This window comes from Mesorhizobium sp. WSM4807, from assembly GCF_055811615.1.
This window is the reverse complement of sequence record NZ_JBVVQY010000011.1, coordinates 1-53,223: the sequence shown is the minus strand read 5'-3', so window position 1 is coordinate 53,223 and position 53,223 is coordinate 1. Positions and strand designations below refer to the sequence as shown.

The following is a 53,223-nucleotide window of genomic DNA, read 5'->3' as shown; positions in this document are numbered from 1 at the left end:
AGCCGCCGGTAACGTAGAGAAGCGCCTTGTCGTATGCGTAGCCGAGCCTTGCGCGGATCGAGCCCTGCCAGTTCAATTCGCTGGTTCCAACAGATGTCGCTCCGGTTGGGTTTTCGAAGCTGCCATCCACGCTACCACCTTCGAAATCGCCCTCGACGCCGTAGACAAAAGAACCGGATTGCCAATTGTACCCGGCATGGACGCCACCAATGAAGCCATCGGGATCGGAATCGTCACTTGGCGCACCGTTGGAGTAGCTGTGATCTGCCTGCCCCCAGAGATAGCCGCCCTGAACACCGATATAAAAACCGCTCCAGTCGTAGGCAACAGCCGTAGCCGGCGCGGGCTCGTAAACAACTGCGTCGGCCGCGAAGGCCGGAATCGCAAGCAGGGCCAAGGCCGCACCGCTGACAAGGAACGTAGTGGCAAACACGATTTTCTTCATTGACCGATGCCTGTGTTGAAAGGAAGTGACCAGAACGGGACTACCACAAAGCTTGTGGTTGAACTGTAACTGCGGCGCAACACATGGAGGCAAATGCACCGTTCGGTTGTGGCGGTGATCCTGGTTCCTTTTTGCGCGCGTGACTCTTGCCGACTTCCTGACCGCCGAGGAGTCGCTGTACGTGAGTTGCAGCAGCGCGTGTGCGAAATGCGGCGGGAAGGAGGCAGGCGTAATCTGCACTCCAGGCGCGAGCAGTACGGTGACAGGTGCGCCGGGAGACCGGCAAGGAGTAGGTGGTGGAAGTCCACTGCGATGAAGGATTAGCAACCCGCATCGGCCCCGAGCCGTGCGTTGTCGGTCGCGAGGCCGGGAACGAAGCGTCGGCAGGGGAACGAGCGTCACCTACTTCTCCCGATACAAGATCATACCGGCGTGATGCAGCACGCCGTCAATGAACGTTCCGTCAGCGGTAAAGCCGGTGTCGTCCCAATAGTCGATGTGATTTCCTCGGATCTCATAGCGCCCCTGGTATGCGCTCTCACGGTTTCCGCGCGCTTCGTCATAGCGGCCGTTTGGAAGCAAGTTGTGGCGGATATGGCCATCGGCCGTGACCCACATCCCGACATAGGGATGGCTTCCCGAGGGTTGGGTAACCGTATTTTGCTCGACATTCATCTGGGCGAGACCTTTCTGCAGGGGTAAGACGGCCGCGCCGGCAACAAGCACGGCAGCGGCAAGTATCGAAATCTGTTTCATGGACGGCTCCTCAGGGTTGTTTGCCGGGAGCGGCGCGACACTCGGTGAACAGGTCGGAGAGCGCTTGCGATGCTGCGATCGCGCGGGGGAATCCGGCCGGAACCGTCACCATGTAGATGACTTCCTTCAGCTCTTCCTCGGACACGCCGATATTGAGCGCATAACCGGCATGAATCCTCATGAAGGCAGTCTCGCCCATGGCTGCAAATACCGCGACGGCGGCGAGTTGGCGTGTGCGGTTGTCGAGCCCCGGACGTCGCCGAGCGCATAGCCCTGGGTTGCTCCGGCCAGGAACGGAAACTCCTGTCTCATGCGTTCCAGCGCAGGCTGCGGAGCGCCATTGTTCAGGCTCCTGACGACGGCATCGCCGCGTTGCAGTCGCTCTTCCATCGTCTGCGATTTGGCGGTTTGAGCGACCGCGCCGAGCAGCAACGCGACGGCAATCGCGCTATACGAGCTGTGAAAACGAAAATCCATTGTTGCCTCCCTACTTGCTGCTGTCGGTCGGATGACGATCTCGTTCACGTCGACATCGTCCGGCTGTTCGATGGCGAAGCGTACGGCACGGCCGATCGCGTCGGGCTGCAGCGCAATGGCGCGATAGGTCTTCATCGCTTCCACCGCGACCGGATCGGTGATCGTGTCGGCGAGCTCGCTCTCGACCACGCCGGGATGGATGCACGTGACGCGGATGTTGTCGTGCTCTTGCCGCAGGCCATCGGAGATCGCCCGCACCGCATATTTCGTTGCGCAATAGACCGCGGCTGTCGGCGACACCGAAAGCGCGCCGACGGAGGCGATGTTGACGACATGGCCGGAGCCTCGGGCCGTCATCTCCGGCAGCACCGCGGCGATGCCGTAGAGCACGCCTTTGATGTTGACGTCGACCATCCAGTCCCATTCCTCGACCTTCATCGACGCCACCAGCGACAACGGCATGATGCCGGCATTATTGACGATTACGTCGACGCGTCCTCAGGCCTGGCGCGCCGTCTCGGCAAAGGCGGCGACATCGGCGCGGTCGGTCACGTCCAGGCGGCGTGTCATTGCCTCCCCGCCGTTTGCCCTGATCTCTTCTGCGAGCGTGTCCAGCCGATCGGTGCGGCGCGCACCGAGCATGACCTTTGCTCCGGCAGCACCGAGCTCCCGGCCGATGGCGGCGCCAATGCCGCTCGAAGCCCCGGTAATGAGCACAACTTTGTTGAGGGACATGTTTCGTCTCCGTCTGGTTGATCTTGCGAACCGCCATGCAGCGGTTGCCACGAAGATGGATCTGTTCCACTGTTGCGATAAGACGACCATTTGTTCACAGTATGGAAAGAACAGCTAACCAATGCAGCCGGATCTCAATGCGCTTGCGGTGTTCGCCCTCGTCGCCGAGGAGCGGAGCTTTCGCGCGGCTGCGGACCGCATGGGCGTCACCCGCTCGGCGGTGAGCCAGACGATGAAGCGCCTGGAAGAGAGGCTCGGTATCGCTCTTGTCCAGCGCACGACGCGAAGCGTCAGCCTGACCGAGGCTGGCGAACGCCTCTACGCCGAGATAGCGCCCGCCATTGCCGACATGCGCGCCGCGATGGAGACCACCGGGGACCTGCGCGGGCGTCCGCGCGGGCAGTTGCGGCTCGCCGTCTCGTCGATCGCCGAGCGCTTTCTTTCAGGGCCGTTCCTGGCGACCTTTGCCGAAGCCAATCCGGAAGTTCAGATCGACATCACGGTGACGGACGAGGAATTCGATATCGTCGCCGAGGGATACGATGCCGGCGTCAGGCTCGGCGAGGTGATCGAGCAGGACATGATCGCGATGCCTGTCGCCGGTGACGAGCGGCAGCTGGCCGTTTGCGCGCCGGTCTATCGCGATCGGTTCGGGGCGCCTTCGCATCCGAGGGAGCTCGCCGGCCGTCGCTGCATTGGCTGGCGCCGCGCGCCGAAGGTTGCGCCCTATCGTTGGGAATTCGCCGAGAACGGCAAGGAGTTCAGCGTCGCCGTTGCTCCGGAGATCACGACCAACGACATGGCGTTGATGATAAAGCTGGCCATCGCCGGCGCCGGCATCACCTTCGGCATGGAGGAGAGCTTTCGCCCGTGGATCGATCGGGGCGAACTGGTGCCAGTTCTCGAGGACTATTGCCCGCGCTTTCCCGGCTTCTACCTCTATTATCCGAGCCGTCGCAACGTCGCGCCGAAGCTGCGCGCCCTTGTCGATCACCTACGGCGTCATGGCTAGCGTCTTTCGCCAGTATGGCGACCATGTCGATGTTGCAATTACATTAGCGTGAGTGCATGTTTTCGTCAGCCGGCGCAAGCCGGTCAGGCCCGGTGGCTGGCCGGTCACCCCCATAGGCTGCCGGGCCGCCAGCAACGGCTTGGGATGCATGGAAATCCGGCCCTTGAGCCGATCGTCGCCACGGGATCAATGATCGTCGCTGGCAGCGTGCTTATCTTTGCCTTCGTGGTCTTCTCCGCCGAAACGGCGCGCTCAGTCTCGGGGATATCTGCGGTTCCACGCTAGACGGCATCGGGATGTGCTGAGCCACCAAAAGGCTCGCGCCTCTCAGAGTTTGGTCATCATTGTGCCGGCAATGCCTTCGCGGCCTCGGTCAGGGTTGCCCGATCGTTGCCGTGCTTGCGGATCAGTTCGCGCACCTGCTCCGGCCTGATGTTGTGCTGCAGAGCGAAAAAGTTCACCTCATAATCATCGTCCGCCGATATCTTGCTACGGTCACGAAAGTCGCGTTTGGTTTTGTCGTCTGCCATATCGCACGTCCTTGTTGAATCTCGTTATGTTAACTCTGGCTAATATACGCCGGTGACCTAGACTAGGTTCCATGCGCAGGCGGGCAGGTGCCGGCACCCGCCGGCTAGAGTTCATACTTCCGATGGAGCCCCAACTGGTGGCCAAGCCGCCCGAGGGTGACAATTGGATTCATGAGATCAAGCTGGATGGCTACCGCTCCCAGATCGTCATCAACAGCCCCGAAGATATTCGCGTCTTCACCAAAACCGGCAAGGACTGGACGCGTAAGTATCTGGGCATTGTGGAAGCCGCGGGGGAGCTCGAGGTCGAGAACGCCATCATCGACGGCGAAGCGGTCGTCACCAACAAGGCCGGAATGCCCGACTTCAACGCGCTCCAGAACGCCGTCCACAACAATCCCTATGGCATGTATCTCGTCGCATTCGACATCATGCATCTGAACGGCCATGATCTGCGCGACACCGGCTGCAAGGCGCGCCGCGAAATTCTCCACGGCATCATCAAGCCGAACAGCCGGATCCAGTTCAGCGAGGCCATGCCTGGTGACGCGAAGTCTGTCTTCTATCTCGTCGAGCAGGTTGAGCTTGAGGGAATTGTCTCGAAGCGCCCCGACAGCAAATATCGCAGCGGCCCGACCTCGAACTGGCTGAAGACCAAGAGCTTCACGGTCGATGAATTCGAACTGCTGGGCGTCGAGCGCGAGCCTGGCAACGCAGCCTTCGCCCTTTTGGCGCAGCCCGGCACCGGGAAATACGTCGGTTCCGCCTTTGTCAGCCTGGGCCGCGACATGAAGGAGCGGCTGTTGAAGCGGGTTCGGGAACACGCCGGGCCGCCGCCAGAGGTCATGAAGAAACGGCCAGGGACACAATGGGTCAGGCCCGGGGTGAAGCTGCGCATCAAGCATCTTCGCGGCGACCACAGCCACATACGCAACGCGTCGCTGCTGGGTTTCGGTGACGACGACTAGTGGTGAAAGTCTGACATTGGTACCCCGCGCGTGGAGCAGCTTAGGCTGAAAGAGGACGTTGCACGACAAACCGCCTTCAGGCAAACCACGGACCAGATGGAAGGTCAGCCCGCAATCGCGCTCAGGGCGTCCTCAATACGCCCGGGTGAATCCGCCATCGTGTAGAATGTTCAAACCTGTCATGTGATCAGTGAGGGGCGACAACAAGCCCTCGACGACGACGGCTACTTCAGACGGCGTCCCATACTTTTTGAGCGGGATATTGTCGGTCTCGACCGCAAACCTTTCTTCAAACGTCACGCCTGCGTCCTGCGCTCGCCTGCCAATTGCATCCCGATACCAGGGCGACAGCGTGCCACCGAGTGAAAGAGTGTTCACATGAATACCTCTTTCGCCCAGAGCAAAGGCAAGCGTCTTCGCTTCTCCAAGCCAAGCGGTGCGGATGACGTTTGCGGTAGCGTAGTGGCTAAGAACCTGAGCCGAAGAAATGCCGGAAATGATTACGACCTTGCAGCGACGGCCTGCTTCAGGGGCCGGTTCCATCCGAGCGATAGCCGACTTCAACAGGGACAACGGCCCAACGAAGCTTGTCTGAAACAGCGTTCGCCAGACCTCTGGCTCGGGCATAGGGTCAGCGGATGAATGCGGTTGGGGTGGCATAAGAACGACCCCATCAAGCTTGAGACCCGACGTGGCGAGGTGTCGATCAAACTCGCCCAACGCGGCATCGGATGCCATATCAACCGGTATAGCTTCATGCGAACCGTCGGCTGGTGCAGGCAGGGTCGAAGCCAGCGACTCAAGCCGCACCTGATTGCGGGCCGCTACAATCAGACGTGCGCCACCGGCCGCAAGCCGTTCGCAAATTGCTTGCCCGATCCCACCCGTTGCCCCAGTCACAAGTATGGTCGACATCACACCACCCCGCCAGTTTCGAGCACTGTACCCTGATATCTCTGGAAAGCCATTGGCACCCCCGGCTATAGGTCAGTTTCTCGCCGTCCACCGGTACCCGACGATGTGGTGCCCGAACGTACGTGGGAGAGCATCACATCGAGCCCTTGAGACCGGTTCGAGGTGCAGCCGCCCGGTATCTAATTACGCGGCGCGTCGTTGAGCGAGGTGGAAACCGGAACGGGCTCGACGGGGCTCGACGGCGGTCACGATGCTGTGGTGGTGATCGCAGTACACGCGGTCAGGCGAAGTTGGCCCAGCACAAAAGCGGTGACCGCCGGGTACTGACCGATCTTCGCGAACCGGGAAGCGGCATTGATAGGGCCCTAGCTTAATGAGGGGGACGTCGCTCGTAGTTAGTCTGGTAATTTCAGGCATGATGTCTTTCTGGTTCCTAAAGATTGGCCGTACGTCATCGCCATGATCCAATAGTCTGATTTCCACTGTGGAGGGCAGCGACTGCGTCGGGCGAGTTATCTCGCTTGGCTGGCTATGGAACACCATGTGGTGTCGGGAACTGCTTCAAGCAATTGCTTGCGGCTAGAAGCCACACCGCTGCTGATGGGTGAGCGAAGCAGGCATCCTTGTCCGTGCCGGTTGACGCCCCGGGGCGGTTTGTCCGAAGGCGAGGTGGGTGCGGATTGTGAGGCCCACCACGCTGCGTTTTTTTCGGTTTTTGGGGAACCGGCCAGCAATGCGGAGACGGATACATTTTGTCAGCAGACGATGTAGTCGCGTCCTAGAGCGCCTCTAGCGGGAACCCCCCGGTCCGGCGCTAGACGCGCGTTCCGGTGTCCGCCCATCCAGATATGCCAAGGCATCGCTGCGCCCGCGTCAATCATGGCCAAGGCCCGACTGCTGGGCCTTGTCGTTGACAAGGCAGAGATCAACAGCACGATCAGGAAGCCAATCCGGACACCCACCACCACCAATCAGCATCGACGAGTGGGTGAAACGCTTCGCGCCGAAGCGCGTCGACCCCGGCTCGAACTAACGGTTTGCATAACACCTGCTATCCGTTCAGCCGATGTCCGCACCTGCGCCGCTACTGACCAATGTGCGACGCTGCCGACATTAGCTCCTGCATATTCGGAGCGCCGAACAGGCCGCCATCGAGAACCTCGGTGGAGGTCCAGCGAACGACACCGTCGCGGTCGAGCAGGAACTGGCCGACGAGCTGCCCCATGCCGGTGGCCATCATCTGTTGATCCGCTTCCGTGATATCGTAGCTGTCCTTCTTGTTCAGATATTCGAGCGCCGCAAACGGGTCCATCGGCTCCGGCATCTCGCCCGGCAAGTCGACCCGCATCGACTTCACATCGCTCATCGAAACCTTTTGCGGCCATGCGCTCTCGTCTTCGGTGATCTGCATATTCGGCAATCCAAAGGCGCGGTGTGAAGTCCGCTCCGGATCGGATGCCGCGAGCAGGCCGAGCATCGGATGGTACCGCAGATAGAGGCGCGCCCGCTCGATGGGCGTGTTGACCACTGTCAGGTTTTCGATGCCCTTCTCGTTGAGGGCTGAGGTGAGCTGCGAAATCGTCGCGATATGACGCCTGCAAAAAGGACAATGGAGACCTCGATACAGCCCAACCAGCACTGGTTTCTCGCCACGGAAATCGTCGATAGCGATTGTGCCCTCGCGGGTAATCGCGTCGAGCACGAAATTGGGCGCCGTTTCGCCCCGTTGCAGAGGGCCTACGTCGGTGCGGTCAGACATGCTTGATCCTCCTCGCGGGTCAATCCAGTAACGGAAGCGCGGCGGTACTTCCGGCTCCAGCCCGTGTTCAGTTGCGGTACTTTGAGACTCGGCAGCACGGTCTGGTTCAATCGAAACCGTGCTGCCATCAATGCACAGTCAGTCCAATCAACCGGCGGGCTTGTAAACTCTGGCAGCTTTGTTGGCCGCTGCGAGCACCGCCTTCATGTCGAGCTCTTCGAGGACAACGAGGTCGGTCACCGAGCCGCTTGCCCGCACCGCCAGGGCTAGGCCCATTCCAGCGGCCTGGTCCGGCACCTCAGCATTGACCACGATATCATAGGCGCCGCGAGTAAACATCACACCGAAAACCTTGCCGCCAACGCTTTCAAAAAGCTCCTTGATTGCAGCTTCTCGGTCTGAGCCCTGTATCAATCCTTTATAGGCATTGGGCGCATAGTTTGCCAATATAGTCACTTTCATGGGTGTTCCTCCAAAGCTTTATACTCGTGTCGTATCAATATTTGACCAACACGGAGTTATTTATCTTTTCGCCTACCAATTTACAGTGGTCTGTGAGTGGCCCGACAGTCCTTCTGGTGAACCAACCAACCGCCGGGCCTAACCGGCGGGGTGTGGGCGTGTCCGCCGGCTGGGACGAATAATAAGCCGTTTCATGAAGAATTGCTAATTTAGTAAATGATCAAGATCCGTTCCCCTAGCCACCAGATGGGACGGGCCAAGACTCGATTCCGTGCGTAAACCAGTGCGTGCCGGCCGGCTTGAGTTCATTCCTCCGATGATGCCTACCTTGGTCGCCAAGCCGCCCCAAGGCGATGACTGGATGCATGAAGCCAAATTCGACGGCTACCGCTCGCAAATTATCATCGAGGACGCTGGCGTTCGCATTTTCACCCGGAGAGGCCTTGATTGGACTGCCAAGTACCGCGATCTCCGCGTTGCGCAAGGCAATCACCAGGCGCCAGCACGACCTCTATTTCGTCGCGTTCGATCTGCTGCATCTCAATGGCCACGACTTGCGCGACATGGCACTTGAGGATCGGCGGGAAATCTTGGCTGGCCTAATAGGGTCCGACAGCCGCATCCAGTTCAGTGAGACAATACCAGGCGAAGCTAACGCGATCTATCATCTGATCGACACGGCCGGCCTGGAGGGGATGGTATCGAAGCGTCGGGACAGCAAATATCGCAGCGGCCCAACCACCAATTGGCTGAAAACCAAATCCTTCACCGAAAGCGAGTTCGAGCTTCTTGGTATCGAACGCGAGCGGGGTAAGCCGGCATTCGCACTCATGGCAGAACCGGGCACGCGTAAATATGTCGGCAGCGCGTTTGTCACTGTAAATCGCGAGATGCGGGAGCGGCTGTGGAAGCGCGTCCAGGAACACGCCGGGCCATCGCCCAAGGACATGCCAAAGCGGCCGGCAACGCAATGGGTCAAGCCGGGGATCAAAGCCCGTGTGAAACACCTCAGGGGCGAGGAAGACCTAAGGCACGCCTCGCTGCAGGATTTTTGGGATGAGAGTTAGCCAGCGCTCCGAATAGGCGGCGGGCTTTTCTATTCACCCCCGAGCCATGAGGCGCTTCGAAAGCGCCCGCCACAACTCCGCTTCGTCGCTGAACCCGTTCTCGAAAGCCTCGAGGACTTCGCAGGCGAGATGTTCCCGTTGGTCCTTGTCTTTTCGAGCTAGGCGGCGCTCGGCGCACAACTGGTCAAACACTCGCTGGAGCAACTCCAGATCGGTAGGTCTGAATATTCCGCTATAGCGCCTAAATGGCAACATGGGCGGTGTTGTGCTACCCGACGCATGCCGAGTGGATCGAAGACGATGCGCGGCTGACCAGACTGGCGCAGGATGGGCGATTGGCGAGTCCTACGGCGCGTCAGGACGCGCGGGAGCCGCATCCCGGTCCATAAGACCAGCCAAGGGCGAGATCGCGTCCAGCGGCTCGCCTGCGTTTCAAAATTCAACCCCAGGCGCTTGCCAAACGGCCAGTTTCCGGCCACGGCCCGCCTAAGAACGACATGGCAGGGAACCGATTTAACAAGCTCTGAGTTTCAATTGTTAACCCAAGGTGAAAGTCTTAGGGAGCAACACAATGAAAACCATCCATCATCTCCTCGCCGGCACCGGTATGGTGCTGATTTCAAGTGCATTTTTCGGCTCAACGGCGACCGTTCCAGCATTTGCGCAGGCGATTGAGCGCCAGATCTCGGCGGGGAAGCAATGTCGCTTGTGCCCGCCGCTCACCAATGGCGAGGGCCATCCGACAGGCACAGCTAGTAGGGACACCATCGCCGGCAGCGGCAGCGTCGGCGACCACGGCACCGGCAGCGTCGGCGGCACCGGCAGCATCAGCGGCAGCGGCAGCATTGACGGCAGCGGCACCGGCAGCATCGGCGGCAGCGGCAGCATTGACGGCAGCGGCAGCGTCAGCGGCAGCGTCGGAGGCAGCGGCAGCGTCGCGCGCTGACAACGGCGGGCAATAGCGGCAATGTTAACGCCGGATTCGGCAACGGTGGCGAAGGTCCTGCCGACGAGATCGAGATTGCCTGAGTCATGACCTGACCGCGATCAGCGCCGCGAACGCATCGCGGGCAGCCTGTCGATGCGGAGCCAGCCGCGCTTCGTGCTCAGCGGGCCAGCTTGCCGGGATGTAGCGGTTGATCGCCGCCTCGACCAACGCACGCGAACCACGCAGATCGCGAACCAGCGCATTGGCCTCAACCTTTCGCCGACCTTGACTGGCGATGTAGTTCTGGACGTAGGGCTTGCGGTGATCGGGGTGACCCGGATCGCCGAGGTCTTTGCCGCTGCCGGTCTCCAAGTTCTCGATCCAAGGCAGGCCGAGGTCGCCGATCTGCTCGCGTGTCAGACCGATGCGCTCGACGCGGATCGGCGACGGATCGAAGTCGACGCCCTTGACGTTGGCGCAGTCCATCAGGTTCGACTTGATGACATCGGAGATCAGCAGGCCAGCGGGATCGTGGTCGCCGACGTAGAGCAGGACGCACTTCCGCCCGGCTTCGTGGTGGGTCTTGAACCGCATCAGCATTCGGCGGCGCAGGTTGATGTGGGCGAAGCCCTTGCTGGGGGCAAGGGGTCGTCGGTTCGAATCCGGCCACTCCGACCAAATAAATCAAAGGCTTAGCCGGGAAGTCCCTAGCCGAATAAGCTCAAAAATCGGAAAAAAATGGGGTCCTCTCGGGGTCCATAAACCGGGGGGGAATCGATGCCGCAAGGGGAAACTAAATCGAATATCCAGATTGCAGGCGAACTATTCGGGACTGATTGGATAGCGAAGCAGCGTGAAATTCACGGCGATGCGGCGGATGCTGAAATCGCACGGCAGCTGAAGCAGTTCCAAGACAGGCGCGCGGGCCGCTCCAAGCCCCTCGCCGCACACGAGTCTCTGTCTCCAGTGACAGGCTACGGCGTATATTCCTACGATGAGGAGACCAGCACCCATTTCGATAAGGTGAGCATCGCGATGCTCAATACCAGTCGACACAACTTTTCGGCGGAATACGAGGCTGGCTATCGGGCGAGACACGCGGGCCAACCTGTTGCGGCAAATCCATATCGAAGCAAGAAGGCCCGTGACAGATGGGAGCGCGGTTGGCTTAAGCGCAACCGCTATGGAGATGACCACTGGTTGGTTGAGCCGATCACCGACAACAAGGCCGTAATCTACGTTCTCGCAATCCTCTTTTTCATCGTCCTATCGCCACCAGATCTCCAATCCCAATTCCCCGCGCCATTCCATGAGTCTGGAGCGGCCGGCACCTTAGTCAAGTGATAGCTAATTATAGGGACCGCTTCATCCGATCGATGGAGGAAGCCCATCAAGGGCCGGTGCTAATTTGATGCATGTCGCGACCTTACTTACCCCCGAGCCACCTTGCTATCGCTATCCTCGCGATCAGCGTCAGCTATGCCGAAGCTGCGGACCGTAAGGTCGAAACCGCGACGCTCGGCACGTACGCCAATTCGATCCTGCCGGTTTGCTGCGCGGCAAACTCACTCTTCGAAATGCTAGATAATTGGAATCGTCGCCCATGAGGCTCGCGACCCTCCACCTAGAAACTGCGACATACGGCGACGTTTATCGCGCCGAAAGGCTCGCGCGGCTGAGGCAGGAGGTGATCCGGCACATCAAGCGCACTGACGCCTCGGCTCAAAAAGTCGAGCAAGCGCTGGCTAGGTTGGCCGAAGCAAACGCCCCCATGGACCGGCTCGCGCGGCATCAGTAGGGCCACGCTCATGCACGCCTGCGCATCAGCGATGTGCGGCGGGTTGTTTGTGATGCGGCGGCCGTTGAGCCCCACCCTCAAGGGAGATCACAATGGCCGACGACCCAAACGAAGACGCAACGCCGACGGAGACGCAGCGCGCAGCTCAGGAAGCCTTGGAGAAGCAAGTTGCGCAACTGAAGCGCGAGATCAACAAGATCAATCGGACGCTCGCGGAGCGCGCTGAAGAGGTGGTCGAGGAAGCCACTGGTTGGTATGAGGGCGCCGCCGATAGCGTGTCTCGGACAACGGAAGCACTTCGCAAAAGGGCATCTACTGCTTCCGGTGTCGTTCAAGAAAATCCTGGCACGGTGTCGTCCGCCTTCATGCTGGGCGCGGCTGTAGGCTTGCTGTTGGGCCTTGTTCTTGTGGCCGGCGACCAGCGCCGGGACCCTTGGATCTAACACGCCCAAATGAGGGCCAGAGCATTTTCTTACGGGTAGATTTTCTTCACCCTCGCATCGACGATTCGTAGAAGGTGGTTTGCAAGCATAATGATCTCTGCCGCTTCGTCGGGATCATCTAGCGCCACCTTTCTGTGCGACTGTGGGTTCTTGTACGAGCCAATCGCCCCAGCGAATAACTCCATCCTGGCAACTCGCTCGCCCGCATCAACCGTCATATCGGAGAGTGGGCCGTTTTCCGAAGCGAATGCAGCGCGCATCAACTTGACCCCGAGTAGGCTTGCTGGCGAGCCAGCAGCAATTCGCACCTCAACTTCAACAGCCTTCATCGCTTCCAACACCGCAGTGTCGTATTTCCCTCGGTGGTAAAGGGCCCAGACATCTTCCCTCATACTTTCATGCAAGGAATCTTTAGGGACGCGGCGGCCTCCATGAGCCATTCGATCGGCAGGTTCTGTGGCAAGCTTTTTCGCGCGTCGACTCAGCGACATTATCGACTCGGTGTAGCCCGGGTGAGGAACTAACAGTGCAGATCCCGCCAGCCACGCCCACGCTTCTCGAAGGGCTTCCTCGATAGCTGGCTTGAACCGTTTAGGGTAAGTCCCCTCGCCAACTGGAGTTTGCGCTGGTGCTTGCGGGAGACCATTCACCCAAATGATCAGCGTGCTGAGCTGCATTAGTTCGTGTCTTGGGCCATCGAGCCAAATACGGAAGAAGCCGCAAACCCAGCTCATCAGCCTCAAAGGCTATAAGAGCTTCGGCATCTGGAATGAAATCTGACAACTTCAACACGATCAGCCCCTCTCTCATGTTGCTTTCGTGTCGCGTGACGTGCCGATACTCGCAGGAAGGTGCAGGAATGCAAGAAGACTGCCTAGAGAGGCCTGGTGGGCCTCATGCTAAATTCAGGACGCCACATCCTTCCCGTTCTACGTATGCCCTGTGGATGGCGAGGGGACTTCGTTGGCTATTGCTATTCTGCGTAGCGCTGGTGCTTACGGCGCTTTTTCAGCCATTCCTCGACCACGCCTTAGAAAATATAGGGTGGTTCTCTGCCCCAGGGGCGGCCGTCACAACAGCGTTAAATTGGTTGGAAAAGCTGGTCGGTGTTACTGCTTTCCCGTGGATCGCAGGCGGCGTTTTGGGGCTAGCGGCCGGCGCCTGGCTAGACGCGATTATGCGCCGACTAGATGGCCGCCATCCCGTGGGAAAGAAGGCCAAAGCAAAGGCACTGTCCGACGATCTGCAGACCTTAGCGCTTCGGATAGATCATGCGACCCGAGAGCCATATTTGGACAGGCGAGTCTTCCCTAGCCTTTTCTCAGAGGTCGAGATCGCAACCACCACGCTTGACAGGCTGGGTTTTGAGCAACTGGTGGAACCCAGAGCTGCTAACACACCCGAGGACGCGCTGAGGCAAGTTTCGGCGCTCTTCAAGTTCATCGCGCCTCAGTTGCGGGTAGGGGATATCGAAAAGGCCAAGAAGCTTGCACTGCATGTGAAAGCAGCGCCGAGATTAAAACCAAATTAGGCACGCTAATAGAGATGTCCGTTATTTTGTACGTAGAAAATGTAAAACGACAGATTATACAAGTAAGTCAAGGGCATCTGGCGGAGAGAGCGGGATTCGAACCCGCGTTACGGTTTCCCGTAAACACACTTTCCAGGCGTGCGCCTTCAACCACTCGGCCACCTCTCCGTTCTAGCATTTCGCTGCGGCCGGTTTCACCGCGCGGGTTGGGGGCTCCCTTGGGGATTGCGGTCCGGAACTCCGCACCGTGGGCGCCGTCAACCAGCGGACACCCTTCCCCACCTGAGCCGTCAAAGCAACAGGTGCGGGGCTCATCTAGTCGATCCGGTGCCGAATGCCAAGACATAACGGTACTCTATTCGCTTTGTCGGACAGCGATGCCCTGTCCATGCCGCCAGCGCTGCCCTGGTAGCCGATCGCCGCGATCGGCGGCGGCGTCTTTGCCGACCGGCGCCGCAGCGGCGCAAGCCGGCGGCGTAGGGTCAACTTCGCGTGTCGCGATTGCGGATAAGGCGCGCAGATCCTATTTATCAGGCCGATACAGACATCTGATAAGCTTCGGGGAGGTAAGGTCTGGATGTTCCGCTCCGTCTTCCGTCTCGCGGCACTGGTTGCGCTTTCGGTTTCCGTCATCATGGCGGTGATCGACGCGACGCGCTCGGTGGCGGCCTCCGCGCTGGTCATGACCCCGCTCAACACGAGCTGGCTCGCCGTCTCGCCGGATACGCGAAGCGCCTTCGAAAGCTTCGTCCGCGACAAGCTTGGTCCGCTGCTGTGGGACGGCGCCATCGCCTGGGTGCTCAACCAGCCCGGTTTCGCCGTGTTTGCGGTGCTTGCCTTCATTCTCTACTTGATTGGCTACAGGCGGGAGCGGCCGACCGGGCGGTTCGCCTAGACTTGTTGATTTGTTGTTGATGCCCTTCTGGCGTCCCCAAGCGAAGAGAAAGCCCCAAACAAAGAGAAAGGGAGACCGCACATGTTTCTCAGCGACATGCTGAACAAGAAACTCAACCTGCCGAAGCCGGCCGAGGCGCTGCCGGGCCGCGCCAAGCCTATCCCGACGGCATCCAAGCACTTTGTCTCGAAGCGGCCGCTCAAGGGGCCGTATCCCGAGGAGTTGGAGACGGCGATGTTCGGGCTGGGCTGCTTCTGGGGCGCCGAACGCCTGTTCTGGCAGGTCGAGGGTGTCTGGGTCACGGCCGTCGGCTATGCCGGCGGCGTCACCCCCAACCCGACTTACCAGGAAACCTGCACCGGCCTTACCGGCCATGCCGAAGTCGTGCTCGTCGTCTTCGACCCGAAGATCGTCTCCTATGCACAGCTTCTGAAGCTGTTCTGGGAAAGCCACGACCCGACGCAAGGCATGCGCCAGGGCAACGATGTCGGCACCACCTACCGCTCGGCGATCTACACGTTCGGTGATGCGCAATACCAGGCGGCGATCGCCTCGCGCGACGCCTACGAGGCCTCGTTGCGCGGCGCCGGCCGCGGCAAGATCACCACCGAGATCGCGCCGGCACCGGAGTTCTATTTCGCCGAGGAAGACCACCAGCAATATCTGGCGAAGAATCCCTACGGCTATTGCAATCTGCAGGGCACCGGCGTCACCTGCGCCATCCCGGCTGCCGTCTCCGCTTGAGGCCTTTGTCGAGACGATGATCCGTGGCGCCGGGATGCGGCGCCACGTTTTCCAAAGGTCAAAATTCCGCGTGAATTTTGTTTCGGGCCGTGCCAGATTGGCCTGAAGCGGGAGGAAGACACTCCTGTCTGATGTCGCATGCCTGCCGGAGAACCGGGCAGGCAGGCGGTGCACAACGGAAAAAATAACCGACAGGGTGTGGATCACATGAAACGTATCGTTCTCGGCCTCCTGGCCGCAACTGCGATGGTTCTTCCGGCCTTCGCCGCGGACATTCAGCCAGCACTTCTCTACGATCTCGGCGGCAAGTTCGACAAGTCGTTCAACGAAGCGTCCTATGAAGGCGCCGAAAAGTTCAAGACCGAAACCGGCATCGCTTATGTGGAATTCGAGGTCAGCAACGCGACCCAGCGCGAGCAGGCGCTGCGCCGTTTCGCCGAGGATGGCCGCAACCCGATCGTCATGGCGGGCTTTTCCTGGGCGGACGCGCTGGAGAAGATCGCTGTCGAGTTTCCCGAGACCAAATTCGCCATCATCGACATGGTCGTCGACAAGCCCAATGTCCGCTCCCTCGTCTACAAGGAGCAGGAAGGGTCCTACCTCGTCGGCGTGATGGCGGCGATGGCCTCGAAGTCGAAGAAGGTCGGTTTCATCGGCGGCATGGACATTCCGCTGATCCGCCGATTCGGTTGCGGTTATGTCGGTGGCGCCAAGGCGGCCGGCGCGACCGATGTCATCCAGAACATGACCGGCGACACGCCGGCAGCCTGGAACGATCCGGCGAAGGGCGGCGAAATCGCTAAGACGCAGATCGACCAGGGCGCAGACGTGATCTACGCAGCGGCAGGCGGCACCGGTGTCGGCGTGCTGCAGGCAGCGGCCGACGCCGGCAAGCTCGGCATCGGCGTCGATTCCAACCAGAACGGACTGCAGCCCGGCAAGGTGCTGACCTCCATGGTCAAGCGCGTCGACGTTGCCGTCTACAACACCTTCATGGACGCCAAGAACGACAAGTTCACCGGCGGCATCAACGATCTCGGCCTCAAGGAAGGCGGTGTCGACTACGCCATGGACGACAACAACAAGACGCTTGTCGACGACGCGATGAAGGCGGCGGTCGAAAAGGCCAAGGCCGACATCATCGCCGGTACAATCAAGGTGCACGACTACATGTCGGACAATTCCTGCCCCTATTGATCGCGAGATTGCCGATCTGATCGAAGCCGCCGGGTGAAAACCCGGCGGCTTTGCTTTCTCCGTAGGCTCACCAATGCGGCGGCTTGGTCACCGGTACGTCGGGTGCAGCCTGTTCCTCCAGGGCCAGAAAACGGTCGCTCAGCGCATCGAGCTTGCGCTGCATACGCTCGATCACCTTCCACTGCTCGGCGATCTGGTCGGACAGTTCCTCGATGGTCTTCTCCTGTTCGGCGGCGCGGATTTCCAGCGTCGTCAGCCGGTCGGCGGGCATGGTCATTTGAAATCCTCGATCAGGCGATTGTGCAGGCTGCGGCCACGTTCGAAATTGACAAGCGAGCGGTGATTTGTCGAGAGTGAACGCTGCTCCGGCCGATTGGCACAGACGGGGCGTCATGCTAGGCGTTTTGACCAAGCGATAAAAAAATAAGAGTGGGACAGGCTGCATGGCGCAAGCCGCAATCGAGCTGATCGGCATTGACAAGAGTTTTGGCGCCGTGCGCGCCAACCGCGACATCAATCTGGAGATCGTGCGCGGCACCATCCACGGCATTGTCGGCGAGAACGGCGCCGGCAAGTCGACGCTGATGTCGATCCTCTATGGTTTCTACCAGGCCGACAGCGGCGAGATCCGCGTCGGCGGCCAGCCGGCGTCGATCAAGTCGCCAAACGACGCCATCGCGCTCGGCATCGGCATGGTGCACCAGCATTTCATGCTGGTCGACAATTTCACCGTGCTGGAAAACGTCATTCTCGGCGCCGAAAGCGATGCGCTGCTGAAGAAGAGCATTGCCAAGGCGCGGTCGGAGCTGGAACGGCTCGAGCGCGAATACGGGCTCGAGGTCGATCCCGATGCGATCATCGAGGAGTTGCCGGTCGGCCTGCAGCAGCGTGTCGAAATCCTCAAGGCGCTGTATCGCGGCGCCGAGATCCTGATCCTCGACGAGCCGACAGGCGTCCTCACCCCGGCTGAGGCCGACCATCTGTTCCGCATCCTCAAGCAGCTGAAGGAGCAGGGTAAAACGATCGTGCTGATCACCCACAAGCTGCGCGAGATCATGGCGATCACCGACACGGTCTCGGTCATGCGCCAGGGCACGATGGTGGCGACACGCGAAACCAGGAAGACCACCGTCGAGGAATTGGCCGAGCTGATGGTCGGGCGCCGCGTGCTGCTCAGGGTCGAGAAGGGCGAGGCGGAAGCCGGTGGCGTCAAGCTCGCGGTCAAGAACCTGACGGTGAAGGATTCGCGCGGCGTCACCATGGTCGACGACGTCTCCTTCGATGTGCGCGCCGGCGAGATCGTCGGCATCGCCGGCGTCGCCGGCAACGGACAATCCGAAATGCTCGAGGCGATTTCCGGCATCAGGCGCGCCGTCTCGGGCTCAGTCATGCTCGACGGCAAACCGATCGATCTCACCGGGGCCGCCGATCCCGGCGAACTGCGCGATCGGGGTCTCGCCCATGTGCCGGAAGACCGTCATCATGTCGGGCTGGTGCTGGCCTTCGAGGAAAACGAGAATTCGATCCTCGGCTATCACGACGATCCGCGCTACCTCTGGGGGCCGTTCCTCGACATCGATGCCATCCGCGACGACGCCAGGGACAAGATCACCAAATACGACATCCGCCCGACGGACTGCCGGCTCAAGACCGCGAATTTCTCCGGCGGCAACCAGCAGAAGATCGTGCTGGCGCGGGAAATGGAACAGGATCCGGGTGTGCTGATCGTCGGCCAGCCGACGCGCGGCGTCGACGTCGGCGCCATCGAATTCATCCACAAGCGGCTCATTGCCATGCGCGACCAGGGCAAGGCGGTGCTGGTGGTATCGGTCGAGCTCGACGAGATCCGCTCGCTTTCCGACCGCATCCTGGTGATGTTTGCCGGCCGCATCGTCGGCGAGCGCGGCCCGGAGGCGACCGAAGGCGAGCTTGGACTGCTGATGGCCGGCGTCGAGCACCGGGAGGCGGCGGAATGAGTACGCCTTATGCCAAGCTGCCGGCCTGGGCGGATTACGGGCTGATCCCGGTGATCAATCTCGCCGTTGCCTTCGTCGTCGCCGGCTTCGTCGTGCTACTGGTTGGCGAAAATCCGTTCCGCGCTGCCGCCGTCCTGGTCGAGGGCGCCTTCGGCCGTGGGCAAGGCATTGGGTTCACGCTTTTCTACGCCACCACCTTCATCTTCAGCGGCCTGTCGGTGGCGGTTGCGGCGCATTGCGGCCTGTTCAACATCGGTGGCGAGGGCCAGGGCTATATCGCCGGTCTCGGCATCGGCATCGTCTGCCTGGCCTTCGACAGCGTGCTGCCATGGTGGCTCACCTTCCCGCTGGCGATCATCGCCGCTGCGGCGATGGGGGCGCTGTGGGCGCTGATCCCAGCCTATCTGCAGGCTAAGCGCGGCTCGCACATCGTCATCACCACCATCATGTTCAACTTCATCGCCGCCAGCGTCATGGTCTACGCACTGGTCGGATTCTTGAAGCCGGCCAATTCGATGGCGCCGCAGACACGCACCTTCCTCGAAGGCGCGCAACTGCCGAAGCTCAACTGGGTCATCGAGTTGTTCGGCGCCAAGATCCGCTCGGCGCCGTTCAACATCAGCTTCCTGCTGGCGCTGGCCATGGCCTTTCTGGTCTGGATGCTGATCTGGCGCACCAGGCTCGGTTACGAGATGCGCACCTACGGCCACAGCTCGAAAGCGGCGCGCTATGCCGGCATTTCGGAGACCCGCATCATCATCGTCGCCATGATGATTTCGGGCGCGCTCGCCGGCATGATGGCGCTCAACCCGACGATGGGTGACCAGCACAATGTCGCGCTCGAATTCGTTTCGGGCGCCGGATTCGTCGGCATCGCCGTGGCGCTGATGGGGCGCCTGCACCCGGTCGGCATCGTTCTCGCCGCAATATTATTCGGCATGCTCTACCAGGGCGGCGCCGAGCTCGCCTTCGAGATGCCGGCGATCAGCCGCGACATGATCGTCATCATCCAGGGCCTGGTCATCCTGTTCGCCGGCGCGCTCGAGCACATGTTCCGGCCCTATGTCCAGGCGCTGTTCGCCTCGCTCAGCCCGAGATCTGTCGGCATGGAAGCGATCAAGGGGAAGGGGGCCTGAGATGGATTTGTTCAACGCCGTCATCCAGGTTCTGGACTCGACCATCCGCCTGTCGGTGCCCTTGCTGCTCGCCTGCCTCGCCGGCCTTTATTCGGAGCGGGCCGGCATTTTCGACATCGGGCTCGAGGGCAAGATGCTGGTCGGCGCCTTCGCCGGCGCCTCCGCAGCCTCCGTCTTCCATTCCGCCTATATCGGCCTCGGCATGGCCATTCTCATCTCGGTCGCTTTCGCGCTGGTCCACGGCTTTGCCTCGATCACCCATCGCGGCAACCAGATCGTCTCCGGCGTGGCGATCAATTTCATCGCCGCCGGATCGACGATCATGCTCGGCCAGGCCTGGTTCCAGCAAGGTGGACGTACGCCGGCTCTGGCCTCGGATGAGCGGTTCGGGGCAATCATCTGGCCCGGTGCGGACGCGCTCAGGAGCGTGCCGATCCTCGGCCCGATATATTCGGAACTCATTTCCGGCCATTCCGTGCTGGTCTATGTCGCGTTTCTCGCCGTGCCGTTCACCTGGTGGGTGCTGTTCCGTACCCGCTTCGGCTTGCGCATGCGCGCGGTTGGTGAGAACCCGGCCGCGGTCGACACCGCCGGTATCTCGGTCGCCTGGCTGCGCTACCGGGCGCTGATCTGCACAGGCGTGCTCACTGGCATTGCCGGCGCCTATCTGTCGATGGTGCAGAATGGCGGCTTCGTGAAGGACATGACCGCCGGCAAGGGTTATATCGCGCTGGCCGCGCTGATCTTCGCCAAGTGGAAGCCGGTCAACGCCATGTTCGCCTGCCTGTTGTTCGGCTTCCTCGACGCGCTGTCGATCCGCCTGCAGGGCACGCCGCTGCCGCTGATCGGCAAGGTGCCGGTACAGCTCATGCAGGCGCTGCCCTATATCCTCACCGTCATCCTGCTCGCCGGCTTCATCGGCAAGGCTATCCCGCCGCGCGCCGGCGGCGTGCCCTATGTCAAGGAACGCTGAGCATGGTCCCGAAAAGTGGATGCCGGTTTTCGGATCGGGCCATGCGAAAAGGAAAATATGAGCATGATCCCGAAAAGTGGAAGCCGGTTTTCGGACAAGATCATGCGAGGGAAAAACAATGTCGCATGATCTGTTCGAAGCGGCCAAGGCCGCCATGGCCAAGGCCTATGCGCCCTATTCGAAGTTTCCTGTCGGGGCGGCACTGCGCACCGAGGACGGCCGCGTCTTTGCCGGGGCCAACATCGAGGTCGCTTCCTATCCGGAAGGCTGGTGCGCCGAAACCACCGCGCTCGGCCACTACATCATGGGCGGCGGCGGCCGGATCACGGAGATCGCGGTGATCGCCAAGCGCATGGCGAAATGCTCGCCGTGCGGCGGCTGCCGGCAGCGGCTGGCCGAATTCTGCAGGCCGGAAACCAAACTCTATCTCTGTGACAATGGCGGCGTGGTCGAGACCGTGACCATGGGCGAGATGCTGCCCTACGGCTTCCAGGGCGACATGTTGAAATGAAGAGCTTGGTTGAAATGAAGAGTTGGCCGAAATGAAGGAAGCGCTTGATCGTCTCGTCGAAAGGCTGGACGGGCTGGCGCCCGCCACCGCGCTGGTGCTGGGTTCGGGTCTTGGCGGGCTTGTCGACCAGGTCGAGGACGCTGTCCGGATTCCCTATGCCGAATTGCCGGGTTTTCCCAGAAGCGGCGTCACAGGCCATGCCGGCGAGGTGGTGGCGGGACGTTTTGCCGGCGCGCCAGTGCTGATGCTGTCCGGCCGCGCGCATTATTACGAGCATGGCAACGCGGCTGCGATGCGGCCGGCGCTGGAGGTGCTCGCCGGCCTCGGCATCTCGCAACTGATCCTCACCAATGCCGCCGGCTCGGTCGATCCGGGCATGGGGCCGGGCTCGGTAATGCTGATCACCGACCACATCAATTTCTCCGGCTCCAATCCGCTGATCGGCGAGCCGAGCGACCGCCGCTTCGTCGGCCTGACCGAAGCCTATGACGCCGGCCTTCGCGCGGCGATCGAGACGGCCGCGATGGCGACGGACACCGCGCTCCACAAGGGCGTCTATATGTGGTTTTCCGGGCCGTGCTTCGAGACCCCCGCCGAGATCCGCATGGCGCGCGTCATGGGCGCCAATGCCGTCGGCATGTCGACCGTGCCGGAGGTCATTCTCGCCCGTTTCCTAGGCCTGCGCGTCGCCGCCTGCTCGGTCATCACCAACCTTGCCGCAGGGATGACCGGGGCGGAGCTTTCGCACCAGGAGACCAAGGACATGGCGCCGGTCGGCGGCGCGCGGCTGGCGACGATCCTCCAGCGTATGTTCCAGGACGGCTTGCCGGAGCGTAAGGTCCCGGCCTGATGCTTCCCCAGGAAATCATCCGCAGCAAGCGCGACGGCCACAAGCTGTCGACGCAGGAGATTGCCAGCTTCATCGAAGGCGTGACCGCCGGCACCGTCTCGGACGGGCAGGTCGGGGCGTTCGCCATGGCGGTGTTCTTCAACGGCATGAGCCGCGACGAGGCGGTGGCGCTGACGCTGGCCATGCGCGATTCCGGCGACGTGCTCGATTGGTCGGACCTGCCGGGCCCGGTCACCGATAAGCATTCGACAGGCGGCGTCGGCGACAATGTCTCGCTGATGGTGGCGCCGATCGTCGCCGCCTGCGGCGCCTATGTGCCGATGATTTCCGGCCGCGGCCTCGGCCATACCGGCGGCACGCTGGACAAGATGGATGCCATATCAGGCTATGTCAGCCAGCCGGATGTTGCGGGCTTCCGCAAGGCGGTGGTCGAAGCCGGCTGCGCCATCATCGGCCAGACCGCCGATCTCGCGCCCGCCGATCGCAGGCTCTATGCAATCCGCGACGTGACGGGAACCGTCGAATCGGTGCCGCTGATCACCGCCTCGATCCTGTCGAAGAAGCTGGCCGCCGGCCTGCAGTCGCTGGTGCTCGACGTAAAGGTCGGCAACGGCGCCTTCATGGAAAAGTCGCGCGACGCAACGACACTGGCGAACAGCCTGGTCGAAGTCGCCAATGGCGCCGGCCTGAAGACCTCGGCACTGGTCACCGGGATGAACGAGCCGTTGGCGTCGGCAGCCGGCAACGCGGTCGAGGTGCGCAATGCCGTCGATTTCCTCACCGGCCGCTTCCGCGACCGGCGACTGGAGGATGTGACGCTGGCACTGGCCGCAGACATGCTGCAGTCGGCCGGGCTGGTGTCGTCCAACCAGGACGGCATGCGGCGCGCCGCCGAGACGCTTGCCGGCGGCGGTGCCGCCGCCGTCTTCGCGCGCATGGTGGCGGCGCTCGGCGGTCCGGCCGACTTCGTCGAGAACCCGGAAAAATACCTGCCGAAGGCGGCGACGGAGTTCGCGGTCAAGGCGACCGAAAACGGCTTCGTCACCGGCATCGCCACCCGCGACATCGGGCTCGCCGTCGTCGGGCTTGGCGGCGGGCGCATACGGCCGGACGACAGGATCGACTATGCGGTCGGCATCACCAGGCTGTTGCCGGTCGGCGCGGAGGTGCGCGCCGGTGAGGCGCTGGCGCTGGTCCATGCCCGCAATGCGGGGGATGCCGAAGCGGCCGCCGCCGCCGTGCTTTCGGCCTATGCGATCGGCGCTTCGAAGCCGCCTGCGGAAAAAACCGTCATCCGGCGGATCCTGCCGCGCGGTTGATCACTGGACGAGCAGCAGCGCGCCGTTTTCGACCTGGTACTTTTCAAGCCGCTGGAGAAAACTCAGGCCGATCAAATTGGTGCGCAGCGCCTTGTCGTCGAGCACCACCGCCTGAACGCCGTCCACTGTGATCTTGCCGATCTGCAGCCGATCGACGGTCACCAGGGCAGCTTTGATCGCGCCGTTGGCGGTGTTGACCTGGTGTTTGAAGTCCAACGCGTTCAGCGAAATGCCGATCCTGCGTGCCGTCGAACTGTTGATGGCGACGAGCGTTGCGCCGGTGTCGATCATGCCGTCGACCGTTCGACCGTTGAGCTTGAACGCCGACGTGAAATGCCCGCGCGCGTCGGCGGTGACCACGACCTTGCGGCCGAGCGGCTGCGGCGTCGCCGGCCTGTCGGGAACCGCAGCCAGGTTCAGGTCCGTTTGCGTTTCGACCTCCGGCCTGGCCCCGACCGCCGATTTCAGCAGGCCTTCGAACATCTGCGGATTCGACTGATAGAGCATCGGGAACGACGCCGATGTTACGGCGAACACGCCAAGGATGAGAAGATTGCGCAGCATGGACCGGCCTTCGTGAAGGCCCATGCTTATAGCCACATGGTGTTTGCGGCTTTAACAGATGCGGAAAGCGGCCGTTTGCGTAAACGATCGGTAAACGAGTGGCACGGTCATTTGGTCCCGTACAGACGATCGCCGGCGTCGCCGAGACCGGGCATGATGTAGCCCTTCTCGTTAAGCTGCCGGTCGATGGAAGCGGTGAAGACCGGGACATCGGGATGCGCCTTGGTGAAGCGCTCGAGGCCCTCTGGCGCCGCCAGCAGACAGAGGAAGCGGATGTTGGTGGCGCCGCGCCCTTTCAGCTTGTCGATCGCCGCGATCGCCGAGTTGGCGGTCGCCAGCATCGGGTCGACGACAATCACCAGCCGGTCGGCGAGATCGCTCGGCGCCTTGAAGAAATACTCGACCGCTTCCAGCGTCTCATGATCGCGGTAGAGACCGATATGGGCGACGCGCGCCGCCGGCACCAGGTCGAGCAGGCCTTCGAGCAAGCCGTTGCCGGCGCGCAGCACCGAGGCGAAGACCAGCTTCTTGCCCTCCAGTGTCGGCGCTTCCATCGTCTCGATCGGCGTTTCGATCGTCGTCGTCGTCAGCTCGAGGTTGCGGGTGACCTCGTAGCCGAGCAGCAGCGAGATCTCGCGCAGCAGCCGCCGGAAGCCGGCCGTCGAGGTTTCCTTCTTGCGCATGATGGTCAGCTTGTGCTGGACAAGCGGGTGGTCGACGACGGTGACGCCCTGCATGGTGTTCTCCTAGCTGCGCAGTTAGTGAATGGTGAATAGTGAATAGTGAATAGGTTTGCGAGTCCTTGGTTCAGCGGAAAAACTCGCGGTTGACGGACCGAAGCGCCGGGTGAACCATTCACCATTCACCATTCACCATTCACCTGCCCTTGACGTCGAGCCGGCCCAGCAGCATTGCCTTGGTCTTCCTGTCGACGAAGGCGGCCTCGATGGCGGTTCTGGTGACGGCGGCGAGCGCCTTGTCGTTGATGGAAAAATGCTCGGCGGCAATGTCGTATTCGCGCTTCAGCGACGTCCAGAAATAGGGCGGATCGTCGGAGTTTAGCGTCACCTTGCAGCCTGCCGCCTGCAGTGCCGGAAAAGGGTGATCGGCGAAACTGTCGAAGACCTTCAGCGCGATATTGGAGCTGGGACAGCATTCGAGCACGACGCCTTCGTCGGCGATGCGCCGGACAAGGTCGGGGTTCTCGATGGCGCGCACGCCATGGCCGATGCGGGAGGGGCGGATGTGATCGAGTGCGGCCTTGACACTCTCCCAGCCCATCAGTTCGCCGGCATGGACGGTGATGCCGAGGCCGGCCTCGCGCGCGATTTCGAAAGCCCTGACATAATCCTCCAGGTCGCCCATCCGCTCGTCGCCGGCGACGCCGAAGCCGGTGACCAGCGGATGCCCGCAGCGGGCGGCGAAGCGCGCCGCCTGCTCGATCGATTCGACGCCGGCGTTGCGCACGCCGGTGACGATCATGCGGCCCTCGATGCCGGTCTTGGCCTTGGCGCGCGCCATGCCTTCGCCGAGCGCGTCCGTATAGGCCTTGGCCGACAGGCCGGCCTTGCCGGCGTGGTCCGGCGAGGTGAAGATCTCGGAATAGATGGCGCCGTCGCGGGCGAGGCTGGTCAGGTAATGATCGGCCAGCCGCGCATAGTCCTCTTCCGTGCGGAACAGGTCGGAGGAGAAGTCATAGGCGGCGAGGAAGGAGGTGAAATCGTGCCAGACGAAAGAGCCGTCCTGAATGTAGGGCGAGGTGTCCTTGCCGTATTTCTGCGCCTGGCGGACGACGAGTTCGGGCGCCGCTGCCCCTTCGATATGGCAGTGCAGTTCCGCTTTCAAAGGCATGCAGTCATCCCGTCAGGTCAGTCCAGGTCGCGCACCCATAAGCATGATTCCACGACCGGGAAGCGCGGCCGAACACCGCGCCTTAAACAATAGCGTCGGCATCATCGATCGGCTATGGTCCCGCCGGTTTTATGGCGGATCAAAAATAATGTCGGTAGAGAGAACCACGGCCGTTGGCGGCATGGAAACCTCCTATGGTTTCAAGCGGGTAGGGGCAGGCGAGAAGCAGTCCCTGGTCAATGACGTTTTCCACAAGGTGGCGAACCGCTACGATCTGATGAACGACCTGATGTCGGCCGGGCTGCACCGGCTGTGGAAGGACGCCATGGTCACATGGCTCAATCCACCGAAACGACCGGGCTGGAGCGTTCTCGACGTTGCCGGCGGCACCGGCGACATCGCCTTCCGCATCGTCGAGGCGAGCGGCAGGAACGCCCATGCCACGGTTCTCGACATCAACGGCTCGATGCTCGCGGTCGGCCGCGACCGGGCCGAAAAAAAGGGCCTGACGGCAATTACCGATTTCGTGGAAGCCAATGCTGAGGAGCTGCCTTTCACTGAGGCCACATTCGATGCCTATACGATCGCTTTCGGCATTCGCAACGTGCCGCGCATCGATGTGGCGCTTGCCGAAGCCTATCGCGTGCTGAAACCCGGCGGGCGCTTCCTCTGCCTCGAATTTTCCGAGGTTGACATGCCGCTGCTCGACAAGGTCTATGAGGCGTGGTCGTTCAATGCCATCCCCAGGATCGGCAAGGCAGTGACCGGCGACGGCGAGCCCTATTCCTACTTGGTCGAATCGATCCGCAAATTTCCCAATCAGCAGAATTTTGCGGCGATGATTTCCCGCGCCGGTTTCGAGCGCGCTTCCTTTCGCAATTATTCCGGCGGCATAGCTGCGCTTCATTCGGGCTGGAAGCTTTGAGGCGAGCGCAGTCATGAGCAGTGTCGGCGCTGGTTTCAGGCTCGTGCGGGCCGGCTGGGTGCTGGTCCGCGAAGGCGTCGTCGCGGCGCTGCCGGGCGACGAGCTCTTCGGTCTGCCGAAACTCGGCTGGCGGATGGCGCGGCTGTTCACCCGCCGCCGCGCGCTTGCCTATGAGCGTGGCGACCGGCTGGCCAAGGCCGTCGTCCGGCTCGGCCCATCCTATGTCAAGCTCGGCCAGTTCCTGGCGACCCGGCCCGATGTCGTCGGCAACGACATAGCGCTCGATCTCGCCATGCTGCAGGACAAGATGCAGACCTTTCCGCAGGCCGACGCCATTGCGGCGATAGAAGCTTCGCTCGGGCGCAAGGTCGGCGAACTCTACGCCAGTTTCGGCGAGGCCGTTGCCGCGGCTTCGATCGCTCAGGTCCATTTCGCGGAAACCCTGGAGAACGGCGTCGGTTCGCGGGTGGCGGTGAAGGTCATCCGGCCGGGCGTGCGCCGCCGCTTCTTTCGCGATCTCGAAAGCTATTTTCTCGCTGCCCGTCTCCAGGAAAAATACATCCCGTCGTCGCGCCGGCTGCGGCCGGTCGAAGTGACCGAGACGCTGGCGCAGACCACCAAGATCGAAATGGATCTGAGGCTCGAGGCGGCAGCGCTTTCGGAGCTCGGAGAGAACACCAAGGATGATCCCGGCTTTCGCGTGCCGACAGTCGATTGGGAACGCACTGGTCGCGATGTGCTGACCATGGAATGGGTCGACGGCATCAAGCTGAACGACATTGCCGGCCTCGCTGCCGCCGGCCACGATCTGAAGGCGATCGCCGCCAATCTGGTCCAGTCGTTCCTGCGCCATACGCTGCGTGACGGTTTTTTCCACGCCGACATGCATCCGGGAAACCTGTTCGTCGAGCCCAATGGCACCATCGTCGCTGTCGATCTCGGCATAGCCGGCCGGCTCGGCAAGAAGGAGCGCCGTTTTCTCGCCGAAATCCTCTACGGCTTCATCACCCGTGACTATCTGCGCGTCGCCGAAGTGCATTTCGAGGCCGGCTACGTGCCGCGCCGGCATAATGTCGCTGCGTTCGCCCAGGCGATCCGGGCGATCGGCGAGCCGATCCACGGCCAGCCGGCCGAGACCATCTCGATGGCCAAGCTCTTGGCGCTCCTGTTCGAGGTGACTGACCTCTTCGATATGGCGACGCGCTCCGAACTGGTGCTGCTGCAGAAGACCATGGTGGTGGTCGAAGGCGTCGCCCGCACGCTCGACCCGGCCTTCAACATGTGGAAGACGTCCGAACCGGTGGTCGGAGGCTGGATATCAGGCAATCTCGGCCCGCGTGCTCTGCTGGCCGACGCACGCGACGGCACCAACGCACTGCTGGCACTGGCCCGCCAGGCGCCGGACCTCGCCGCCCGCACCGAGCGGCTGTCGCGCGAGATCGATCTGATGGCCGAACACGGGCTGCGTTTCGATGAAAGGACGGCGCACGCCATCGGCAAGGCCGAGGCCCGCTATAGCAGATCCGGCCGGCTGGCTCTGTGGGTGATCGCGCTGACGCTGGTCTTTATCGCGTGGCGGATTTTCTAGCCGGCTTGCCCTGAATTGATTGCATTGCTATCATTGCATTCAACGTTATCAGCAAAAATGCGATCATATGGCCAGCATCACCATTCGCAACCTTGATGACGAGGTCAAGGACCTGCTGCGCCGATTGGCGGCAGAGAATGACCGGTCGATGGAAGAACAAGCGCGGGTTATGATCCGGGCGGCGGTCGAAGGGCAGCTCGGTCCGGTCGGCCGCATCGACCAGATCGAGAAAACCCTCCGCGAATTGACAGGCTCGCACGGTCCGGCAGCGCCAGTTGCCGCCGTGTCCAGCCAGATCCCGCGAGGCACCCTCTCCGGCAAGCGAATCCTGCTGATCATCGGCGGCGGCATTGCCGCCTACAAGGCGCTCGACCTGATCCGCCGGCTGCGTGAGCGCGATGCCGTCGTGCGCGTGGTGATGACCGCTGCGGCGCAGGAATTCGTCACCACGCTGTCAGCCGGAGCGCTGTCGGCCGACCACGTCTTCACCGATTTGTTCGACCGCAATGACGAGCACGATGTCGGCCACATCCGCCTGTCGCGCGAGGCCGACCTTGTCGTCGTGGCGCCGGCCACCGCCGACCTGATGGCGAAGCTTGCCAACGGCCATGCCAACGACCTCGGCTCGACCGTGCTTATCGCCACCGACAAGCCGGTTTTGATGGCGCCCGCCATGAACCCGAAAATGTGGTCGCATCCGGCGACCCGGCGCAACCGCGCGACGTTGCAGAAGGATGGCGTCGCATTCGTCGGCCCGGCAAAGGGTGAGATGGCCGAGAGCAATGAGGCGGGCGAAGGCCGTATGGCCGAGCCGCTGGAAATCGTTGCCGCGATCGGGGCGCTGCTCGATGTCAGGCCGAAGCCGCTGGCAGGCAGGAAGATCATCGTCACCTCTGGGCCGACGCATGAGCCGATCGACCCGGTGCGCTACATCGCCAACCGTTCTTCCGGCAAACAGGGCCATGCCATCGCGGCGGCGCTGGCAAGGCTGGGCGCCGATGTGCGCCTCGTCTCCGGTCCGGTTGGCATTGCCGATCCCGCTGGTGTCACCACGCAGCATGTCGAAACCGCGAACGATATGAAGGACGCGGTCGAACAGCTTTTGCCGGCGGACGCGGCCGTATTCGTCGCTGCGGTTGCCGACTGGCGCAGCGAGACTTCGGCCGACGAGAAGATCAAGAAGGTGGCGGGCGAGGGGCCGCCGGCGCTGCAGATGGTCGAAAACCCTGACATTCTTGCCGGTGTCGGTCATCACAGGAAGCGGCCCGGCCTGGTCGTCGGCTTCGCCGCCGAGACGCAGGATCTCGTCAGGAACGCCGAGGCCAAGCTCAGGAAAAAGGGCGCCGATTTCATCGTCGCAAACGACGTGTCCCACGAAAGTGGGGTGATGGGCGGCGACCGCAACAAGGTGCGGATCGTCTCGAAGGCCGGTGTCGACGAATGGCCCGAGATGAGCAAGGACGAGGTGGCGACGCGGCTCGCCGCACTGATAGCGGAGCGGCTGAAGACGATCGTCGTCTAGTCAATCTCCCCCTTGTGGGGGAGATGCCAAGTGGTGGCAAAGAGGGCAGGCCAGAGGGGGGCGCTGTCCCGCCGACGTTTCGAAAGATCGTGTCTCGCAGCGGCGCTCGAAATAACAGGATCCCAGGAATCTGCGCTGTCTCGTATGGGTTGGTTAAGCCCACGTTTGGCGATCCTTCGCGCCCCCCTCTGCCCTGCCGGGCATCTCCCCCACAAGGGGGGAGATTGGCAGCTCCGCCGGCCGTGGGGCTGCCGGCCCCGAGATCCTCAGCGCTGCAAGGCATCCCAGAATCCCGAGCGGCACGAAGGCGAGAAACAGCCAGGTGGCGACGTTCGCCGCCGCCTCACGGTTGAGGCCTTCGGAAAAACCGCTGGCGTTGGCGACGATGCCGGTCAACGCGGCACCGACCGCATAGCCGATGCGCTGCATCGTCGGCACGGCGGCGGAGGCGATGGTCTGCTCGCCGTCCCTAGCCGATGCCACGATCACGCGTGTAACGAAGGGCCAGGCAATGCCGAAGCCGCCGCCTTGCAGCAAAGCGCAAAACAGGATCAGCGGAATCGAACCTGCCGGTACGGCGTAGGCGAAACCGGCGATGCCGGCCGCGATCATCAGTGCGCCGCCGGTGATGACCAGCCTCTCGCGTTCCGGCGGCGCATTGGCGACGAGGATCGACAGGATCGACCAGGCGATCGATTCGGCGGCGATGATATAGCCGGTGGTCGGGATCGGAATGCCATGCAGGCTGGTCAGAAGCAGCGGCCCGTAGACGGCGAAGGAACAGGTCGCCACCGAAAAGGCGGCGACCATCGTCATGCCTGCACCGACCGGCGAGCGCCATGAGAACAGCCGCGACGGGAACAGCCGCGAGCCCGGCTTCAGCGCGTCGATGCGGATGAACAGCGCAAGCCCGATCAGGCCGAGCGTAAGCAGCAGGGACGAGCGCAGCAGGGCAATATCGACACCAGCCGTGGCGATTAGCACGACGCTGACGGCAAGGCAGCCGAGCGCGGCAAAGGGGAAGGGCGGCGCCGTTCCAGTGATCGCCTGCGGCCGGGTTGCCTCAGGCGTGTCGAGCACGATGAAGCTCGCCAGCGCCATGGCGGTGCCGCCGAGCGTGAAGATGCCGAAAGCCCAGCGCCAGGAGAGCAGCTCGGTCATCAACGCACCGAGCACCGGCCCGCTGAAGGCGGCGACGCCCCAGATCGCCGACATGACGCCGAAAAGCTGCGGCCAGATGGCGCGTGGAAACAGCCGCTCGACCGAGACGAAGGCCAGCGACACCAGCGCGCCGCCGCCAAGCCCCTCGATCAGGCGGCCGGCCAGGAACAGCGGCATGGAGGGCGCGATGGCGCAGACAAGGGCACCGGCGGCATAGAGCAGGGCAGCGACCACCATATTGGTGCGCAGCGCGACATAGCTCACCAGCCGTCCGGCGGCAGCGCCTGCGATGATGGCGCCGAGCTCGTAGATCGCCAGCGACCAGCCGACCAGCTGAACGCCGGCGAGTTCGCCGACCATGGCCGGCATCACCGTTGCCACCATGGTTTCGTTGGTGGCGTGCAGCAGGATGCCGAGGCTGATGAAGCAGAAGCGCGCCAGATCGCCGCTCGCCCACAGCGCGCGCCAATCGACCCTGTTTGTGCTGGTTTCGGTCACCCTGCCCTCCCAAACTTTCTTATACGCCGATTCAAAAAATGGTGGAGCGCTCTTCGTCTCCAAATGGGCACGCGGCGCTTCGGGGACGGGTTGTAGAACCTCAACCGCAGTTGAGCTCAAGCGGTTTTTTGCGGGTGCGCTGAGATGCTGGCGGCAAGTCAGAGTGATCGAAGATTGGCGATCATGGCGTCAGCGATGATCATCCTTGGCACGCGGTTCCCAAAAATCATGCGGCGCGGAACAGTCCGATCCTGTTCCGCGCCGCAGGCAGAGCTACGCTAATTCCGCTTATTTGAACGAGTGGATGAGCTCCAGTGAGGTGACGGCGACTGCCAGGTTGACGCCGGTCTGCGCCTGTACGTTGAGAGGCTGCAGCGAGAAGGCGCTGTTCAGTCCGCCGACCAGAAGGTTGGCGCCGCCGCCGGTCACCAGGCTGGCCTCGGCGTTGACGCCATAATAGCTGCCGGCAAGATCGCCGGAATTACGATCGCGGGTGGCCGCCAGAACTGCCCATATCAATTCGCCCTGGTACGTCTTGCCGACGTCGACGCCGAGCTTGGAAATGACCCCGGTATAGGCTTCGGGGGGACCGCCATGATGAGGGCGAAAGGTGCAGGCCACGCCTTTGTTGGATGTGACGATGTAGCCGGTGCCGCCGTCGATGGTGCAGTCGAGCACGCCAAGCTCCAGCCTGCCCGCGCTGGCAGGGGCAGCAAGCACCGTGGCGGCGAGGGCGGCGGCACAGGCGAGTTTCTTGATCATGGGAGGGGTCCTTTTCGCGAATTGCCTTGAACAACGGCTGAACACCCCGAGCGTTCCGCCGAAAACTTGGCGCGATCAAGGCGAGCGTCAATGCACAGTCATTGAAGGTTTCGAAGCCATGCCAAACGGCAGGCCTGCCATATCAGGCCGAAACGCCGCCGTCGGTCAGCCGGTGCTGGTACGCGCCAGGCCGTCCCTGGCCGGCTGGTAGGTGGGGTTGAGGCGCACTGCCTCGCGGTAGGATTTTGCCGCCTTGGCCTTGTCGCCGCGCCGCTCGTAGATCAGCGCCTGGTTGGACCAGGCCTCGGCATTCTTGCCGTCGAGCTTGATCGCCATGTTGATGTCGGCGAAGGCATTGTCCTCATCGTTCATGGCGAGGTAGGAGAGGCCGCGGCCATTGTAGGGTTCGGCGGCGTCCGGCGCCAGCGAGATGGCGGTCGAGAAATCCTCGATGGCGAAAGCGTGCTGGCCCTGGCTCTGATAGATCAGGCCGCGATTGTGATAGGCACGCGCATCTGTCGTGTCGAGCTGGATCGCCTTCTGGAAATCGTTGAACGCTTCCTGGATGCGGCCGGCTTTGCGGTAAAGGTTGCCGCGGCCGATGTAGGCCGCGTCATAGTCGGGATTGATCTGGATCGAGCGGTTGTAGTCGGCAAGCGCGGCCGCCTGGTCGCCGAGGAAGCGATGGATGAGCGCGCGGTTCGAATAGGCCTGGTAGAAATTCGAATTGAGCTGGATGGCGGTGTCGAAATCCTTGAGCGCCGCCTGATACTGGCCGCCGCGGCCATAGGCCGAGCCGCGCACATTGTAGCCTTCGGGATCCTGGGGACTGCGCTGGATAACGGCCGACAGCGAGGAGATGTTCTCGGCCGACCCTTGTGCCTTGTCGATGTTGGTGAATTCGCCGGTCGGGGCTGTCTGGCAGCTGGCGAGCGCCAAGCCGGAAAGCAGGGCTGCCGTCAGGGCGAAGCCGCGCATTGCGGTTCTGCGCTCCACGCTAGTTGCATTCATGTCTGCTCTGTCCTCACTGCCCGCCGCGCCGTCAGGTCTGTTCCCTCTCCGAACCGGCCCTCTGCGAACTGGTCGAATTCAACAAAAAGGTGGCGGCGATTACGCATCGCGCCACCCTGGGTATCCTTCGAAAAGGACGAAAAATTGGCGTCAGAACCGCGGCGGACGCGGAGCACCGGCACCAGCAGCACCAGCCGCCACCGGGCGCGGCGTCATCGGCAGCAGGCCTTCGCGCTGGGCGCGCTTGCGGGCCAGCTTGCGGGCGCGGCGAACGGCTTCCGCCTTTTCGCGGGCGCGCTTCTCGGAAGGCTTCTCATAATGTCCGCGCATCTTCATTTCGCGGAAGATGCCTTCGCGCTGCATCTTTTTCTTGAGCGCGCGAAGCGCCTGATCAACATTGTTGTCGCGGACGAGTACCTGCACGGGCAATCCTGTCTTTCGGGTTTGTTAACAACAGGCAAGCGGCCATAGTCGCTTGCCTCCGCGGCGTTCTACACCACGAATTGTGGCGGCTGATAGCAGAATCATGCCGCTCTGTCCACTGCCGAAACGAAAAACCCGCCTCGGCGGCGGGTCGTCGGCGCAAATCAGCACGATGCGGAAATCAATAGCATAACTGCCGTCACAAAGCAAGGAATTACCACCTCTGGTAGTAGATTTGCCTTCTCGGGCGGGCTCTCCGCGCCGATGACCGTTCGTTGGCGTTTTCTCCGCCACCGATAAATTCCTGCTGCAACAATCCGGCAAAAACGGCCCGCCCGGCTCGATCAACGAAGGAACCAACCTCGTTCCCCAATGGTTGTTGCGGCGAAACAAGCACAGGGGAAAACCGATGTCAGGCACCCGTGAATGGCTCGTCCAATGGCTCAAGGACGCGCATGCGATGGAGGAGCAGGCCGAAACCATGCTGAACGGACTGCTGAGCCGGCTGGAGAATTATCCCGAGCTCAGCGAGCGCATCAGGCTGCACCTTGATGAGACGAAGGGACACGCCGCGCGCCTCAGAACCTGCCTCGAAAGACTGGGCGAAGATGCATCCGCGCTGAAGGACGCCGGCGGCAAGCTGCTGGCGATGGCGCAGTCCCTAAGCGGCGTCTTCGCCGGCGACGAGGTGATGAAAGGCTCACTCGCGAGCTACACCTTCGAGCATATGGAGATCGCCTCCTACACGATCCTCATCGCAACCGCCGAATCCCTCGGCGAAACAGAGATCGCCCGGGCCTGCGAACAAAATCTGCGTGAAGAGGAGGCGATGGCCGAGTGGCTGAAAAACAAGCTGCCCGCGACTACGCAGCAGTTCCTGGCTCGCTCGGCGTCGGACAGCGACAATGCCAAACGATGAGGACAACAGGCCTGCGGGCAATGTGAAACGACCTTCGGTGTGGCGGGCCTACAGCTACGCCTGGATCACGCTCGGCTTCTTCATTATCTCGCTTGTCGGCCACTGGGTTTTCGGCTGGTTCGCCTATCTCGACGAGCAGCGAGCGCTTGGCCAACCGCCCGAGTTCGGCGGCTATCTGATCGAGATGAGCCGCGACACGCTCGAGAACTGGCAGTCGGAATTCCTGCAGCTGCTCTGGCAGGTCGGTGGCCTGGCGTTCCTGCTCTTCGTCGGATCGCCGCAATCGAAGGAGAGTACCGACCGGATGGAGGCCAAGATCGACGCGCTTCTCAGGCTTGTCGATCCAGAGAAGGGCAAGGAGGCGATTCGGGAGCTGGACCTGCAGTACGACGGCCGCCACACCGACGAGCCGCATTCTCACCGGAACTAGGGCTGGAAACGTGGCCTGGAGCCGATCGTCGACCCGGGCCGTTTTATGGTCAGCATTCGCAACAGAGCAAGCGGACAGGCGCTTCCTCTATGCCGTGGCCAAATGAAGCCGCTCGAAATCCTCGAAGAACTCGCCATAGTCGCAGGTTATCTCCTCGCCCGCCGCTATGTCGCGGATCGCGGTTGCCCCGCCATGCCGAGAAAAATCCGTGTTCGGCCTTTCGGAATGGTTCATGAATCGGCCGTTGTCGACTTCATAGACCATGAATCCGGGCCGGTCCGGGCTTGGATAGGCATATCTGTCGAGTAATTCCCTGAGGTGCGGCGGCGCCGTCTTATATTTTTCCATCGGGATCAGCCGGTCGAAATCCGGATCGAGCCGCCAGATCGACGCTCCCTTCCTGATCGGCTCGGCGGCGAACACGCCGACGCCCTCGATTGCGCTCGCGGCGATGTAGGTCCTGATCAGCAGCATGTTTTAGGCCCGTCTTCGAACAAAAGTGTCCGAAGAAATCGCCAAATCGCGCTGGAAAGCAAGACCGCTTTTGCGACATTGCGGCTCGCTCGTCCACGCGGGAAACGCCTCACGTCCGGCTGATCGAGACACCGCCATCGGCAAACAGCGCCGCGCCGGTGGTGAAGCTCGATGCATCCGACGCCAGGTAGAGCGCCGAGCGGGCGATCTCTTCAGGCTCGGCAACGCGCTTCAAGGCATGCAGGTTTTCGATGAAGGCTCGCGATTCAGGTGTCTTGAACGTTGCCGAAGGCGTGTCGGTGCCGCCCGGCAGCAGTGCGTTGACCCGCACGCCTTTGGCGCCATATTCGGCGGCAAGCACCTGCGTCAATCCGATCAGCCCGGCCTTGCTTGCGGCATAGCTGGTCATGCCGGGCATGCCGACGGTATGGCCGACGAAGGTAGAGGTGAAGATCAGCGATCCGCCGCCGCGGTCGACCATCGCCGGCACCTGATATTTCGCGCCGAGAAAGGCGCTGGTCAGGTTGGTGTCGAGCGTCTCTCGCCAGGCCTCCAGCGACAACTCCGAAATCGAACTCATCTTGCCGACCGAGCCGGCGTTGTTGAAGGCGATATCCAGCCCGCCGAATTTCTCGACCGCCAGCTCGACAAGGGCTTTGGCATAGGCTTCATCGCGAACGTCGCCGGCAAGCGCAATGGCGGTGCCGTCGGCCTCCTCGATTTCTGCGACGAGCGCGTCCAGCTCTGCCTGGCGACGGGCCGCGACGACCAGCTTGGCGCCGTCCTCGGCAAAGAGTTTTGCCGTGGCGCGGCCGATGCCGGAACTGGCGCCGGTGATGATGGCAACTTTGTTGGCGAGTGCGAGCATTTTTGCATCCTTTTTTCGCGCCAGCTTTGCCGGCAATTGGATGCTTGGTCGCAGATCGAGGCAAAGCGAGCCACCCGATACCTGCGAAGGCGTCCGGAGGCGTCGTTCGGTTCGTTGCTTCGACAGGTCTTTTTGGCCGTGGCGCAAAACGGCAAGCGCCGTCGCAAACAGCGCAAGGGTGGCAGCGCGGTTTCGCTAGTGATACACCTCGCGCGCCGGGGCTCGATTGGATGCCCGGCCGCTATCTGCGAGGCTGGAACGTTGAAGAAATATTCGGTATTCGCCATCGCCCGCGAGGCCATGCGCGGCCACAAGGGCTGGGAGGAACAGTGGTCCTCGCCGGAGCCGAAGAAGGAGTACGACGTCATCATCGTCGGCGCCGGCGGCCATGGCCTGGCCACCGCCTACTACCTGGCAACGGTGCATGGCGTCACCAATGTCGCGGTGCTGGAAAAGGGTTGGCTCGGCGGTGGCAACACCGGCCGCAACACCACCATCATCCGCTCCAACTACCTCTATGACGAGAGCGCTGGAATTTACGACCATGCGCTGAAGCTGTGGGACGGGCTCAGCCAGGAGCTCAACTACAACGTCATGTATTCGCCGCGCGGCGTCATGATGCTGGCGCACAATGTGCACGACATCCAGGTTTTGAAACGCCACGTCCATGCCAACCGGCTGAACGGCATCGACAATGAATGGCTGACGCCGGAAGCCGCCAGGGAGTTCTGCCCGCCGCTCAACATTTCGCGCGATGCCCGCTATCCGGTGATGGGCGCCACCCTGCAGCGTCGCGGCGGCACCGCGCGGCACGATGCGGTAGCCTGGGGCTATGCGCGCGGCGCCTCGGCGCGCGGCGTCCACATCATCCAGAATTGCGAAGTCACCGGCGTCAAGCGGGCGCCGAATGGCGCGGTCACCGGCGTCGAGACGACGCGCGGCTTCATCGGCGCCAAGAAGGTCGGCGTCGTTGCCGCCGGGCATTCGTCCGTCATCATGAACATGGCCGGCGTGCGCATGCCGCTGGAAAGCTATCCGCTGCAGGCGCTGGTGTCGGAGCCGGTCAAGCCGGTCTTCCCCTGCGTGGTGATGTCGAACACGGTGCACGCCTATATCTCGCAGTCCGACAAGGGCGAACTGGTCATCGGCGCCGGCACCGACCAATATATCTCCTATTCGCAGACCGGCGGCCTGCACATCCTCCAGCACACGCTCGACGCCATCTGCGAGATGTTCCCGATGTTCACGCGCATGAAGATGCTACGCTCGTGGGGCGGCATCGTCGACGTGACGCCCGACCGCTCGCCGATCCTGGCCAAGACGCCGGTGCCCGGCCTCTACGTCAATTGCGGCTGGGGCACGGGCGGCTTCAAGGCGACGCCCGGCTCGGGCCATGTCTTTGCCCACACCATCGCCAGGGACGATCCCCACCCGATCAACGCGCCCTTCACCATCGAGCGCTTCCGCACCGGTCGGCTGATCGACGAGGCGGCGGCGGCGGCGGTGGCGCACTGAGCACCGCAATGACGCGCAAGACTCACACCTTGCTTTTCGGATTGGCCCTCGTTGGGGTCACGGTGCTGTTCGCGCTGTTGCTGGTTCGGGAGATTTTGGTTCGAATTGGATACGAGGCAAATGCGGTCGATCCTGTCATGGGGGCCATGTTTGCAGTGATCGGACTACCTACCTTTGGCTGCGTGGTGGCGTTTAGCCTACCGAAATTCTTCGCGGACATGTTTCTGAACGACACCTATCCAAGGCCTAGGTTCTTTGGACCGCGAAAGCAGGTGGACGTCGATCGAGCCAGAGAGAAATTGCGGTCAGTAGGACTACTCCTCGAAGACGGTCCTGACGAAAAAAATGTTGTGACAAACCGTGGCAAGCATGACGCCTTTCCGCATGGTGAGTCGATCAAACCCAAGAAAGTCGATTGATGCTTCTCATCCGCTGCCCCTATTGCGAGGAAGAGCGTCCGGAACTCGAATTCCGCAACGCCGGCGAGGCGCATATTGCGCGTTCGGCAGATATGGCCGCGACAAGCGATGACGACTTCGAAAAGTTCTTCTTCATCCGCTCGAACCCCAAAGGCATCATTTATGAGCGCTGGCGGCACATGCATGGCTGCGCGCGGTTCTTCAATGCCGTGCGCGACACCGTCAGCGACAGGTTCCTGATGACCTACAAGGCCGGCGAGCCCAAGCCCGCGAAGCTGCCGGGAGCCGCCAAATGATCGCAGCGTTCCGCATTCCCGGCGCCGGGCGCCTCAAGCAGGCAGAGACGACCCGCTTCAGCTTCGACGGCCAGTCCTATGCCGGTGTCGAGGGCGATACGCTGGCCTCGGCGCTGCTTGCCAACGGCGTGCATCTGGTCGGCCGCTCGTTCAAATACCACCGTCCGCGCGGCTTTCTGTCCGCCGGGGCGGAAGAGCCCAATGCGCTGGTTGAGATCAAGCGCGACTCGGCCAGAAAGACACCCAATGTCCGCGCCACCGTGCAGGAGCTCTATGACGGGCTGACGGCACAGTCGCAGAACCGCTGGCCGTCGCTGGCCTTCGACGTCAGTGCGGTCGGCGACATCGCCTCGCCGCTGCTTTCGGCCGGCTTTTACTACAAGACCTTCATGTGGCCGAAGTCCGCCTGGAAGAACCTCTACGAGCCCAAGATCCGTGCCGCGGCCGGCCTCGGCGTCGCTCCCGACCAGCCGGATCCCGACCATTATTCGGCGCGCTACGCCCATTGCGACGTGCTGGTGCTGGGCGGAGGCGCTGCCGGCATTGCCGCCGCACTTGCCGCGGCCGAAACCGGCGTGCGCGTGATCCTTGCCGACGAGCAGGCGGATTTCGGCGGCAGCCTTCGTTTCGAGAGCGGCGCCAAGGTCGACGGCCAGGACGGTTTTGGCTGGGCGCAGGCGGCAGTCGCGCAGCTCAAGGCCATGAACAATGTCCGCGTGCTGTCCCGCACCACGGCCTTCGGCTATTATGCGCAGAATTTCGTCGGGCTGGTCGAGCGCGTCAGCGATCATCTGCAGAACCCCGGCCGCGACCTGCCGCGCGAGCGGCTGTGGCAGGTTCGCGCCAAACGCGTGGTGCTGGCGACCGGCGCCATCGAGCGGCACATGGTGTTTGCCGACAACGACCGGCCCGGCATCATGCTGGCGTCAGCGGCGCGCACCTATCTCAACCATTACGGCGTCGCGGTCGGCAGGAATGTCGGCGTCTATACGGCCAATGATTCCGCCTATGCGGCGGCGATCGACCTCAAGAAAGCCGGCGTCGGCGTGGCGGCGATAGTCGACCTGCGCGACAACCCGACCGGGTCGGTGATCGACGAGGCGAGGGCGCTCGGCATCGAGGTCAATTTCGGCCGCGCGGTGATCCGCGCGGGCGGCAAATTGCGCGTCTCGTCGATGACCGTGCAGCCGAAGAATGGCGGCGGCGAGCGTACCATTCCCGTCGACGCGATCCTGATGTCGGCCGGCTGGACACCGTCTGTGCATCTGTTCTCGCAGTCGCGCGGCAAGGTTGCCTTCAACGACGAGACCAAGCGCTTCGTGCCCGGCACCTACGCGCAGGATTGCGTGTCGGTCGGCGCCTGCAACGGCACGGACGGGCTGTCGGCGACGATCGACGAGGCCTATGCGGCGGGCGCCAAAGCGGCGAAGGATGCCGGCGCCAACGCCCTCAAGGGAACCAAGCCGAAAGTCGACGCCAGCGAGAGCTGGTCGCGCGGCATGCTGGGTGCGGCGCCCGGCGCCGGGCCGGATACGACGGTAAAGGCCTTTGTCGATTTTCAAAACGACGTCACCGCCAAGGACATCCGCCAGGCGGTGCATGAAGGCATGCGCTCGATCGAGCACGTCAAGCGCTTCACCACCAACGGCATGGCGACCGACCAGGGCAAGACCTCCAATATGCACGGTCTGGCTATCGCCGCCGAGACGCTGGACAAGCCGATCCCGCAAGTCGGCCTGACGACGTTCCGGGCGCCCTACACGCCGGTCACCTTCGGCTCGATCGTCGGACACGCGCGGGGTCCGCTCTTCGACCCGACCCGCAAGACGGCGATCCATCCCTGGGCCGAGGCTCAAGGTGCGGTATTCGAGGATGTCGGCCAATGGAAGCGCGCCTGGTATTTTCCGAAGGCGGGCGAGGACATGCACGCCGCCGTCGATCGTGAGTGTGTCACGGTGCGCAAGACGGCCGGCCTGTTCGACGCCTCGACGCTGGGCAAGATCGAGGTGGTCGGGCCGGATGCGGCCAAATTCATGGAACTGCTCTACACCAATCCGTGGGAGAAACTGGAGCCCGGCCGCTGCCGCTATGGTATCATGCTGCGCGAGGACGGTTTCATCTATGACGACGGCGTGGTTGGAAGACTGGCGCCGGACCGTTTTCATGTGACGACGACGACAGGCGGTGCGCCGCGCGTCATGAACCATATGGAGGATTACCTCCAGACCGAGTTCCCGCATCTCAATGTCTGGCTGACCTCGATCACCGAGCAATGGGCGGTGATCGCCGTGCAGGGACCGAAGTCCCGGGAGATCATCGCGCCGCTGGTCGATGGCATCGACATGTCGGACGGGGCGCTGCCGCATATGTCGGTGCGCGAGGGCAGGATTTGCGGCGTGCCGACAAGGCTGTTCCGCATGTCGTTCACCGGCGAGCGCGGCTTCGAGGTCAACGTGCCGGCCGACTACGGCCAGGCCGTCTGGGAAGCGCTGTGGGCCGAGGGCCAGAAGCATGGCGCCGGCGCCTACGGCACCGAGGCGATGCACGTGCTGCGTGCGGAAAAGGGCTACATCATCGTCGGCCAGGACACCGATGGCACGGTGACGCCAAACGACGCCGGGCTCGACTGGGCCGTCGGCAAGAAGAAGGCCGATTTCGTCGGCATTCGCGGCATGGCGCGGCCGGATCTTGTCGCCAAGGGCCGCAAGCAGCTGGTCGGCCTGAAGACCAAAGACCCTAAGGTGGTGCTGGAAGAAGGCGCGCAGATCGTCGGCGATCCGAAGCAGGCGATCCCGATGACCATGATCGGCCATGTCACCTCGAGCTACTGGTCGGAAAATTGCGGTCGCTCGATCGCGCTGGCCCTGGTTGCCGGCGGCCGCGACCGGATGGGTGAGACGCTTTACGTGCCGATGCCCAACGGGACGATCGAGGTGGAGGTCACCGGCATGGTGTTCTTCGACGAGAAGGGGGAGCGCCTCAATGGCTAAGGTTGCCGCGAAGAAATCTGCAGCCGCTGCGCCGTCGGTCGAACGCCGGCCGGTCCTCGCGGGCCAGGAGCTTTCCGTAACCGGCGTTACGCTTGCAGTGTTGCAGCCGGCGGAGCGTATTTCGCTGCGCGCGCCGGACGCCGCGGCGCTTTCGAAGGCGCTCGGCGTGACCCTGCCGCGAAAGCCCAAAACTTCGGCGGCGAAGGCCGGGCGCACGGCGTTGTGGCTTGGGCCAGACGAATGGCTGGTCATCGATGAGGTGGGAAGAGACCCGCTCGCCGACTGCGCCGAGGTGACAGTGCTGCATTCTGCGGTCGGCATCTCGCACCGCAACGTCGCCATATCGGTCACCGGCCCGGCAGCGGCGGCGACGATCAATTCAGGCTGCCCGCAGGATCTGTCGCTCGACGCCTTTCCGGTCGGCGCGGCGTCGCGCACCATTCTGGGCAAGGTCGAAATCGTGCTGCTGCGCACCGCGACCGACGCGTTCCGCGTTGAATGCTGGCGTTCCTTTTCCGATTATGTCTTTACTTTCCTGTCGGAGGCGGCAAGCGACGCAGCGGCTTAGGAATACTCGCTGCGCTCGGCTGTTGCCGGAGCAAGTCGAGGGAGAATGTCGATGCCGTCGAAATCGGCGCCGAATCCACCGGTCCAGAAGACGCCGGCCGTGCGCTCGTTCGAACACGAGCAGCACCAAGAACCAAACATTGAAGAGGAACTCGAGGAAGGGCTTGAGGACACGTTTCCGGCCAGTGATCCCGTGTCAATCACCGGGACCTCCATTTCCGGTGCTCCCGCAAGACCCGGCAAGGCCAAGATCGTGGCCGGAATGAAGAAGCGAAGGAAATAGCTTCCATCCTGCTCCAGCGGCTCCGGGCTGAAATGGCCACGAAAACGGGCGGTCAGGATTTCCTGCCGCCCTTTTGTCTTCGAACCTCAGAACGTGCTTGGCACGATCCACGGATCGATGTCGATACCGAGCCGCGGGTCCTTGTTTTCAGTCGAGCCGTTGCGAGTGGCCGAGCCTGACTTTTCGACCGATCCGGTAGCGTCGCAATCGAGCTCGATGTTGGTGTCGGCGCAGGCTGCGGCCGGCGCCTGCTTGCCGGGCTGGCTCTGGCCGGCGAAGGCCGCGCCCGAGAATGCCAGGACGGCCGCGAGGGCGAAGATCGGCTTTCTCATCATTTGTCTCCAGTTCAACCGCTGAATTTTCCGTACATGTACGATACAGCGTACATATACACCCGGCAATCAGAGGGTTCAAGCCAGAAGTCGTACATGTACGAAAAATTTATGTGGATGTTGGGAATCGCGTCGCGCCAGCGCGCGCCGAGTTGCGCAGGCGGCGCCGTTCACCCGTGCCGTATACGATCTTCAAATATCCGAAACCGAAGGAACCCTTCAGCAGCAGTTGACCGGCGTCTCGGTCAGCGGCGGCACGTCCTGGGTGGCCAGCGCGGCAAGCGTGAAGTCGCACATCCGCTTGACGAAAGCCTGCTGGTCGCCGAACGGATAGAAAGGAAAGGTGATCAGCAGCGAGATCGTGCCGTGGCCGACCGCCCACAGCATGGTGGCGATGGCGCGCGGATCGCCCTTCAGCCTGCCGGCGGCAACGCAGGCCTCGACCCTCTTGATCAACACTTTCATCAATGGGTTGCCCTCTTGCATCTCGGCGAAGGTCCTGCCTTCCGGGGGCTTGACCTTTTCGGTCATGAACACCGTGCGATACTCGTTGGGGTTGCCAAGGCCGAAGGCAGCGTATTCGGTCATCACCACCCGCAGCGCCTCGATCGGATCGTCGGCCGGGTGATCCTCGATACGCTTTGCCAGAGTCTCGAACGCATCCTCGGCCAGCGCGAACAGAATGTCCTGCTTGTCGGCGAAATAGGAATAGACCGACATCGGTGCATAGCCGACGCGCTTGGCCAGCTTGCGTATGGTGAGGCCTTCATAGCCTTCCTCCTGCACGAGCTTGTGCGCCGCATCGACAAGTTCGGAGCGCAGTTCGGCCTTTTGTTTCTCGCGGCGTGTCTGGACGCTGAGCGGCAATTTTCGCCTGCCTTTATTGTTAGTGGCTGGCTAAATTATATACGCTGTACGGAATCGGACAAGATGATCGCCGTAACAGGTTACCAGCGTTCGCCACTCAAGCCGCTTCTGGCTGGCGTTCGATCAATGTCAGCGTCAGCCAGCGCGCGGTCAGCGCCGGTTTTTTCGACCCCTCGATCTCGATGGTCACATCATGCGCCGTTTGCACCCAGCCCGACGGCCTGACCTTGACGTCGGCCAGCACGAATCGGGTGCGGATGCGCGCGCCGGTCTTCACCGGCGCCAGGAAGCGCAGCGAATCGAAGCCATGATTGACGCCCATCTTGCTGTTTTCGAGCGGCGGCATGGTCTCGAAGGTCATCGCCGACAAAAGCGAAAGCGACAGGAAGCCATGCGCGATGGTGCCGCCGAACGGCGTCTCGCGCTTGGCGCGCTCCGGATCGCAATGGATGAACTGGTGGTCGTCGGTGGCATCGGCGAATTGGTCGATCATGCGCTGCGAGACCACCCGCCAGGGCGACACGCCGACTTCCCTGCCGACGCTGGCCAGAAGCACATCGAGACTGATCGGTTCCACGCTGATGTCCTCCATTTCAACCGTCCGGAACGCGAGCGGCTTCATTCCTTGAACAGTGTCAGCCCATGCTGCACCGACTGCCCGCCATCGATCGGCAGGATGGCGCCGGTGATATAGCTGCCGGCACGGCTGCACAAATAGAGCGTTGCGCCGGCAATGTCATCCGGCGCGCCGATGCGGCCGATCGGAACATGGCCGCCGACATGCTTGGCCTGGTCCTCGGTCGCGGTGGCGAAGGCGGTCATCCGGCTCTGGAAGGGGCCGGGGGCGAACGCGTTGACGGTGATGCGGCGGGCGGCGAACTCGATCGCCAAGGTGCGTGTCAGATGATGAACAGCAGCCTTCGACGCAGCGTAAGAGTAGGCGTCGTCGGCCAATGGCTGCGTGCCCATCACCGAACCCAGATTGATCACCCGGGCCGGATCGGCATCGCTGGCGGCGGCGTGGAGCAGCGGCAGAAGCTCGCGCGTCAGATGGAAGACGGCGGTGACGTTGACGCCGAACACCTTGGCCCAGGCATGGTAGGGGAAGCTTTCCAGCGGCGCGCCCCAGGAAACGCCGGCATTGTTGACCAGGATGTTCAGCCGCTCGGTCCGCGCCTTGACCTCATCGACCAGCGCTGCGATGCCAGCTTCGCTGGAGACATCGCCGGCAAAGCCTTCGGCCCGGCCGGAGCCGCCGAGGCCGTTCAGTTCGCCGGCAACCCTGATGCAATCCTCGCCCTTGCGCGAGGCGATCATCACGGTTGCGCCGGCCCTGACCAAAGCGGTTGCAGCCATGCGGCCGATGCCGGTCGCAGCCCCGGTCACCAGCGCGGTCTTGCCGGCCACCGAAAACAGCTCGTCCAGATAGCTCATTGCAATTTCCTCCGGATAATTCCCTCGCTCCTGCCCCCTTGTCCAGACGAAATGGCTCGCGTTGACAAGGCTTCCCGAAGTACGATCATTCCTTGCCACGGGTAAAGTGCCTAAACCGAGGCGATGGGGCGCGTATTGGCTGACTGGCCGGGCCCGGCGGCACGGTGTTGATCGGGATATGGCTGCGGAATGATTGCGAAACGACCGCTGCTGTACACCAACCATGCCGAGACAGTCATTCGTGAACGTTCGCTCGACAAACGCTGGATCGAACGAGCTGTGTGGGAACCGGATTGGCAAGCGGCGGATGTGAAAGACACCTCGGTGATACGTCTGTACAAGCGGGTGCCCGAAAATGGCAATCGCATCCTGCGCGTCGTCTGTGTGGTAACGCCTGAGGAAATCCGTATACTGTCTGTCTACTTCGATCGCGGGGCGAGAAGGCCGAAATGACACTCAAACTCGAATATGACCCGGAAGCTAATGCTGCCTACATCCGTTTTTCCTCGGAAGCGATTCAGGAAAGCGAGGAAGTTTCCGCAGGCATAGTCCTCGACTATGATGCTGAGGGTCACATCGTCGGCATGGAGGTGCTGGATGCCCGAGAACACCTTCCCGCCGCGATGTTGAAGGCTGCCTGACCCGAACCTACTCCGCCGGGTCGACATTGGTGTAGGCGGCTTCCTCGAGCTCGCGCTTCAGCCGCGATGCCTCTTCCACCTTCGGCGTGACGAAGCGGCCGAGCAGGAGATAGGCGACCGGCGTCAGGAACAGCGTCGACAAGGTGGCCAAACCCAGGCCGCCGACGATCACCCAGCCGAGCGCGATGCGCGCCTCGGCGCCGGCGCCGCTCGCCAGCACCAGCGGCACACCGCCGAGCACGGTGCAGATCATCGTCATCACCACCGGCCGCAGCCGGATGGTGGAGGCCTGCTCGATCGCCTCGCGCACGCCGAGCCCGCGGTCGCGCAACTGATTGGCGAACTCGACGATCAGAATGCCGTTCTTGGCCATCACGCCGACCAGCAGCACCAGGCCGATCTGGCTGTAGGCGTTGAGGCTGGTGCCGCTGAGCAAAAGGGCAAAGATCGCGCAGGCAAGACCGAGCGGCACCGTCGCCATGATGATGACCGCGCTGACGAAGCTCTCGAACTGTGCGGCGAGCACCAAAAGAATGATGACCAGCGAGAAGCCGAAGATGGTGATCATGGCGCTGTTGGTCTCACCCAGCGTCGCCGCCTCGGCCAACGGCACGATGCGGCTGCCCGGCGGCAGCAGCGGCGTGGCGATTGCTTCGGCGCGGGTCAGCGCCTGGCCGAGTGCGAAATCGCCGCTGAGGTTGGAGGTGATCGCCACCGACGGCTGCTGCTGCTCGCGGGTCAGCGAGGGCGGCACGGCGCGCTCGGTCAAAATGGCGATGGTCGACATCGGCACGAAGCGGCCGTCGGCCGTCTTCAGGAAGATGTTCTCCAAATCGGTCGGATCGTTGATCGGGTTGGTCGTCGAGACGAGTTTCACCCCGTAGCTGCGGTCGGCGATATAGACGTCGACGACATCATTGCCGTCGAGCATGGCCTGGGAGGTATCGGCAAGCCCGGTAATGTCGATGCCGAGGTCGGAAGCGCGCTCGCGGTCGATGGCGACGGAAAGTTGGGGTTGCGTCGGGTCGACGGAGAGCCGCGGCGACTGGAAGCGGGGATCCTTCTGCATCTCGGCGATGATCTTCACCGCAGCGTCGCCGAGCGCCGCACGGTTGTTGCCGACCAGCGCGAACTGCAGGCCGTTGCCGGCGCCGCGAATACCGAGGCTGTTGGGCTGTATCGGAAAGACGCGCACGCTCGGCACCTGCCGGGTGAGCCGGCTGATGTCGGCCATGATCTGCTGCTGGCTGCGGTCGCGCTCGTCCCATGGCGCCAGCGTCATCACCATGAAGCCGGCGTTGTAGGCGCCGTTCCGGCCGGCGCTCTCGAAGGTGTTGCGGATTTCGCCGGAATCGCGCAGCGGCTGGATCAGTTTTTCGATCTTCTGCATCTGCTGCGTCGTGTAGTCGAGGCTGACGCCTTGCGGCGCGTCGACGCGCATGAGCACGACGGCACGATCCTCGGTCGGCGTCAGTTCCTGGCGAATCGTGCCGAACAGCGTGAAGGCGGTGGCTCCAAACAGCAGCGCGACCAGGAGCACGATCCACGGCGCATCGAGGCAGGTGCGCAGGCAGCGCCGGTAGAGCCTGTTCAGCGCGCCGCCGATGCGGGCGCCGATGCCGCTGCCGCCTTCGTGATGAAGCGGCGCGACCGTCAGCATGCGCGAGGCAAGCATCGGACAAAAGGTCAGCGCCACGACGGCGGACAGAAGCACCGATATTGCGAGAACGAAGCCGAATTCGCGAAACAGGCCGCCGGTCTGGCCGGGCAGGAAGGAGATCGGAACGAACACGGCGACCAGCGTCAGCGTCGTGGCGATGACGGCGAAAAACACTTCCTGGGCGCCAAGCACGGCCGCGGCGCGTGGCCCCATGCCTTCGTTGCGTCGTCGCACGATATTTTCGAGAACGACGATGGCGTCATCGACGACCAGGCCCGTCGCCAGCACCAGGGCAAGCAGCGTCAATATGTTGACCGAGAAGCCGGCGAGATAGATGGCGGCGATCGTCCCGATCATGGCGACCGGCATCGCAAGCCCCGGAATGAGCGTCGCGCGCCAGTCGAGGAGAAACACGTAGATGACGATCAGCACAATGGACACGGACAGGCCGAGTGCGATTTCGACTTCATGCACCGCGCCGTTGACGAAGACCGCATCGTCGCTGGTGACCTTGATCGACATGCCCTGGGGCAGATCCGCCTGCTGCGTGGCGACCGCGGCCCTGACGCCGGTCGAAATATCCAGCGTGTTCGATTCCGCCTGGCGGATGATGCCGAGACCGATGCCGGTCTTGCCGTTCGAACGCAATGTGGTCTGGCCGATGTCGGGGCCGAGCGTGACGGTGGCGACGTCGCGGATGCGGGTCGTGCCGCCGATGATGATGTTTTCGAACTCCTCCGGCGTGGTCACGTCCGCCGTCGGACGCACGATCAGGTCCTGGTTGGTCGTGGTGATCGAACCGGCCGGCGAATCGAAAGCGACCGAAGCCAGCGCTGTCCTCAGGTCGGCGACGGTGAAGCCCAGGCTGGCAAGTTTGTTCTGGTCGACATCGATGCGGAAGATCTTGTCGCGGTCGCCATAGACCTGGACGTCGGCAACGCCGGGCACGGCGGCAAGCTCGTCCTCGATCTGGTCCTGGACTAGCACCGTCATGTCCTGCACCGACATGGTGTCGGAGGTGACAGCCAGCCGCATCACCGGCTCGGAATTGGCGTCGGCCTTGACGATGCGCGGCGCATCCGCCTTGTCAGGCATCTGGTCGACGACGCGGCCAACGCCATCGCGCACATCGGAGGCGGCGACGTCGAGGTCGACGCCGTCGTTGAATTCGATGGTGACGCGGCTCGTGCCGAAGGACGAGGTGGACGAGATCGACTTCACACCGGAGACGCGGGCGACCGCGCCCTCAATCACGTCGGTCAATTCGCGGTCGACGGTCTCGGCCGCAGCGCCTTCAAAGGTCGTGTTAACGGTGACGACGGCGCGATCGACATCAGGCAGTTCGCGGACCTCGACACCGTAGAAGGCAGCAAGGCCGGCGACCGCGATCAGCATGTTCAAGACCAAGGCCATCACCGGCCTGCGGATGAACAGCGCGGTGAAGCCTGTGTCGCCGGCGGCGTTGTTGGTTGCGGTCATCAGCCGTCGGCGTCCGCGGCGCGCTGTTCTTCGCCGGCGATGCGGACCTCGCCGCCTTCGCTGACGCTCTGGGTGCCTTCGGTCACCACCATGTCGCCGCTGACGATCGGGGCGTCGATCAGTACGGTCTCGGTGTTGCGCTGGATGATGCGCACGGCCACCCGCTTGGCCTTGCCGTCCACGATGGCCCAGATATAGGCGCCGTCCGAACCCCACTGGATCGCCAGCGGACTGACCGCCGGATAGCTGTCGCCGGGGAATTTCATGGAGATCTGGAAGGACATGCCGGCACGCAGCGAATCGGCCGGGTTGGCGATCTTTGCCTTGACCAGGAGGGTACGGCTGGCTTCATCGATGTGGTTGTCGATAGCGGAAACCGTACCGGTATAGGCTTTGTTGGGATTGGCAATCGGCGTTGCCGACAATTGCGCGCCGATCTTGACGGCGGCGGCGAAGCGCTCCGGCACCCAGAATTCGACCAGTATGCTGGAGCGGTCGTCAAGGGTGGCGACCGCCGACTGGCTGGTCACATAGTTGCCGGCGGCAATCGGCAGGATGCCGACGACACCGGCGATCGGTGCGACGATCGAGCGGCGCTGCAAGGCCAGTTCCGCATCGCGAAGCGCCAGCTTGGCATTGGCCAGCACCACTTCCGCATCGGCAACGGCGACCGCTGTCGCAGCGTTGGAATCCCGCAGCGATTTGACCCGGACGAGCTTGGCCTGCGCGTCCTGCAAAGCAACTTTGGCGCGGTCCTGTGCGATCACCTCGGTGTCGGAATCGAGGGTGGCGATCACCTGCCCCTTTTCAACATGCGCGCCGGACTCGACCAGGAATTCAACGAGGCGGCCGGAACTGTAGGGATTGACCGTCACCGAGGCGTTGGCGCGGCCGGTGCCGATCGCCTGCAGGCGATCGTTGATGATGGCGGCGGACGCCGGCAATGCAACGATAGTCACCCGCTGGCCGGCGGCGTTGCGGCTGCCTGCTTGCCCGGCGTTATCGACGGCGCCCGTTGGTGGCGTTGCGGCATAAGCCCAGTCGATGCCCCAGCGCGCCAGCACATCCGGCGCGCCTGGAAAAAAGCGAACCCAGGCGGCCGCAGCCGCGACGAGGATCACAAGTGCAAATACGATCTGTTTCCAGGTGGCCATCGGCGCTCCGGTTGGCAAATATACCGCCTACGGTTCCCAAGGTGAAGTAGACGCGACGGCACACTCCGACACGCAGGATGACTCGTCGATATCAAAGCTTTATGGCAATTCTCCCGCTCGCTTGCACATTAAATCGGCGTAACGTTGGTAGGGCTACGCTTGAGTCAAACTGGATCGGACGGCTTCAGATGTGGCTCCCTTTGCTGTCAATCCTCTTCAAGTCGAGCCGCGGAATGAGAAAGTCCAAGAATGCTTTGACCTTGGGAGGCTGAACGCGCCCTCCTGGCCGGATCGCATAGAGGGTCGGTTCGGGCCCTGCCCACTCGGGCAGGACACGAACCAGTCTTCCAGCCGCAACGTCCGACTTGACGCGCACATGGTTGGTCATGAACAGGCCAACTCCCTCCAGCAGGAACCCGTGAAGAGCCTCTGGATCGCTGGCGACGGCCACTGCTCGTACTTTGAACTGGGACTGCTCGCCGCCGCTCGACAGGGGCCATTCTACAGCCGGACGATTGAAATAGAATTCTGTCAACAGACAGGCATGTTCTGCCAGCTCCGAAGGATGCTGTGGCATTCCCGCACGTTCCAGGTAGGTCGGGGCTCCATAGATGCCCATCGGTAATGCGCCGAGCCGCCGAGCCGTGAGCGTGGAATCGGGCAGGGTGCCTTCCTGGAGCCGGAAAGCGATGTCTATGTCCTTGGCGACGAGGTCGACGACCTCGTGCCCAAGAAGCAATTGCGGAAACACCTCTGGATAGAAGCGGCGAAACTCGGTGAGCAGCGGCGCGAGGACGCGAGTTGCCAGCCAGTACGAGGCTGTAATCCGAAGCCACCCGCGCGGATGTTGCTGCAACTCCGCCACTGCGTTCTCCGCATCCTCCAGATTCTTCACGACTCGCTCGCAGTGCTGGAAATATACCGCTCCCGCTTCAGTCAGCTTCAGGCTGCGTGTTGTCCGATTCAGCAGTTGTGTCCGCAGTCTGGATTCCAGCTCCTGCACCTTCCGGCTGACCCGTGTCTTCGGCACCTTGAGCATGCGCGCCGCCGCTGTGAAGCTCCCTTCCTGCACCACCTTTACGAAGCGACCGTATCGCTGAAGTCGCGCAGCATATGAGTCCTCCGGCAAATTCGGATTGTCTCTCATTTTGAGACATTGATGTCCGAATCCACTCGATAATCAAGCCACATCCTTGGGGGTAGATCATCATTGTCCTATCAACAGCAAAGTCCAACTGGAGAAACTGCCATGATCAAATCCCTAGCGATCGCCGTCGGTGCGCTGACGCTTTCGGCAACTGCTGCCGACGCACAGAGCGCACCGGCTCGTAACATCGTTCTCGTCCACGGCGCCTTTGCCGACGGAGCTGGATGGCGAGGCGTCTACGACCAACTGACAGGTCGTGGCTATAAAGTCTCGATCGTCCAGAATCCGCTCACGTCGTTCGAAGACGATGTAGCCGCAACGCGTCGCGTGCTCGCCCGGCAGGATGGGCCAGCCATTCTCGTCGGCCATTCCTACGGTGGCACGGTAATTACAGAAGCCGGCGACGCTGCCAATGTTGCGGGCCTCGTCTATGTCGCTGCCTTCGCTCCAGATGTCGGTCAATCCACGCTGGACCAATATGCCGAGGTTCCTCCGCCGCCGAACTTTCAGCCTGACGTGCAGCCCGATGGGTTCGCGTTCCTGAAGACTGAGACGTTTAAGGCCGGCTTTGCCGGGGATGCCAACAATGCCGACGCCGCATTCCTGCGCGACTCCCAGGTGCCGATCGCTATGAAGGCGCTTGAGGCCAAGGTGACGACGGCGGCGTGGAAGACCAAGCCAAGCTGGTACGTTGTCGCGACTGAGAACGGCGCTATTGCGCCCGAACTGCTTCGGAGCACCGCCGATCGCATTGGGGCGGTCACGACCGAGGTCAAAGGCAGCCATGTGGTGTTCCTTACCCAGCCACAGGCCGTAGCCGACGTCATCGAACAGGCTGCCAAGGGTGTGGTGCTGGGCGATACCGCGGTGGCACCGAACTGACATCGCCCAATCGTAGCTCTGAGCCACGGCCAAGAGCGCAAGCGGAAACGTGCAAGATACTGGTGTAGCCGGGAGCGCCATCGACGCTCCCGGGCAATATGACAGGAAGGCCGGATTTAGGGCCGGTCGAGCCGTCGCTTTGAGATGCGACAGCGCTAATGCGGGCCGCTGAACTCAGTCCGATCTCGCCTGCCGGGGCAACACGCTTACGTCGCGTGTGCGCCGCCGGGTACGACCACGCCGGACATCGCGATACCGACGGTTGCCGGATCTTCCTTCAGCGCCGCGTCCGCGAGCGAGACCACGCCCACCAGGCGCTTGTCGCGATTGAGGACAGGCAACCGCCTGACCTGGATATCGCCCATGTTCTGGACGACGTGCTCGATATCTTCGTCCTCGAAGCAGTATTTGACATCCTCAGTCATCACGTCGCGGACCGTCGCGTTGCCGTTTTTGCCTTCGGCGACCGCACGCACGACGATGTCACGGTCGGTGATCGTTCCGACGAGTCGGTCGTTTTCTCCGACGGGGAGGAATCCGACATCGTCAACCGCCATTCGTTTCGCGATTTTCTGCAGCGACTCGTCGGGACTGGCGAGATGGACGTTGGGGGTCATTATCTCAGCGACTTTCATGGTGAATCTCCCTGTTTGCGCCCAGAACGGCACCAGCGCCCTGCGGTCGTCGACCGATATTGGTCTGAAGGACTTATTGAGGGCCTCAGGCCTGTCGCGCTGCGACGCTCGCTCGGCGGTCCCGTTCTTCGCTGATGGAACTAACAGCCGGGCCGAATGGTTCCAGCCATGATCCTTGAATTTTCCTGTTTTGTTCCCATATAAGCTCACAGGACCGGAGACGGCGCGGCACGGGGACAGGTGAGTTCCGGGTCCCGTGCAGTTCAAATTTTCATGGTGAGAACCTTCGGATCGTGGCGATCCAGCCGGTCTACCGGAAGTTGTCCAGCCCGGAGACATAGGTAACAAATCGTACCTAAGACATTAAGACATGGTGTGGTGCACCCTGAACTGGGACGCAAAAAGGGTAACAGTTCTCCGTAAAAAAAGACGGAAATCGTTGTTGACACTTTGGACGGGTGCCGACTATATACGCCTCACCAACGAGGGCGGCGCGCCG

At 62.4% G+C, this 53,223-nt stretch carries 57 protein-coding genes, 1 tRNA gene and 3 pseudogenes (1 of these 61 only partly in view); 32 read left to right on the top strand and 29 right to left on the bottom strand.

What is annotated here, in order from left to right:
• From AC0L3N_RS16435 to AC0L3N_RS16420, 4 genes and pseudogenes are all read right to left on the bottom strand, one after another.
• Window positions 1-445, bottom strand: the 5' portion of a protein-coding gene (locus AC0L3N_RS16435) for an outer membrane protein (protein ID WP_473548593.1). The gene continues 260 nt to the left of window position 1, outside the view; the window shows 445 of its 705 coding nt (coding positions 1-445); it begins with the start codon at window positions 443-445; its stop codon lies beyond the left edge, outside the window.
• Between the two features lie 402 nt (window positions 446-847).
• Window positions 848-1,120 (bottom strand): Atu4866 domain-containing protein, encoded by a 273-nt coding sequence (locus AC0L3N_RS16430; RefSeq protein ID WP_244603114.1) that lies wholly within the window; start codon window positions 1,118-1,120, stop codon window positions 848-850.
• Window positions 1,121-1,211: 91 nt separating this feature from the next.
• Window positions 1,212-1,678 (bottom strand): annotated as a pseudogene (locus AC0L3N_RS16425) (carboxymuconolactone decarboxylase family protein).
• Between the two features lie 12 nt (window positions 1,679-1,690).
• Window positions 1,691-2,413 (bottom strand): annotated as a pseudogene (locus AC0L3N_RS16420) (SDR family oxidoreductase); the annotation flags it as partial.
• Between the two features lie 121 nt (window positions 2,414-2,534).
• Here AC0L3N_RS16420 and AC0L3N_RS16415 point away from each other — a divergent pair.
• Window positions 2,535-3,425, top strand: a complete 891-nt coding sequence (locus AC0L3N_RS16415; protein WP_473548591.1) for a LysR family transcriptional regulator — start codon at window positions 2,535-2,537, stop codon at window positions 3,423-3,425.
• 341 nt (window positions 3,426-3,766) lie between these two features.
• Here AC0L3N_RS16415 and AC0L3N_RS16410 read toward each other — a convergent pair whose 3' ends face one another.
• On the bottom strand, window positions 3,767-3,955 hold the full coding sequence (locus tag AC0L3N_RS16410; RefSeq protein ID WP_473548590.1) for a DUF3606 domain-containing protein: 189 nt from the start codon (window positions 3,953-3,955) through the stop codon (window positions 3,767-3,769).
• 137 nt (window positions 3,956-4,092) lie between these two features.
• Here AC0L3N_RS16410 and AC0L3N_RS16405 point away from each other — a divergent pair, with 137 nt between their 5' ends.
• Entirely contained in the window at window positions 4,093-4,923 is an 831-nt protein-coding gene (locus AC0L3N_RS16405) for an ATP-dependent DNA ligase (RefSeq protein WP_473548589.1), read from the top strand.
• 132 nt (window positions 4,924-5,055) lie between these two features.
• Here the strand turns inward: AC0L3N_RS16405 and AC0L3N_RS16400 are convergent, their stop codons facing one another.
• The 3 genes from AC0L3N_RS16400 to AC0L3N_RS16390 form a co-directional block, all read right to left on the bottom strand.
• The gene (locus tag AC0L3N_RS16400; protein WP_473548587.1) at window positions 5,056-5,838 is read right to left on the bottom strand and encodes an SDR family NAD(P)-dependent oxidoreductase; all 783 of its coding nucleotides are present in this window, start codon (window positions 5,836-5,838) and stop codon (window positions 5,056-5,058) included.
• A 1,084-nt stretch (window positions 5,839-6,922) separates the two neighbouring features.
• Window positions 6,923-7,597: a peroxiredoxin-like family protein gene (locus AC0L3N_RS16395; protein WP_473548586.1), complete on the bottom strand. Its 675-nt coding sequence runs from the start codon at window positions 7,595-7,597 to the stop codon at window positions 6,923-6,925.
• A 147-nt stretch (window positions 7,598-7,744) separates the two neighbouring features.
• Window positions 7,745-8,059, bottom strand: a complete 315-nt coding sequence (locus AC0L3N_RS16390) for a GYD domain-containing protein (protein WP_473548585.1) — start codon at window positions 8,057-8,059, stop codon at window positions 7,745-7,747.
• A 316-nt stretch (window positions 8,060-8,375) separates the two neighbouring features.
• On the opposite strand from AC0L3N_RS16390, the pseudogene AC0L3N_RS16385 reads away from it, so the two are divergent.
• From AC0L3N_RS16385 to AC0L3N_RS16375, 3 genes and pseudogenes are all read left to right on the top strand, one after another.
• Window positions 8,376-8,474 (top strand): annotated as a pseudogene (locus AC0L3N_RS16385) (ATP-dependent DNA ligase); the annotation flags it as partial.
• Window positions 8,475-8,502: 28 nt separating this feature from the next.
• Complete coding sequence (locus AC0L3N_RS16380; RefSeq protein ID WP_473548584.1) at window positions 8,503-9,126, top strand: ATP-dependent DNA ligase; 624 nt, start codon at window positions 8,503-8,505, stop codon at window positions 9,124-9,126.
• A gap of 571 nt (window positions 9,127-9,697) precedes the next feature.
• A complete protein-coding gene (locus tag AC0L3N_RS16375; protein WP_473548583.1) occupies window positions 9,698-10,072 on the top strand; it encodes a hypothetical protein in 375 nt (124 codons plus the stop codon).
• Between the two features lie 84 nt (window positions 10,073-10,156).
• Here AC0L3N_RS16375 and AC0L3N_RS16370 read toward each other — a convergent pair whose 3' ends face one another.
• The gene (locus AC0L3N_RS16370) at window positions 10,157-10,648 is read right to left on the bottom strand and encodes a hypothetical protein (protein WP_473548581.1); all 492 of its coding nucleotides are present in this window, start codon (window positions 10,646-10,648) and stop codon (window positions 10,157-10,159) included.
• A gap of 183 nt (window positions 10,649-10,831) precedes the next feature.
• Here AC0L3N_RS16370 and AC0L3N_RS16365 point away from each other — a divergent pair, with 183 nt between their 5' ends.
• The 3 genes from AC0L3N_RS16365 to AC0L3N_RS16355 all read left to right on the top strand — a co-directional run bounded on the left by AC0L3N_RS16365 (window position 10,832) and on the right by AC0L3N_RS16355 (window position 12,295).
• The gene (locus tag AC0L3N_RS16365) at window positions 10,832-11,398 is read left to right on the top strand and encodes a ribosome modulation factor (protein WP_473548580.1); all 567 of its coding nucleotides are present in this window, start codon (window positions 10,832-10,834) and stop codon (window positions 11,396-11,398) included.
• Window positions 11,399-11,657: 259 nt separating this feature from the next.
• Window positions 11,658-11,852, top strand: a complete 195-nt coding sequence (locus AC0L3N_RS16360) for a hypothetical protein (RefSeq protein ID WP_473548579.1) — start codon at window positions 11,658-11,660, stop codon at window positions 11,850-11,852.
• 92 nt (window positions 11,853-11,944) lie between these two features.
• Window positions 11,945-12,295, top strand: a complete 351-nt coding sequence (locus tag AC0L3N_RS16355) for a hypothetical protein (RefSeq protein WP_473548577.1) — start codon at window positions 11,945-11,947, stop codon at window positions 12,293-12,295.
• A gap of 29 nt (window positions 12,296-12,324) precedes the next feature.
• On the opposite strand, the gene AC0L3N_RS16350 is transcribed toward AC0L3N_RS16355, so the two are convergent.
• Window positions 12,325-12,972, bottom strand: a complete 648-nt coding sequence (locus tag AC0L3N_RS16350; protein ID WP_473548575.1) for a TIGR02391 family protein — start codon at window positions 12,970-12,972, stop codon at window positions 12,325-12,327.
• A 413-nt stretch (window positions 12,973-13,385) separates the two neighbouring features.
• Here AC0L3N_RS16350 and AC0L3N_RS16345 point away from each other — a divergent pair, with 413 nt between their 5' ends.
• Window positions 13,386-13,826, top strand: coding sequence for a hypothetical protein (locus AC0L3N_RS16345; protein ID WP_473548573.1), 441 nt, complete (start codon window positions 13,386-13,388; stop codon window positions 13,824-13,826).
• Window positions 13,827-13,904: 78 nt separating this feature from the next.
• Here the strand turns inward: AC0L3N_RS16345 and AC0L3N_RS16340 are convergent.
• Window positions 13,905-13,994: transfer RNA gene (locus AC0L3N_RS16340), tRNA-Ser, on the bottom strand.
• A 409-nt stretch (window positions 13,995-14,403) separates the two neighbouring features.
• On the opposite strand from AC0L3N_RS16340, the gene AC0L3N_RS16335 reads away from it, so the two are divergent.
• The 3 genes from AC0L3N_RS16335 to AC0L3N_RS16325 all read left to right on the top strand — a co-directional run bounded on the left by AC0L3N_RS16335 (window position 14,404) and on the right by AC0L3N_RS16325 (window position 16,662).
• Window positions 14,404-14,721, top strand: a complete 318-nt coding sequence (locus tag AC0L3N_RS16335) for a hypothetical protein (protein WP_473548572.1) — start codon at window positions 14,404-14,406, stop codon at window positions 14,719-14,721.
• A gap of 81 nt (window positions 14,722-14,802) precedes the next feature.
• Entirely contained in the window at window positions 14,803-15,465 is a 663-nt protein-coding gene (gene msrA, locus AC0L3N_RS16330) for a peptide-methionine (S)-S-oxide reductase MsrA (RefSeq protein WP_473548571.1), read from the top strand.
• A 207-nt stretch (window positions 15,466-15,672) separates the two neighbouring features.
• Window positions 15,673-16,662: a BMP family lipoprotein gene (locus AC0L3N_RS16325; protein WP_473548569.1), complete on the top strand. Its 990-nt coding sequence runs from the start codon at window positions 15,673-15,675 to the stop codon at window positions 16,660-16,662.
• Between the two features lie 67 nt (window positions 16,663-16,729).
• Here the strand turns inward: AC0L3N_RS16325 and AC0L3N_RS16320 are convergent, their stop codons facing one another.
• Window positions 16,730-16,939, bottom strand: a complete 210-nt coding sequence (locus AC0L3N_RS16320; RefSeq protein WP_473548568.1) for a SlyX family protein — start codon at window positions 16,937-16,939, stop codon at window positions 16,730-16,732.
• 166 nt (window positions 16,940-17,105) lie between these two features.
• On the opposite strand from AC0L3N_RS16320, the gene AC0L3N_RS16315 reads away from it, so the two are divergent.
• The 6 genes from AC0L3N_RS16315 to deoA all read left to right on the top strand — a co-directional run bounded on the left by AC0L3N_RS16315 (window position 17,106) and on the right by deoA (window position 23,427).
• Complete coding sequence (locus AC0L3N_RS16315) at window positions 17,106-18,638, top strand: ABC transporter ATP-binding protein (protein WP_473548567.1); 1,533 nt, start codon at window positions 17,106-17,108, stop codon at window positions 18,636-18,638.
• A complete protein-coding gene (locus AC0L3N_RS16310) occupies window positions 18,635-19,774 on the top strand; it encodes an ABC transporter permease (RefSeq protein WP_473548566.1) in 1,140 nt (379 codons plus the stop codon). Before AC0L3N_RS16315 ends, AC0L3N_RS16310 begins: the two co-directional genes overlap by 4 nt.
• Window position 19,775: 1 nt before the next feature.
• The gene (locus AC0L3N_RS16305; protein ID WP_473548565.1) at window positions 19,776-20,747 is read left to right on the top strand and encodes an ABC transporter permease; all 972 of its coding nucleotides are present in this window, start codon (window positions 19,776-19,778) and stop codon (window positions 20,745-20,747) included.
• A 118-nt stretch (window positions 20,748-20,865) separates the two neighbouring features.
• Window positions 20,866-21,258 (top strand): cytidine deaminase, encoded by a 393-nt coding sequence (gene cdd, locus AC0L3N_RS16300; RefSeq protein WP_473548564.1) that lies wholly within the window; start codon window positions 20,866-20,868, stop codon window positions 21,256-21,258.
• 31 nt (window positions 21,259-21,289) lie between these two features.
• A complete protein-coding gene (locus tag AC0L3N_RS16295; protein WP_473548563.1) occupies window positions 21,290-22,108 on the top strand; it encodes a purine-nucleoside phosphorylase in 819 nt (272 codons plus the stop codon).
• The gene (gene deoA, locus AC0L3N_RS16290; protein WP_473548562.1) at window positions 22,108-23,427 is read left to right on the top strand and encodes a thymidine phosphorylase; all 1,320 of its coding nucleotides are present in this window, start codon (window positions 22,108-22,110) and stop codon (window positions 23,425-23,427) included. The genes AC0L3N_RS16295 and deoA overlap by 1 nt, the downstream gene beginning before the upstream one ends.
• On the opposite strand, the gene AC0L3N_RS16285 is transcribed toward deoA, so the two are convergent.
• From AC0L3N_RS16285 to AC0L3N_RS16275, 3 genes are all read right to left on the bottom strand, one after another.
• A complete protein-coding gene (locus tag AC0L3N_RS16285) occupies window positions 23,428-23,991 on the bottom strand; it encodes a TIGR02281 family clan AA aspartic protease (RefSeq protein ID WP_473487988.1) in 564 nt (187 codons plus the stop codon).
• Window positions 23,992-24,098: 107 nt separating this feature from the next.
• The gene (gene upp, locus AC0L3N_RS16280) at window positions 24,099-24,728 is read right to left on the bottom strand and encodes a uracil phosphoribosyltransferase (RefSeq protein WP_123151264.1); all 630 of its coding nucleotides are present in this window, start codon (window positions 24,726-24,728) and stop codon (window positions 24,099-24,101) included.
• A gap of 139 nt (window positions 24,729-24,867) precedes the next feature.
• Window positions 24,868-25,842 carry an adenosine deaminase gene (locus AC0L3N_RS16275; RefSeq protein WP_473548561.1) on the bottom strand — a complete coding sequence of 325 codons (975 nt, stop codon included), beginning with the start codon at window positions 25,840-25,842 and terminating at the stop codon, window positions 24,868-24,870.
• A gap of 148 nt (window positions 25,843-25,990) precedes the next feature.
• Between AC0L3N_RS16275 and ubiE the strand changes: the two genes are divergently transcribed.
• The 3 genes from ubiE to coaBC all read left to right on the top strand — a co-directional run bounded on the left by ubiE (window position 25,991) and on the right by coaBC (window position 29,877).
• Window positions 25,991-26,767, top strand: coding sequence for a bifunctional demethylmenaquinone methyltransferase/2-methoxy-6-polyprenyl-1,4-benzoquinol methylase UbiE (ubiE, locus tag AC0L3N_RS16270; protein ID WP_473548559.1), 777 nt, complete (start codon window positions 25,991-25,993; stop codon window positions 26,765-26,767).
• Between the two features lie 13 nt (window positions 26,768-26,780).
• Window positions 26,781-28,355, top strand: coding sequence for a 2-polyprenylphenol 6-hydroxylase (gene ubiB / locus AC0L3N_RS16265; protein WP_473548558.1), 1,575 nt, complete (start codon window positions 26,781-26,783; stop codon window positions 28,353-28,355).
• 67 nt (window positions 28,356-28,422) lie between these two features.
• Window positions 28,423-29,877: a bifunctional phosphopantothenoylcysteine decarboxylase/phosphopantothenate--cysteine ligase CoaBC gene (gene coaBC, locus AC0L3N_RS16260; protein ID WP_473548556.1), complete on the top strand. Its 1,455-nt coding sequence runs from the start codon at window positions 28,423-28,425 to the stop codon at window positions 29,875-29,877.
• A 153-nt stretch (window positions 29,878-30,030) separates the two neighbouring features.
• On the opposite strand, the gene AC0L3N_RS16255 is transcribed toward coaBC, so the two are convergent.
• The 4 genes from AC0L3N_RS16255 to rpsU all read right to left on the bottom strand — a co-directional run bounded on the left by AC0L3N_RS16255 (window position 30,031) and on the right by rpsU (window position 33,732).
• The gene (locus tag AC0L3N_RS16255; RefSeq protein WP_473548555.1) at window positions 30,031-31,536 is read right to left on the bottom strand and encodes an MFS transporter; all 1,506 of its coding nucleotides are present in this window, start codon (window positions 31,534-31,536) and stop codon (window positions 30,031-30,033) included.
• A gap of 288 nt (window positions 31,537-31,824) precedes the next feature.
• The gene (locus tag AC0L3N_RS16250) at window positions 31,825-32,298 is read right to left on the bottom strand and encodes a DUF992 domain-containing protein (RefSeq protein WP_473548554.1); all 474 of its coding nucleotides are present in this window, start codon (window positions 32,296-32,298) and stop codon (window positions 31,825-31,827) included.
• 165 nt (window positions 32,299-32,463) lie between these two features.
• Window positions 32,464-33,309, bottom strand: a complete 846-nt coding sequence (locus AC0L3N_RS16245) for a tetratricopeptide repeat protein (protein ID WP_473548553.1) — start codon at window positions 33,307-33,309, stop codon at window positions 32,464-32,466.
• A gap of 150 nt (window positions 33,310-33,459) precedes the next feature.
• Window positions 33,460-33,732 carry a 30S ribosomal protein S21 gene (gene rpsU / locus AC0L3N_RS16240; RefSeq protein WP_023675331.1) on the bottom strand — a complete coding sequence of 91 codons (273 nt, stop codon included), beginning with the start codon at window positions 33,730-33,732 and terminating at the stop codon, window positions 33,460-33,462.
• 409 nt (window positions 33,733-34,141) lie between these two features.
• Here rpsU and AC0L3N_RS16235 point away from each other — a divergent pair, with 409 nt between their 5' ends.
• The gene (locus tag AC0L3N_RS16235; RefSeq protein WP_473548552.1) at window positions 34,142-34,651 is read left to right on the top strand and encodes a ferritin-like domain-containing protein; all 510 of its coding nucleotides are present in this window, start codon (window positions 34,142-34,144) and stop codon (window positions 34,649-34,651) included.
• Window positions 34,638-35,081 (top strand): DUF6766 family protein, encoded by a 444-nt coding sequence (locus AC0L3N_RS16230; RefSeq protein WP_473548550.1) that lies wholly within the window; start codon window positions 34,638-34,640, stop codon window positions 35,079-35,081. The genes AC0L3N_RS16235 and AC0L3N_RS16230 overlap by 14 nt, the downstream gene beginning before the upstream one ends.
• Window positions 35,082-35,168: 87 nt before the next feature.
• On the opposite strand, the gene AC0L3N_RS16225 is transcribed toward AC0L3N_RS16230, so the two are convergent.
• Window positions 35,169-35,555: an SET domain-containing protein gene (locus AC0L3N_RS16225; RefSeq protein WP_473548549.1), complete on the bottom strand. Its 387-nt coding sequence runs from the start codon at window positions 35,553-35,555 to the stop codon at window positions 35,169-35,171.
• 109 nt (window positions 35,556-35,664) lie between these two features.
• On the bottom strand, window positions 35,665-36,423 hold the full coding sequence (locus AC0L3N_RS16220; RefSeq protein ID WP_473548548.1) for an SDR family oxidoreductase: 759 nt from the start codon (window positions 36,421-36,423) through the stop codon (window positions 35,665-35,667).
• 261 nt (window positions 36,424-36,684) lie between these two features.
• Between AC0L3N_RS16220 and AC0L3N_RS16215 the strand changes: the two genes are divergently transcribed.
• From AC0L3N_RS16215 to AC0L3N_RS16190, 6 genes are read left to right on the top strand one after another with little or no spacing between them, the layout of a single operon-like run.
• The gene (locus AC0L3N_RS16215; protein WP_473548547.1) at window positions 36,685-37,938 is read left to right on the top strand and encodes a sarcosine oxidase subunit beta; all 1,254 of its coding nucleotides are present in this window, start codon (window positions 36,685-36,687) and stop codon (window positions 37,936-37,938) included.
• An 8-nt stretch (window positions 37,939-37,946) separates the two neighbouring features.
• Entirely contained in the window at window positions 37,947-38,357 is a 411-nt protein-coding gene (locus AC0L3N_RS16210; RefSeq protein WP_473548546.1) for a hypothetical protein, read from the top strand.
• The gene (locus AC0L3N_RS16205; RefSeq protein ID WP_095492142.1) at window positions 38,357-38,653 is read left to right on the top strand and encodes a sarcosine oxidase subunit delta; all 297 of its coding nucleotides are present in this window, start codon (window positions 38,357-38,359) and stop codon (window positions 38,651-38,653) included. Before AC0L3N_RS16210 ends, AC0L3N_RS16205 begins: the two co-directional genes overlap by 1 nt.
• Window positions 38,650-41,643, top strand: coding sequence for a sarcosine oxidase subunit alpha (locus AC0L3N_RS16200; RefSeq protein ID WP_473548544.1), 2,994 nt, complete (start codon window positions 38,650-38,652; stop codon window positions 41,641-41,643). The genes AC0L3N_RS16205 and AC0L3N_RS16200 overlap by 4 nt, the downstream gene beginning before the upstream one ends.
• The gene (locus AC0L3N_RS16195) at window positions 41,636-42,211 is read left to right on the top strand and encodes a sarcosine oxidase subunit gamma (protein WP_473548542.1); all 576 of its coding nucleotides are present in this window, start codon (window positions 41,636-41,638) and stop codon (window positions 42,209-42,211) included. Before AC0L3N_RS16200 ends, AC0L3N_RS16195 begins: the two co-directional genes overlap by 8 nt.
• A gap of 51 nt (window positions 42,212-42,262) precedes the next feature.
• Window positions 42,263-42,493, top strand: coding sequence for a hypothetical protein (locus tag AC0L3N_RS16190; RefSeq protein WP_292182999.1), 231 nt, complete (start codon window positions 42,263-42,265; stop codon window positions 42,491-42,493).
• 86 nt (window positions 42,494-42,579) lie between these two features.
• Here the strand turns inward: AC0L3N_RS16190 and AC0L3N_RS16185 are convergent, their stop codons facing one another.
• The 4 genes from AC0L3N_RS16185 to AC0L3N_RS16170 all read right to left on the bottom strand — a co-directional run bounded on the left by AC0L3N_RS16185 (window position 42,580) and on the right by AC0L3N_RS16170 (window position 45,126).
• Window positions 42,580-42,825 carry a DUF680 domain-containing protein gene (locus tag AC0L3N_RS16185; protein ID WP_473548541.1) on the bottom strand — a complete coding sequence of 82 codons (246 nt, stop codon included), beginning with the start codon at window positions 42,823-42,825 and terminating at the stop codon, window positions 42,580-42,582.
• Window positions 42,826-43,044: 219 nt separating this feature from the next.
• A complete protein-coding gene (locus AC0L3N_RS16180) occupies window positions 43,045-43,692 on the bottom strand; it encodes a TetR/AcrR family transcriptional regulator (RefSeq protein ID WP_473548539.1) in 648 nt (215 codons plus the stop codon).
• A gap of 97 nt (window positions 43,693-43,789) precedes the next feature.
• Entirely contained in the window at window positions 43,790-44,284 is a 495-nt protein-coding gene (locus AC0L3N_RS16175) for a MaoC family dehydratase (protein ID WP_473548537.1), read from the bottom strand.
• Between the two features lie 26 nt (window positions 44,285-44,310).
• Window positions 44,311-45,126, bottom strand: a complete 816-nt coding sequence (locus AC0L3N_RS16170; protein ID WP_473548535.1) for an SDR family oxidoreductase — start codon at window positions 45,124-45,126, stop codon at window positions 44,311-44,313.
• Between the two features lie 189 nt (window positions 45,127-45,315).
• Here AC0L3N_RS16170 and AC0L3N_RS16165 point away from each other — a divergent pair, with 189 nt between their 5' ends.
• Together AC0L3N_RS16165 and AC0L3N_RS16160 are read left to right on the top strand one after the other, a co-directional pair.
• On the top strand, window positions 45,316-45,579 hold the full coding sequence (locus tag AC0L3N_RS16165) for a DUF4258 domain-containing protein (protein WP_473494280.1): 264 nt from the start codon (window positions 45,316-45,318) through the stop codon (window positions 45,577-45,579).
• Window positions 45,576-45,767 carry a DUF2283 domain-containing protein gene (locus AC0L3N_RS16160; RefSeq protein WP_123151247.1) on the top strand — a complete coding sequence of 64 codons (192 nt, stop codon included), beginning with the start codon at window positions 45,576-45,578 and terminating at the stop codon, window positions 45,765-45,767. Before AC0L3N_RS16165 ends, AC0L3N_RS16160 begins: the two co-directional genes overlap by 4 nt.
• Before the next feature lie 7 nt (window positions 45,768-45,774).
• Here AC0L3N_RS16160 and AC0L3N_RS16155 read toward each other — a convergent pair whose 3' ends face one another.
• The 3 genes from AC0L3N_RS16155 to AC0L3N_RS16145 all read right to left on the bottom strand — a co-directional run bounded on the left by AC0L3N_RS16155 (window position 45,775) and on the right by AC0L3N_RS16145 (window position 51,099).
• Window positions 45,775-48,906 carry an efflux RND transporter permease subunit gene (locus tag AC0L3N_RS16155; protein ID WP_473548533.1) on the bottom strand — a complete coding sequence of 1,044 codons (3,132 nt, stop codon included), beginning with the start codon at window positions 48,904-48,906 and terminating at the stop codon, window positions 45,775-45,777.
• Complete coding sequence (locus AC0L3N_RS16150) at window positions 48,906-50,060, bottom strand: efflux RND transporter periplasmic adaptor subunit (protein ID WP_473548531.1); 1,155 nt, start codon at window positions 50,058-50,060, stop codon at window positions 48,906-48,908. Before AC0L3N_RS16150 ends, AC0L3N_RS16155 begins: the two co-directional genes overlap by 1 nt.
• A 184-nt stretch (window positions 50,061-50,244) precedes the next feature.
• Complete coding sequence (locus AC0L3N_RS16145) at window positions 50,245-51,099, bottom strand: substrate binding domain-containing protein (protein WP_473548530.1); 855 nt, start codon at window positions 51,097-51,099, stop codon at window positions 50,245-50,247.
• Between the two features lie 210 nt (window positions 51,100-51,309).
• Here AC0L3N_RS16145 and AC0L3N_RS16140 point away from each other — a divergent pair, with 210 nt between their 5' ends.
• On the top strand, window positions 51,310-52,089 hold the full coding sequence (locus AC0L3N_RS16140) for an alpha/beta fold hydrolase (RefSeq protein WP_473548528.1): 780 nt from the start codon (window positions 51,310-51,312) through the stop codon (window positions 52,087-52,089).
• A 206-nt stretch (window positions 52,090-52,295) separates the two neighbouring features.
• On the opposite strand, the gene AC0L3N_RS16135 is transcribed toward AC0L3N_RS16140, so the two are convergent.
• Window positions 52,296-52,724, bottom strand: a complete 429-nt coding sequence (locus tag AC0L3N_RS16135; protein WP_473548526.1) for a CBS domain-containing protein — start codon at window positions 52,722-52,724, stop codon at window positions 52,296-52,298.
• Window positions 52,725-53,223 lie beyond the last annotated feature (499 nt).

Excerpts from the sequence above, each read along its gene's own strand:
- AC0L3N_RS16225 (WP_473548549.1), bottom strand. The coding sequence starts at position 35,555 with ATGCTGCTGATCAGGACCTACATCGCCGCGAGCGCAATCGAGGGCGTC.
- AC0L3N_RS16310 (WP_473548566.1), top strand. The coding sequence starts at position 18,635 with ATGAGTACGCCTTATGCCAAGCTGCCGGCCTGGGCGGATTACGGGCTG.
- AC0L3N_RS16355 (WP_473548577.1), top strand. The coding sequence starts at position 11,945 with ATGGCCGACGACCCAAACGAAGACGCAACGCCGACGGAGACGCAGCGC.
- AC0L3N_RS16315 (WP_473548567.1), top strand. The coding sequence starts at position 17,106 with ATGGCGCAAGCCGCAATCGAGCTGATCGGCATTGACAAGAGTTTTGGC.
- AC0L3N_RS16335 (WP_473548572.1), top strand. The coding sequence starts at position 14,404 with ATGTTCCGCTCCGTCTTCCGTCTCGCGGCACTGGTTGCGCTTTCGGTT.
- cdd (WP_473548564.1), top strand. The coding sequence starts at position 20,866 with ATGTCGCATGATCTGTTCGAAGCGGCCAAGGCCGCCATGGCCAAGGCC.
- AC0L3N_RS16175 (WP_473548537.1), bottom strand. The coding sequence starts at position 44,284 with ATGGAGGACATCAGCGTGGAACCGATCAGTCTCGATGTGCTTCTGGCC.
- deoA (WP_473548562.1), top strand. The coding sequence starts at position 22,108 with ATGCTTCCCCAGGAAATCATCCGCAGCAAGCGCGACGGCCACAAGCTG.
- AC0L3N_RS16150 (WP_473548531.1), bottom strand. The coding sequence starts at position 50,060 with ATGGCCACCTGGAAACAGATCGTATTTGCACTTGTGATCCTCGTCGCG.
- AC0L3N_RS16360 (WP_473548579.1), top strand. The coding sequence starts at position 11,658 with ATGAGGCTCGCGACCCTCCACCTAGAAACTGCGACATACGGCGACGTT.
- AC0L3N_RS16285 (WP_473487988.1), bottom strand. The coding sequence starts at position 23,991 with ATGCTGCGCAATCTTCTCATCCTTGGCGTGTTCGCCGTAACATCGGCG.
- AC0L3N_RS16415 (WP_473548591.1), top strand. The coding sequence starts at position 2,535 with ATGCAGCCGGATCTCAATGCGCTTGCGGTGTTCGCCCTCGTCGCCGAG.
- AC0L3N_RS16145 (WP_473548530.1), bottom strand. The coding sequence starts at position 51,099 with ATGCTCAAGGTGCCGAAGACACGGGTCAGCCGGAAGGTGCAGGAGCTG.
- ubiE (WP_473548559.1), top strand. The coding sequence starts at position 25,991 with ATGTCGGTAGAGAGAACCACGGCCGTTGGCGGCATGGAAACCTCCTAT.
- AC0L3N_RS16190 (WP_292182999.1), top strand. The coding sequence starts at position 42,263 with ATGCCGTCGAAATCGGCGCCGAATCCACCGGTCCAGAAGACGCCGGCC.
- AC0L3N_RS16320 (WP_473548568.1), bottom strand. The coding sequence starts at position 16,939 with ATGACCATGCCCGCCGACCGGCTGACGACGCTGGAAATCCGCGCCGCC.
- AC0L3N_RS16220 (WP_473548548.1), bottom strand. The coding sequence starts at position 36,423 with ATGCTCGCACTCGCCAACAAAGTTGCCATCATCACCGGCGCCAGTTCC.
- AC0L3N_RS16275 (WP_473548561.1), bottom strand. The coding sequence starts at position 25,842 with ATGCCTTTGAAAGCGGAACTGCACTGCCATATCGAAGGGGCAGCGGCG.
- msrA (WP_473548571.1), top strand. The coding sequence starts at position 14,803 with ATGTTTCTCAGCGACATGCTGAACAAGAAACTCAACCTGCCGAAGCCG.
- AC0L3N_RS16140 (WP_473548528.1), top strand. The coding sequence starts at position 51,310 with ATGATCAAATCCCTAGCGATCGCCGTCGGTGCGCTGACGCTTTCGGCA.
- AC0L3N_RS16375 (WP_473548583.1), top strand. The coding sequence starts at position 9,698 with ATGAAAACCATCCATCATCTCCTCGCCGGCACCGGTATGGTGCTGATT.
- upp (WP_123151264.1), bottom strand. The coding sequence starts at position 24,728 with ATGCAGGGCGTCACCGTCGTCGACCACCCGCTTGTCCAGCACAAGCTG.
- AC0L3N_RS16170 (WP_473548535.1), bottom strand. The coding sequence starts at position 45,126 with ATGAGCTATCTGGACGAGCTGTTTTCGGTGGCCGGCAAGACCGCGCTG.
- AC0L3N_RS16195 (WP_473548542.1), top strand. The coding sequence starts at position 41,636 with ATGGCTAAGGTTGCCGCGAAGAAATCTGCAGCCGCTGCGCCGTCGGTC.
- AC0L3N_RS16250 (WP_473548554.1), bottom strand. The coding sequence starts at position 32,298 with ATGATCAAGAAACTCGCCTGTGCCGCCGCCCTCGCCGCCACGGTGCTT.
- AC0L3N_RS16230 (WP_473548550.1), top strand. The coding sequence starts at position 34,638 with ATGCCAAACGATGAGGACAACAGGCCTGCGGGCAATGTGAAACGACCT.
- AC0L3N_RS16370 (WP_473548581.1), bottom strand. The coding sequence starts at position 10,648 with ATGCGGTTCAAGACCCACCACGAAGCCGGGCGGAAGTGCGTCCTGCTC.
- AC0L3N_RS16390 (WP_473548585.1), bottom strand. The coding sequence starts at position 8,059 with ATGAAAGTGACTATATTGGCAAACTATGCGCCCAATGCCTATAAAGGA.
- AC0L3N_RS16410 (WP_473548590.1), bottom strand. The coding sequence starts at position 3,955 with ATGGCAGACGACAAAACCAAACGCGACTTTCGTGACCGTAGCAAGATA.
- AC0L3N_RS16395 (WP_473548586.1), bottom strand. The coding sequence starts at position 7,597 with ATGTCTGACCGCACCGACGTAGGCCCTCTGCAACGGGGCGAAACGGCG.
- AC0L3N_RS16185 (WP_473548541.1), bottom strand. The coding sequence starts at position 42,825 with ATGAGAAAGCCGATCTTCGCCCTCGCGGCCGTCCTGGCATTCTCGGGC.
- AC0L3N_RS16295 (WP_473548563.1), top strand. The coding sequence starts at position 21,290 with ATGAAGGAAGCGCTTGATCGTCTCGTCGAAAGGCTGGACGGGCTGGCG.
- AC0L3N_RS16325 (WP_473548569.1), top strand. The coding sequence starts at position 15,673 with ATGAAACGTATCGTTCTCGGCCTCCTGGCCGCAACTGCGATGGTTCTT.
- AC0L3N_RS16135 (WP_473548526.1), bottom strand. The coding sequence starts at position 52,724 with ATGAAAGTCGCTGAGATAATGACCCCCAACGTCCATCTCGCCAGTCCC.
- AC0L3N_RS16400 (WP_473548587.1), bottom strand. The coding sequence starts at position 5,838 with ATGTCGACCATACTTGTGACTGGGGCAACGGGTGGGATCGGGCAAGCA.
- AC0L3N_RS16350 (WP_473548575.1), bottom strand. The coding sequence starts at position 12,972 with ATGCAGCTCAGCACGCTGATCATTTGGGTGAATGGTCTCCCGCAAGCA.
- AC0L3N_RS16305 (WP_473548565.1), top strand. The coding sequence starts at position 19,776 with ATGGATTTGTTCAACGCCGTCATCCAGGTTCTGGACTCGACCATCCGC.
- AC0L3N_RS16365 (WP_473548580.1), top strand. The coding sequence starts at position 10,832 with ATGCCGCAAGGGGAAACTAAATCGAATATCCAGATTGCAGGCGAACTA.
- AC0L3N_RS16160 (WP_123151247.1), top strand. The coding sequence starts at position 45,576 with ATGACACTCAAACTCGAATATGACCCGGAAGCTAATGCTGCCTACATC.
- AC0L3N_RS16235 (WP_473548552.1), top strand. The coding sequence starts at position 34,142 with ATGTCAGGCACCCGTGAATGGCTCGTCCAATGGCTCAAGGACGCGCAT.
- AC0L3N_RS16205 (WP_095492142.1), top strand. The coding sequence starts at position 38,357 with ATGCTTCTCATCCGCTGCCCCTATTGCGAGGAAGAGCGTCCGGAACTC.
- AC0L3N_RS16155 (WP_473548533.1), bottom strand. The coding sequence starts at position 48,906 with ATGACCGCAACCAACAACGCCGCCGGCGACACAGGCTTCACCGCGCTG.
- ubiB (WP_473548558.1), top strand. The coding sequence starts at position 26,781 with ATGAGCAGTGTCGGCGCTGGTTTCAGGCTCGTGCGGGCCGGCTGGGTG.
- AC0L3N_RS16245 (WP_473548553.1), bottom strand. The coding sequence starts at position 33,309 with ATGAATGCAACTAGCGTGGAGCGCAGAACCGCAATGCGCGGCTTCGCC.
- AC0L3N_RS16430 (WP_244603114.1), bottom strand. The coding sequence starts at position 1,120 with ATGAATGTCGAGCAAAATACGGTTACCCAACCCTCGGGAAGCCATCCC.
- coaBC (WP_473548556.1), top strand. The coding sequence starts at position 28,423 with ATGGCCAGCATCACCATTCGCAACCTTGATGACGAGGTCAAGGACCTG.
- AC0L3N_RS16210 (WP_473548546.1), top strand. The coding sequence starts at position 37,947 with ATGACGCGCAAGACTCACACCTTGCTTTTCGGATTGGCCCTCGTTGGG.
- AC0L3N_RS16165 (WP_473494280.1), top strand. The coding sequence starts at position 45,316 with ATGATTGCGAAACGACCGCTGCTGTACACCAACCATGCCGAGACAGTC.
- AC0L3N_RS16200 (WP_473548544.1), top strand. The coding sequence starts at position 38,650 with ATGATCGCAGCGTTCCGCATTCCCGGCGCCGGGCGCCTCAAGCAGGCA.